This window comes from Abiotrophia sp. HMSC24B09, from assembly GCF_001815865.1.
Taxonomy (GTDB): domain Bacteria; phylum Bacillota; class Bacilli; order Lactobacillales; family Aerococcaceae; genus Abiotrophia.
In genome coordinates, this window is the sequence record NZ_KV822210.1 from 1 (window position 1) to 51473 (window position 51473).

Genomic DNA, 51473 nt, shown 5'->3' on the forward strand with positions numbered 1-51473 from the left:
GTTAAAGAACAAAATGGTAAGCTTGGTGGGATTACTTACGATGAGAAGGCCTACAAGGTTAAAGTTACTGTCACAGACAACGCAGGTCAATTAGAAGCTGCGGTAGAATACCCAGATGGTCAAGAGATTACTAACGTTTACCAAGCGGGATCAGTAAGCAAAGTCTTGAAAGCTAACAAGGCGCTGACAGGTGCTAACTTAGCAGATGACCAATTCACTTTTGAATTGGTTAACAAAGCTACTGACAAAGTGGTTCAAACCGCTAAGAATAAGGCAGACGGGACTGTAACCTTCCCAGCTGAAACCTATACAGCTGTGGGCAACTACACTTACACCATCCGTGAGAAGAATGATGGTTCTAAGGGCTACACCTATGACGCTAAGGAAGTTGAAGTCACTGTAGCGGTAACTGACAACGGCCAAGGTCAATTGGTAGCGACTGAAACTTATGCTACGCCAGCTGAGTTTACTAACAACTACCAAGCTTTATCAACAAGCGCAGCCATTAGTGTGACAAAAGCCTTAACTGGCCGTCCACAAAAGGCAGGCGAATTCAGCTTCGACTTAATCGAAGAAGGAGCTACAAGTGCAGCGCAAACTAAAGTCAACGCTGAGAACGGTAGTGTGGCCTTCGACGCGATTACTTACACCAAACCAGGTACTTATAAGTACACGGTTAAGGAGAAAGCGGGGACTGTTGCTGGGGTGACTTACAGCACTCAAGTATTGAACGTAACCGTAAAAGTAACTGACAATGCCGGCCAATTAGAAGCTACGGTAGAATACCCAGACGGGCAAACCATTACCAACGCTTATAAAGCAGCCGCTGCTGATGTCACCATCAAAGCTAAGAAAGTCTTGAAAGGTAAAGCGTTAGTAGCTAATGCCTTCACCTTCGAATTAGTAGATGCTTCAACCAACAAAGTTGTTGACACTGCTAAGAACGATGCAAATGGGGATGTTACCTTCAAGGCGCAAAGTCTCTCAAGCGCTGGTGCCTACACTTACTCTGTTCGTGAAAAACTAGACGCTAATGATAAAGGGATGACCTATGACTCAAGCAATATCTTGGTACACGTCCGTGTAACAGATAACCTTGCGGGTCAATTAGAAGCAACTGTAACGCCAGATAAGGAATTAACATTCACCAACAGCTACAAGCCATTGGATCAAAATGTTACCCTTATGGCAACTAAACGCATGGAAGGTCGCGCTCTTCAAGCTAACGAATTTAACTTCGTCTTGAAAGACGCTGACGGCAAAGAACTACAACGTGTCGCTAACGATGCGACAGGTAAGGTAAGCTTTGAACCAATTACTTATTCAGCAGTTGGGACTTACACTTACACTATCGCAGAAGTTTCAGGCGATGCTAAAGGTGTTACTTATGACGCTAAAGAAGTGAAAGTAACTGTTGAGGTCAAAGACGACAATGGCCAATTAGTAGCGACACCAAGCTATGAACAAGAGCCAGTCTTTACTAACCGTTACGCAGCAGCTTCAACCAAGCAAGCATTAAGCGTTAAGAAAGTTTTAGAAGGTCGTGCTTTAGAAGCAGGCGAGTTCGAGTTCGAATTATTAGACGAACAAGGCACTAAGTTGGCAAGTGCTAAGAACGACGCAGAGGGCAATGTAACCTTCGAAGAACAAACTTATAGCAAAGTAGGGACTAGCAAGTATCGTATTCAAGAAGTGAATAACGGCTTGAAGAACGTTACTTACGATACCAAAGTAGTAGAAGCAACTGTTGAAGTAGTTGATAACCAAGCACAATTAACCCCTTCAGTTACTTACACTCACGATGCTACCTTCACTAACACCTATAAGGCAGTGGACCCAGGGCAACCAAGCTTCAGCGTAGACGCTATGAAAGAATTGGAAGGCCGTGAAATGAAGGCAGATGAATTCCAATTCAATCTCCTCGATTCAAATGGCAACCTGGTTGCTACCGCTAAAAACGATGCATCAGGTAAGATTCATTTGGAACATACCATCACAAACCCAAGTGAAGGTACCTTTACTTACAAAGTCGTGGAAAAAGACTTGGGCGACAAAGAAATCACTTATGACAAAACTGTTCATGAGGTTTCTGTAACTGTAAGTAAGGACAGCGAAGGCAAGTTCCAAGCAAAAGTGGATAGTGCCAAATCTATTGTCTTTAAGAACACTTACAAACCAGTGAAAGAAGAGAAAAAATTACCTAAGACCGGTGAAGCTGAAGTTATTTGGTTGACTGCTTTGGCTAGCATGATGGTAATGGGCGCAATTGCAGTTCTCCTTCTTGACAAAAAAGCAAGATCTTAGGCTACTTTATTAGTAGTTGGCAAAGCCTAAAGTATGCAGAAAAGTCCCAGAGTTTATAAACTCTGGGGCTTTTCTCTATCAAAAAAAGAGGCTGAATGGTAGAATTCAGCCTCTTTGTCCTAGGGAGCATTAAGTAGCGGCTAGCTCCCTAGCCAGATCCTATAAAAAATAGGATGGACGACTATTACTATATTATCCAGAAAATAGTAGGCCGTCAGAGTTATTTTCTAAATATAGAGGGGAAGTCTAATTTGAAAATAAATCAATAAGCTCTAGGAAAATTACTAATTATCCTAGCGGAGGTCCGACCTCCAGACTATAGTATACAATAATCATCTGAAATTGTCACTACAAAAAAACGATATTATGGGCTTTTTTGGGCAAATGACTGGTCAAATCCAATCAATAGTATCAATAATTAGCAAAAATTATCTTCAATTAAGTTTGGAAATTAGGTGTTAAACTTGATTCCACTAAAAGAACTGTACAAATAGCAAGTGGTGTGATATACTATATATGGTATTAAATTGCCGATATCCAGAAAATTAGGGTGCTATTTAGTAGCGCAAAAGATAGTGGCACCCGAAACTAAGGAGGGGAAATTTTATGAATAAGCGTAAGTTTTTTAACTTGCTTATTTCACTCTTAATGGTTCTGAGCATTTTTGTCGGACCGATCAATGCATTAGCTCAAGAAGCGCCTGCAGGCGCAGAGCCAGCGACAGCGGCACCCGCGGTTGCATCAGAATCAAGTACTAGTGACAACGCAGGTGGGGTAGCAGCACCAGCAAGTCCTAGTGAGAACCAGCCGGCAGCTAATCCAGAAGCAGCCGCAACATCAGCCAGTCAAGCAGCCCAGTTGGTATCAACTGAGTTCTTGATTAATAACAACCCGGTTGTTGACGGGGCTAAATATGGTGAGGGTAAATTCTATATTAAGCCAACTTACCAAATTCCGGATTCAGCAACAGTAAAAAATGGGGATACTTTTGTCTACCAAGTGCCAGCACAATTGGCGGTAGAGAAAACTGAACCAAAAGAAATTAAAGCACCTAATGACACGACAGTTGCTACGTTGACTACTGATCCAGCTACTAACACCGCAACTATTACAATCACTAACGAAGCCTACTATCGCTTCATGAACGAAAGTCGTACTGTCAGTGCTTTGTTCACAGCAGTATGGGCTGACTCTGTTGCAGTTGATGAGACAGTAACTATGACGTTACCTGGCGCAGGCTCTTATACACTTACCCGTATTGTACCGATGGAAGATTCCACTGGGTACTTCAAGTGGGGCGTTCAAGATAAAGACGACCCAAGCATGATCAGATGGCAAGTGTTGGTTAACCGTTTGGCCGCTAAGGACGTAACGGGCGTAAGTATTGCTGACACTATTCCAGAAGGTCAAGAATTAGTTGGCGAAGTAACAGGTTACTACTTTACTGAATGGGGTAAGGAAGAAGGCCATCCAGCACTTGATAGTGCAGGTGTCAAAGTAACAGACAAAAACCACTTCACGGTTACGCCAGAAAATGGTGATTTGAGTGGTCGTGGTTTGTACTTGCGTTATTCTACAAAATTAACAAGTCCTGTTGACAACGCAACTAAAAAAGTATTCAACTCTATCGTTGTAAAAACTGCTAAAGAAGTTCATAATGTTGATGGTTTTGCTCCACTAACCACTACTGAGGGTGGCGCATCAGCTAGCCGTTCAGACGAAGTGATTTTCAAAGTGACCAAGAAATTAGATGGCCGCGCTTTGAAAGCTGGCGAATTCCAATTCCAATTAATCAACACAGCTGATAACTCTGTTGTCCAAACTGTAAGTAACGATGCTCAAGGCAATGTAACTTTTGCTAAAGTGAAATTCTCTCAAGCTGGCGACTTTGTTTACAAAATTAAAGAAGTAAACAATGCTGTCCCAGGTGTTACTTACGATGAAGCAGAGCTAACTGCCAACGTTAAAGTAGTAGACGAGAACGGTGAGAAGAAAGCAACTGTTACCTATGATCAAGCTCAGTTTGCTAACAGCTATAAAGCTGCTAAAACTAGCCAAGAAATCGTAGTGAAGAAGCAATTAGAAGGCCGTGCACTTAAGGCAGACGAGTTCGAGTTCCAATTGCAAGATGCACAAGGTAAAGTATTACAAACCGTGAAGAATGCCCAAGATGGAACTGTTAAGTTCGCTTCAGTTGAATTCGAACAAGCCGGCACTTACAACTATAAAGTTGTAGAAAAAGCAGGTAGCGATGAAACCGTAACCTACGATACCAAAGCGGTTGATGTAGTGGTAACTGTTGTGGACAATGGCGCAGGCCAATTAGAATCAAGCGCTAGTTACACTAACCAAGCGACCTTTGTTAACAAAGCAGCGACTAACTTACCAAACTCTTCTGACCCTGCACCTGCTGCAGTTGACTTCACAGTAGCAGCTAAGAAAGTATTAGTTGGTCGTCAACTAAAAGATAAAGAGTTCAAATTTGAATTAGTAGACAGCATGGGCAAAGTCTTAGCAACGGCAAGCAATGACGCTTCAGGTGCGATTAGCTTAACTTCTTCTTATGCACAAGAAGGGACCTATAAGTTAACCGTACGCGAAGTTGCTGGGCAAGATTCAGCTATCAGCTACGACAAGACTAAGTTCAACGTAACGGTTGCTGTAACGAAGGATGCTAATGGCAAGCTTAAAGCAGAAGTTGCGACAGAGAAGGAACTTGTATTCTACAATGCCTTCAATGCTAAGAATCCATCTTTACCAAGCACTGGTGAAATGAACTTCATCTGGTTGGCTCTTGTCTTAGCCTTAATTTCTGTAGTACTACTCTTGGCTAACAAGCCACATCATGTAGACTAATTTAGTTTTACACCTCAAAAATAGACTGGTGCTAGCCTCTGGCTGGCGCCAGTTTTTTCTATCTTGTGTACCTTGCTTAACAAGTTTGCCATTCCTACTGTCAGGGGCCTACAATTATGTTATAATAGAAGTAATTTGAAGAAATAGAAAGGGGCACTCATTCGTGACCACGCAAAAACCTACCTATTATATTACAACGCCGATCTACTACCCAAGTGGTAAGTTACATATCGGTAACTCCTACTCTACCCTAGCCTGTGACGCTATGACGCGTTATAAGCGTCTACAAGGCTTTGATGCTTTCTTCCTAACTGGGACCGATGAGCACGGTCAGAAGATTGAACGGACAGCTGAGGGGCTAGGAGTAAGTCCTAAGCAATATGTCGACGAGATGGCCGACATCATTAAGAAGCTTTGGGATTTATTAGATATCGACTATTCACACTTTATCCGGACTACAGATGACTACCATGAGAAGGCTGTGCAAGATGCCTTTGAGCAACTCCTAGCCCAAGATGACATCTATCTAGGCGAGTATAGCGGATGGTATTCCGTCAGTGACGAAGAATTCTTCACCGAGAGCCAATTAGTTGAAGTTTACCGCGATGCGGATGGTAATGTGACAGGTGGGGTTGCCCCAACTGGCAACGAAGTAACCTTGGTCAAGGAAGAGTCTTACTTCTTCCGTATGAGCAAATATGCTGACCGTTTGGTGCAATACTATGAAGACCACGCTGACTTCTTAGAGCCAGCCTTCCGTAAGACCGAAATGATCAATAACTTCATCAAGCCTGGCTTGGAAGATTTGGCGGTGTCTCGGACCACCTTCACTTGGGGTGTGCCGGTTAAGTCCAATCCTAAGCATGTCATCTATGTCTGGATTGATGCACTCTTAAACTATATTACTGCGCTAGGCTACGGTTCTGACGATACCAGTCGCTACAACAAATACTGGCCAGCAGATGCTCATGTCATCGGTAAGGATATTTCCCGTTTCCACATGATTTACTGGCCAACTATTCTCATGGCCTTGGGCTTGCCATTGCCTAAGAAGATTTTCGCTCATGGCTGGTACCTCATGAAGGAAGGTAAGATGTCCAAGTCTAAGGGGAATGTCATCTACCCAGAAACCTTGGTAGAACGCTATGGCTTGGATGCCACTCGTTTCTATCTCTTGCATGAAATGGGTGTCGGCAACGATGCGGTCTTCACACCAGAAGGCTTTGTCCAATTAGTCAACTCCGAATTAGCCAATGACTTGGGTAACTTGCTCAACCGGACCGTTGCCATGATGAACAAGTATTTCCAAGGCCAAGTGCCAACCGAAGGCTTAGAGGCGACTGCAGTGGATGCTGACTATGATGCTTATGTTAAGGAGCAAATGGCGGCCTACTATCAAGCTATGGATGCCATGAGCTTGAGTGCAGCCTTGAGCCATGTTATGGCCATTGTCTCCCGTACCAACAAGTACATTGATGAAACCATGCCTTGGGTCTTAGTTAAAGAAGAAGCGACCCTAGGTCAACTGCGTTCTGTCATGAACCATTTAGCAGAGGCTTTACGCCTGGTGGCCCATCTGTCACGTCCATTCATGACCCAAGCGCCAGCTAAGATTTTCGAACAACTAGGGCTGAATGATCAAATGGGCCTAGACTTTACTCAATTAGTCTATGGGGCCTTCCCTGCAGGCGCAAGTGTAGTGGCTAAGGGGACCCCAATCTTCCCACGTTTGGATGCAGAGCTAGAAGTGACCTATATTCAAGAAGCTATGGCAGCTGGTAAACCAGGTGCTAGCCAAGCCAAGGTTGACGACCCTAACTGGGATCCAGAAGCCACTGAATTAGTTCACCGTGAAGTAGCCGAAGCTGAATTCGATGACTTCTTGAAGATTGAGATGAAGGTGGCAGAGGTCTTGGATGTTCAACCAGTCAAGGGCTCTAATAAACTATTACGTTTCCGCCTGGATGCGGGCGATAAGGGTCACCGTCAAATTCTGTCCGGGATTGCTAAATTCTATCCAAATCCGGAAGAACTAATCGGTCGTAAGGTCTGCATCGTCTCTAACCTCAAGCCACGTAAGATGATGGGCTATGTCAGCCAGGGCATGATTTTATCCTCTGAACAGGACGGCCAACTCCATCTCTTAGCAGCAGATCCAAATGCAGCAAATGGCGCTTGGATTGGCTAGACGAGGTGACCAAGATGCCTTTATTTGATACGCACACGCACTTGAACGCCCAGCAATTTGCGGGCCAGGAGGCAGATTATATTGCCCGAGCCCTAGCGGCGGACGTGGGCTATCTAGCAGTGGTGGGATTTGATGATCCCACCATTGAGCGTAGTTTGGCCTTAAGTGCGGCCTACGATAACATTATTTCGGTAGTGGGTTGGCATCCGACTGAGGCCCACACCTACAATGACCAGGTGGAGCGTCGCCTGGAGGAATGGCTAGAATTGCCTAAGGTTAGGATGCTAGGCGAGATTGGCTTGGACTACTATTGGGATACTGCCCCTTGGGATGTGCAAGCCCAGGTCTTCCGGCGTCAGATTGCCATTGCCAAGTCACACGGTCTGCCCATTACCATCCATAATCGTGATGCAACTGAAGACACCTATCGGATTCTCAAGCAAGAAGGCCTGCCGGCTGCGGGTGGCATTATGCATAGCTTTGGCGGGACAGCTGAAGAAGCCATGCGTTTTGTAGACCTTGGCATGCATATCAGCTTCAGTGGGGTCTTGACCTTTAAAAAATCCGAGGCAGTCCGCCAAGCGGCGGCCCTAGTACCGGCAGAGCGTCTCTTGGTTGAGACCGATGCCCCCTATTTGGCGCCAGTGCCTAAGCGTGGTAAGCAAAATGAGCCAGCCTATGTCCGCTATGTGGCAGAGTGCCTGGCTCAGGTGCGAGACATGAGTCTGGAAGAGCTAGCCAAATTGACGACGGGCAATGCCTGCCGTCTCTTCCAGTGGTGGCCTGAGGGGTGGGACCAATGAGTCAAGCCATGCCCCAAGAGGTTATTGTGGTGGAAGGGCGCGATGATACCAAACGCCTGATTGAGACCTTTGGCCCGACGGTTAAGACCATTGAGACAGGGGGCTCTGCCCTAGAAGCGCCGGTCTTGGCTCAGATTGTAGAAGCAGCTAAGACTCATGGCATTATCGTCTTGACGGACCCCGACTACCAAGGGGAGCGTCTCAGACGACTGGTGACCCAGGCGGTGCCAAGCGCTAAGCAAGCCCATATTAGTCGGACGGCAGCCTTTGGTGGCCAAGGCAAGAGCCTGGGGGTGGAACATGCGAGTCCCCAAGAGATTCGTCAAGCCCTAAATCAGGTTATGACGCCGGCTGAGGGAGACTTAGTGGCTTTAATTCCCATGGGCAGCCTGGCCCAGTGGGGGCTGACCGCAGGTCCGGGCTCCAAGGCGCGTCGTCAGGCCGTCAGTCAGCACTTTAATTTAGGTTATACCAACGCCAAGCAATTGCAGCGCCAACTGCAACGCTATGGCATCGACCAGGCTGGCTTGGGTGAATTCGTCCAAGTCCTAGATCAAGCCCAAGGAGGGACCCGAGAATGAGAGAATTCCGGCCAATTGCGACGCCGACCCGTACGGTTGAGATTATGCGTCGCTTCGATATTCAAATGAAAAAGAGTCTGGGTCAGAACTTTCTAATCGAGCCCCGGATGTTAGAGAAGATGATTGAAGCTGGCCAAGTCGATGCAGATACCACAGTCATCGAGATTGGCCCTGGCATCGGTGCCTTGACCCAATACCTAGCTCACCATGCTAAGCAAGTCTTGGCCTTCGAAATTGACCAGCGTTTTGTGGGCATCCTGCAGGAAACCCTAGCAGACTGTGATAATGTCCAAGTGGTCCATCAAGATATCCTGTCTGTGGATTTCTCTAGCCCAGAATATGCCTGGCTACACGACCAGTCCCGACTAGTCGTGGTGGCAAATCTTCCTTATTATATAACCACGCCTATCATCATGCGCCTGATTGAGAGCAATCTGCCCTTCCAGTCGCTCGTGATGATGATGCAAAAGGAAGTCGCAGAGCGGATGACGGCGGCTGTGGGCACCAAGGCCTATGGTTCCCTGTCAGTGGCCATTCAATTGGATATGGAGAGCGAGATTGCCTTCATTGTGCCTAAGAATGTCTTTATCCCTAAGCCAAATGTGGATTCTGCCGTGCTCAAGTTGACTCGCCGGCCAGCGCCCTTGGTCCAAGTCAACGATAAGGAAGCCTTTCAAGCCTTTGTCCAAGCGGGCTTCAAGCAACGCCGCAAGACCTTATGGAACAACCTTAAGTCGGCCTATGTGCCGGGCCTGCTCAGCGAAGAGGGCTTGCGTCAGGTCTTCGACCAGGCGGGCATTGAGCCTAATCGCCGAGCTGAGAGCCTCAGCCTTATGGATTTCGCTGACTTAGAGGCCGCCTTTGAGGCTCATAAGGCTAAAAATTAGCAAAAGGCGAACGTTGTCAGCTTTTTCAGGATAAGTTGCCGACCTTTCCTAGGTTAGTCTACCTAACTGTGTTATAATAGTAGGAAAGAGGTGAGGCTTATGCCAAAAGAAATTGCCGAGATCAAATCCCTCATGGATCAAAATATTGGCGAAAAAGTAATTATCACCGTCCAACTCGGTCGTAACAAGAAGCGTACGCGCCGAGGCGTCCTGAAAGAAACCTATCGTTCTGTCTTCGTTGTTGATTTAGAGCAAGAGGCCAACACCTTAGCGTGTGTCTCCTATAGCTACTGCGATGTTCTGACCAAGGCCATCGACGTAGATTTTGCGGAATAGCCATTATTATTTTTAGCCAAGTGCCCCTGAGAGGGCCTTGGCTATTTTTGTGTCCAAAAGGCCAAAAAATCAGTCGAAACATCACCTAAAAGGTGAAGTTTTATCGACCGGGTAACAGAGAAATCGTCATCATCCGACATGAAAACGAAAACATACAAAAAGCCCAAAAAAACTTGAGAAAAGCCTTGATTTACAAGTATTCCTACGCTATAATAATGATTGTGCCTTAATGGGTACCAGTGTGCCCATCGCAGGACATGCCCCCTCTTAGAGGTGGGGAAGACAGCTATGAAGCGAGAGGTTGCGACACACCCGGACGCTTTGCCACGGGCGGGTGAGGTTGGAAATTCTTGTGGAGCAAGTCATTTTATCAAAATTGACGAAGGAGGAAATCTAAATGGCAAACAAAAAAATTCGGATTCGCTTGAAGGCTTACGAGCATCGTGCATTGGATTTAGCAGCAAGCAAAATCGTAGAATCAGCACAAAGAACAGGAGCGAAGACAGCGGGGCCAATCCCATTGCCAACTGAGCGTTCTTTATATACCGTGATTCGTGCGACTCACAAATACAAAGACTCTCGCGAACAATTCGAAATGCGTACACACAAACGTTTAATCGACATCTTAGAACCAACTAACAAAACAGTTGATGCTTTGATGAAATTAGACTTACCTAGCGGTGTAGACGTAGAAATCAAATTATAATTTTAGAAAAATGGAGGTGTACTCATGACCAAAGGAATCTTAGGTAAAAAAGTAGGGATGACTCAATTCTTCACTGAGAACGGTGAATTGGTACCTGTAACTGTTATCGAAGCTACTCCAAACGTGGTATTACAAGTTAAAACCATGGAAAACGATGGCTACGAAGCGGTTCAATTAGGTTTCCAAGACTTGCGTGAAGTATTGTCAAACAAACCTGCTAAAGGTCATGTAGCAAAAGCAAATGCTACTCCTAAGCGCTTCATTCGCGAGTTCCGCGAAGTTGAGCTTGGAGAATATCAAGTAGGACAAGAAATCACAGTGGAAACTTTCGCAGCTGGCGACATCGTCGATGTGACGGGTACATCCAAGGGTAAAGGATTCCAAGGTGCGATCAAGCGTCATGGCCAATCACGTGGTCCAATGGCTCACGGTTCTCGTTACCACCGTCGTCCAGGTTCGATGGGTGGGGCTTCGTTCCCATCACGCGTCTTCAAGGGTAAAGGCCTTCCAGGTCAAACCGGTGGCGAACGCGTAACCATCCAAAACTTGGAAGTTGTAGCGGTTGACGTAGAAAACAACGTAATCTTGATTAAGGGTAATGTCCCAGGTGCCAAGAAATCACTCGTTGAAATCAAACAAGCAATTAAAACAGTTAAATAATTCGAGGAAGGAGGAACGAGTAAATGACAAAAGTAAGTTTATTTAAACAAGACGGTTCACAAATCGGCGAAATCGAATTGAATGCAGCTGTATTTGGGGTTGAACCTAACGAAGACGTAATCTTCGACGCAGTAATCATGCAACGTGCATCTTTACGTCAAGGGACTCACGCGGTGAAGAACCGTTCCGCTGTACGCGGTGGTGGCCGTAAGCCATGGAGACAAAAAGGGACTGGCCGTGCACGTCAAGGTTCTATCCGTTCACCACAATGGGTTGGTGGGGGTACCGTATTTGGTCCAACACCTCGTTCATACAGTTATAAATTACCAAAGAAAGTACGCCGCTTAGCGTTACAATCTGTATTATCTCAGAAAGTATTAGAAGGCAAGTTAGTAGTTGTTGATGAACTCAGCTTTGCAGCTCCATCAACTAAGGAATTCAAGTCAGTATTGAACAACCTTAAAGTAGATGCGAAAACTCTCTTAGTATTAGAAGGGACTAACGCCAACGCTTACTTCTCAGCACGTAACTTAGCTAACGTGAAAGTGATCGACGAAGGCAACGTGAACGTATTAGACGTTGTAAACTACGACACACTTGTCATCACTAAAGCAGCACTTTCAACCGTAGAGGAGGCTTTAGCATAATGCAATTATCAGAAGTAGTATTACGCCCAGTCATCACTGAACAATCAGTTGCTGGTTTAGACGAGAAAAAATACACGTTCGAAGTAGACCGTCGTGCTAACAAAACTCACATCAAACAAGCGGTTGAAGCAATGTTTGAAGGGGTTAAAGTTAAGAAAGTTAACACGATCAACGTTGACGGCAAAGCAAAACGCATGGGCCGTTACGCTGGTTTCACTCGTAAGTACAAGAAAGCAGTCGTAACCTTGACTGCTGAATCAAAAGACATCGAATTATTCGCTAACGAAGCTGAATAATCACCTAGAAAATGAGTAAGTAGGAGGGAATAAGAGTGGCGATTAAAAAGTACAAACCAACCTCTAACGGTCGTCGTAACATGACTGGTTATGATTTCAGCGAAATCACTGCATCAAAACCAGAGAAGACATTGTTATCTTCACAAAAACAAAAAGCCGGCCGTAACAACCAAGGTAAAATCACTGTTCGTCATCAAGGTGGCGGTAACAAACGCGCTTACCGTATCATCGATTTCAAACGTAACAAAGACAACGTAGTAGGGACTATCGCAACCATCGAGTACGATCCAAACCGTACCGCTAACATCGCGTTGGTACACTACGAAGACGGGATCAAGACTTACATCTTGGCACCAAAAGGCTTGAAAGTAGGCCAAAAAATTGAATCTGGTGAACATGCCGACATCCAAATCGGGAATGCATTGCCATTAGCAAACATCCCTGAAGGTACTGTGATCCACAACATCGAATTAAAACCAGGTAAAGGCGGTCAATTAATCCGTTCTGCTGGTACTAGCGCTCAAGTATTGGGTCACGAAGGTAAATACACTTTAGTTCGTTTGAACTCTGGTGAAGTTCGTATGATCTTATCAACTTGCCGTGCAACTATCGGGGTTGTTGGTAACGAACAACACGAATTAGTAAACATCGGTAAAGCCGGTCGTGCACGTTGGATGAGCAAACGTCCTGAAGTTCGTGGTTCCGTAATGAACCCTAACGATCACCCACACGGTGGTGGTGAAGGTCGTGCACCAATCGGGCGTAAATCTCCGATGTCTCCATGGGGTAAACCAACACTTGGTAAGAAAACCCGCTCTAAGAAAGCTAAATCTAGCAAGTTAATCATCCGCGGCCGTAAGAAATAATAGGCGCCGGTAACAAATAATCGAAGGGAGGCTTCATTGTGAGTCGTAGTTTGAAAAAAGGACCTTTCTGTGATGCGCACTTAATGAAAAAAGTGGAAGAGCAAGCAGAAAGCACAAAGAAACAAGTTATTAAAACCTGGTCACGTCGTTCAACCATCTTCCCTAACTTCATTGGTTTAACCATTGCCGTTTATGATGGCCGCAAGCACGTGCCTGTATATGTTCAAGAAGATATGGTAGGTCACAAATTAGGTGAATTCGTACCAACTCGTACTTATAAAGGTCACGCAGCTGACGACAAGAAATCTAAGAAACGCTAATTTATAGGAGGAAAACAAGATGTCTAACCAAGTTACATCTGCAAAAGCAGTTGCAAGAACAGTTCGCATTGCGCCTCGTAAAGTTCGCTTAGTCTTAGATCTTATCCGAGGTAAAAAAGTTGGCGAAGCAATTGCCATCTTAAAATTCACACCTAAAGCAGGTGCCCCAATCGTTGAGAAAGTGTTGATGTCTGCTATCGCTAACGCGGACCACAACTACGATCTTGACTTGGAAAACTTATACGTGAGTGAAGCATTCGCTAACGAAGGCCCAACCATGAAACGGTTCCGCCCACGTGCGAAAGGTTCAGCTTCCCCAATCAACAAACGTACAAGCCACATCACTGTTGTGGTATCTGAGAAAGAGGAGGCTTAATCAATGGGTCAAAAAGTACATCCAATTGGTATGCGTGTCGGCGTCATCCGCGACTGGGACGCTAAATGGTATGCAGACAAGAACTTTGCTGAATACTTACACGAAGATTTAGCTATCCGCAAATTCTTATACAAGAAATTAAAAGAAGCATCAGTTTCTAACATCCAAATCGAACGTGCTGCTAACCGTGTGATTGTATCTGTTCACACTGCTAAGCCAGGTATGGTCATCGGTAAAGGTGGTTCCGAAATCGATGCAGTCCGTGCGGAATTAAGCAAATTAACCGGCAAGAAAGTCTTTATCAACGTTGTAGAAATCAAAGAACCAAGCTTAGACGCTAAATTGGTTGCTGAAGATATCGCACGTCAATTAGAAAACCGTGTGGCTTTCCGCCGTGCTCAAAAGCAAGCTATCCAACGTACTATGAAAGCTGGCGCTCAAGGGATTAAAACCATGGTATCTGGCCGTTTGAACGGTGCTGATATTGCGCGTAGCGAAGCATACTCTGAAGGTACTGTGCCACTCCATACCTTACGTAGCGATATCGACTACGCATGGGAAGAAGCGGACACTACTTACGGTAAGTTAGGAGTTAAAGTTTGGATCTGCCGTGGCCAAGTATTGCCACAAAAGAAAAACTCTGAGAAAGGAGGGAACTAATCAATGTTAGTACCAAAACGTGTAAAACACCGTCGTGAATTCCGTGGTAAAATGCGCGGAGAAGCTAAAGGTGGTAAACAAGTTGATTTCGGTGAATACGGCTTACGAGCTACTGAATCTCACTGGATCACAAACCGTCAAATCGAAGCAGCCCGTATTGCGATGACTCGTTATATGAAACGTGGTGGGAAAGTATGGATTAAAATCTTCCCTCACAAATCATATACTGCAAAAGCTATCGGGGTTCGTATGGGTTCTGGTAAAGGGGCACCTGAAGGTTGGGTAGCACCAGTTAAGCGTGGCAAGATTATGTTTGAAGTAGCGGGTGTATCTGAAGAAATCGCACGTGAAGCATTACGTTTAGCATCGCATAAACTACCAGTTAAGACCAAGTTCGTAAAACGTGAAGAATATGGTGGTGAATCGAATGAAAACTAATGAATTTAAAGCGTTAATCAAAGGGTTATCCACTGCTGAGTTGCTTGAACGTGAAGCTGAGTTGAAGAAAGAACTCTTCAACCTTCGATTCCAATTAGCAACAGGACAATTAGAAGATACAGCACGTTTACGCACTGTACGTAAATCTATCGCACGTATCAAAACTGCTTTACGCGAGCAAGAATTGTCTAAATAAACCAGCAAAGGAGGCTAACATCAATGACGACAGAACGCAACCAACGTAAAGTTTACCAAGGTCGTGTCGTGAGCGACAAAATGGACAAAACCATCACGGTTTTAGTCGAAACTCGTAAGACTCACCCTAAATACGGTAAACGCGTTAAATATTCTAAGAAATATAAAGCACATGATGAAGAAAACCGTGCAAAAGAAGGCGACATCGTGCGCATTATGGAAACTCGTCCATTATCAGCTACGAAACGCTTCCGTTTATTAGAGATTGTTGAAGAAGCAGTCATTATCTAATTAACCAAGTATATCTCGGAAGGAGGACATCGAAATGATTCAAACAGAAAGTCGATTAAAAGTTGCTGACAACTCTGGCGCACGTGAAGTATTAACAATCCGTGTATTAGGTGGTTCTAACCGCAAAACTGCTAACATCGGGGATGTTATCGTTGCAACGGTTAAACAAGCAACGCCAGGTGGAGTTGTTAAAAAAGGTGACGTCGTAAAAGCAGTAATCGTACGTTCTAAATCAGGAGCTCGCCGTAAAGATGGTTCTTATATCAAGTTTGACGAAAATGCTTGCGTCATCATCCGTGACGATAAGAGCCCTCGTGGTACGCGTATCTTTGGACCAGTTGCACGTGAATTGCGTGATAACAACTACATGAAGATTGTTTCATTAGCTCCAGAAGTTTTATAAGAAATATTAACGAAGGAGGAAACTATTCATGCGTATCAAAACAGGCGATACAGTTAAAGTAATTACAGGTAAAGATAAAGGTAAAACAGGGACTGTTTTACGTACTTTACCAAAAGAAGACCGCGTAGTCGTAGAAGGCTTGAACATTGCCAAAAAGCACGTTAAACCTTCTCAAGCAGGTCAAGGCGGGATCGAAGAATTCCCAGCACCAATCCACGTGTCTAACGTTAAACTCGTTGATCCTAAATCAGGGGAAGCAACACGTGTGGGTTATCGTTTCGAAGACGGCAAGAAAGTCCGTTTCGCGAAGAAATCTAACGAAACCATCTAATCAATAGCGAGAGGAGGATTAACACTACATGGAAAATCGTTTAAAAGCTAAATACTCAAACGAAGTAACTAAAAAATTGATCGAGCAATTCAACTACACTTCTGTAATGCAAGTACCTAAAGTTGAAAAGATCGTCATCAACATGGGTGTGGGTGACGCAGTAGCTAACGCTAAGAACTTAGAAAAAGCTGTTGACGAACTCACTTTATTATCTGGTCAAAAGCCAGTGATTACCAAAGCTAAGAAATCCATCGCGGGCTTCCGTCTCCGTGAAGGTATGCCAATCGGGTGTAAAGTGACCCTACGTGGTGCGCGTATGTACGACTTCTTAGACAAGTTAGTCACTGTATCTTTACCGCGTGTTCGTGACTTCCACGGTGTCAGCAACAAAGCCTTCGATGGCCGCGGGAACTACACCTTAGGGATCAAAGAACAACTTATCTTCCCTGAAGTGAACTATGATAACGTTGATAAAGTCCGCGGGATGGACATCGTTATCGTAACAACTGCGAAATCTGACGAAGAGGCACATGCTTTACTTAAAGAATTAGGCATGCCTTTCCAAAAATAAGACAAGGAGGCGAATGAACATTGGCTAAAAAATCAATGATTGCAAAAAACAAGCGGTCACCTAAATTCAAAGTTCAAGAGTATACGCGCTGCGAGCGTTGCGGACGTCCACACTCCGTATATCGTAAATTCAAACTTTGCCGTATTTGCTTCCGCGAACTTGCTTACAAAGGACAAATCCCTGGCGTGAAGAAAGCCAGCTGGTAATCCATACTGAACAAAGAGGAGGTAAATACAACATGGTTATGACAGATCCAATTGCTGATTTCTTAACTCGTATCCGTAACGCTAACAGCGTAGGACACAAGACTGTATCAGCACCATCTTCAAAAATCAAAGTAGCGATTGCTGAAATCTTGAAACAAGAAGGTTTCATCAAAAACTATGAAGTCGCAGAAGACGACAAACAAGGTGAAATCACCATCTTCTTGAAGTACGGCCGTAACAACGAAAAAGTTATCACTGGCATCAAGCGTATTTCAAAACCTGGTTTGCGTATCTACACCAAATCAGAAGACCTACCTAAGGTATTAAACGGCTTAGGGATCGCCATCATCTCAACTTCTAACGGTGTTGTGACTGACAAACAAGCTCGTCAAGCTGGTGTCGGTGGCGAAGTATTAGCTTACGTTTGGTAATCTAATCTACTCATAATTAAGATAACTAGAAATAAGAAAGAGGAGGTGCAGCCCTGTGAGTCGTATCGGTAAAAAACCAGTCGTGATTCCAGCAGGCGTAACCGTCGAAGTAAAAGGTCATACAGTGACTGTAAAAGGCCCTAAAGGTACTTTGACACGTGAATTCCACCCAAACATTGCGTTGGAAGTTCAAGAGAATGAAGTAGTCTTCACTCGTCCAAATGATTCAAAAGAAAACCGTTCATTACACGGGACTATGCGTTCTGTCTTCAGCAACATGGTTGAAGGTGTAGCGAATGGCTTCAAGAAAGAATTAGACCTTATCGGGGTCGGTTACCGTGCTCAAAAACAAGGTAACAAATTAGTATTGAACGTGGGTCTTTCTCACCCAGTTGAATTCGAACCACTTGAAGGTGCTAACTTTGAAGTTCCTTCTAACACTAAGATTATCGTAGAAGGTTACGATAAAGAGAAAGTCGGCGCATTAGCAGCCAACATCCGTGGCGTACGTCCACCAGAACCATATAAAGGTAAAGGGATTCGTTACACTGACGAATATGTACGTCGTAAAGAAGGTAAGACTGGTAAGTAATAGACCGGTCCTGATCTTCTCCTATAACTTAAACTTAAAGAGGTGAAAATTGTGATTACAAAACCAGATAAAAACAAAGTACGTCGTAAAAGACATGCTCGCGTAAGAAACAAAATCTCTGGTACTGCTGAGTGCCCACGCTTGAACGTGTTCCGTTCCAACACGCACATCTACGCTCAATTAATTGATGACGTAGCGGGTGTGACGCTTGCAAGTGCCTCTAGTAATGACAAATCAGTAACAGGGACCAAAGTTGAACAAGCTTCAGCTGTAGGTAAATTAGTTGCTGAACGTGCGGTAGCAAAAGGCTTCAAGAAAGTTGTCTTCGACCGCGGTGGGTACCTATATCACGGTCGTGTGAAAGCTTTGGCTGAAGCAGCTCGTGAAAACGGCCTAGAATTTTAATAGAAGGAGGACACTAGTTCATGGTTCACATCAATCCAAATACCTTGGAAAACATCGAAGAACGCGTTGTGACGATTAACCGTGTTACCAAAGTTGTTAAGGGTGGACGTCGTCTACGTTTCTCAGCTTTAGTAGTTGTCGGTGACAAGAACGGTCACGTTGGCTTTGGTACTGGTAAAGCTCAAGAAGTTCCAGAAGCAATCCGTAAAGCTATCGAAGATGCGAAGAAAAACTTAATCGAAGTACCATTGACCGGAACCACAATTCCTCACGAAGCAATTGGCGAATTCTGTGGTGGTCGTGTCTTAATCAAACCAGCACCAGCCGGTTCTGGGGTTGCAGCAGGTGGTCCTGTTCGTGCCGTAATGGAATTAGCAGGGGTAGCTGACGTAACAAGTAAGTCTCTTGGTTCTAACACACCAATCAACATGGTGCGTGCGACTGTAGAAGGCTTGAAACAATTGAAAGTAGCTGAAGAAGTTGCTGCTTTACGTGGCAAATCAGTCGAAGAAATTTTAGGCTAAGGAGGACAATCAAATGGCGAACTTACAAATCCAATTGAAACGCAGCTTGATCGGTCGTCCTAAAAATCAAATCCAAACTGCTAAGGCGTTAGGTTTAACTAAGACTTACAAGACCGTTGTTAAACCAGACAACGAAGCGGTTCGTGGGATGATCAATACGATCAGTCACTTAGTTGAAGTAAAAGAAGCATAAAAATTAGAGACTAATACAAGGAGGTGCCACAGGAATGAAACTTCATACATTAAAACCTGCTGAAGGTTCACGTCAAGAACGTAACCGTGTCGGTCGTGGTCAAGGTTCCGGTAACGGTAAAACTGCTGGTCGCGGTCAAAAAGGTCAAAAAGCCCGTTCTGGCGGTGGCGTACGTTTAGGTTTCGAAGGTGGACAAACTCAATTGTTCCGTCGTTTACCAAAACGTGGATTCAACAACATCAACCGTAAAGAATATGCAGTCGTTAACTTGGAAGCTCTCAACCGCTTCGAAGACGGTACGACAGTTACACCAGCTCTCTTAGTTGAAGCAGGTGTCGTTAAGAAAGAATTATCAGGAGTAAAAATCTTAGGTAATGGTCAACTTGAAAGAAAATTAACTGTTCAAGCAGCCAAATTCTCTAAAGGTGCAGAGCAAGCAATTACTGCAGCTGGTGGATCAATCGAGGTGATCTAATGTTTACCTTCATTAAAAATGCATTTGCGGATAAAGATACGCGTCGTCGCATCTTTTTCACGCTCTTCGTTTTTGCGGTATTCCGATTAGGCTCACATATTCCTGTACCTGGGGTTCGGGTTTCAGCGATTAATACTTTCGCTGAGAGCGGCCTCTTAGGCTTATTAAACACTTTCGGTGGCGGGGCCTTGAAGCGCTTCTCGCTCTTCGCCATGGGGGTTTCTCCATACATTACCGCCTCAATCATCATTCAGTTATTACAAATGGACATCGTGCCTAAGTTTACTGAATGGGCTAAGCAAGGGGAAGTTGGGCGTCGTAAGCTCAACCAATGGACCACTTATGTTGCCATTGCCCTTGGTTTAGTACAATCTTACGGTATCGCCCTCGGTTTTAACCGGATGGCGCGTCTGGGCTTGATTGCCAACCCAACGACAATGCGTTACCTGACGATTGCCCTTATCTTAACAGCTGGTTCCATGTTCTTGGTCTGGTTGGGTGAGATGATTACCCGAAGCGGTGTCGGTAACGGCTTGTCCATGATTATCATGGCCGGGATTGTTGCGGAAGTGCCTAAGGAATTGATGGGTTATCTCCAACGCCATCTGGTAAATGGTGGAGATCATGCTATGACCAACATGCTGTCATTGGCAGCCATTATCTTGGTCATCGTCATCTTAATTGTGATTATCGTTTTAATGGAACGGGCTCAATTGCGTATCCCAATCCATTATTCCAAGAAAGCGTCAGGGGCGCGCTACTCAGCTCACCTCCCGCTTAAAATTAACTCAGCTGGGGTTATTCCAGTAATTTTCGCTAGTTCGTTCATTACAACACCTCAGATGATATTCTCGTTTGTGACAGTCGATCGGACTAACCCATGGATGGACTTCCTGGTACAACTCTTCGACTACCAAACACTCTACGGTGTAATCTTCTACACTGTCCTATTAATTGCGTTTACTTATTTCTATTCATTGATTCAAGTGAATCCGGAGAAAGTTGCCGAGAACTTGCAGAAGTCGAGCGGGTACATTCCAAGCGTACGTCCTGGGAAAGATACCGAAACTTACTTAACCAAAGTTATCAACCGCTTGAGCGGAGTAGGCGCACTTTACTTGACTTTGATTGCGGTATTACCGATTGTGGCAGGGTTCTTCTGGAACTTAACGTCACGTATCTCACTCAGCGGGACTAGCTTGCTGATTGTGGTCGGGGTTGCCATTGAGACTGCTAAGCAGGTCGAAGGGCGCGTTATCAAACGCCGTTATCAAGGATTCATTCAATAATCATGTGTCAAATAGAAGTAAAGGGAAGATACAAGATGAATATTTTATTAATGGGTTTGCCTGGTGCCGGTAAAGGGACACAGAGTGAACGTCTAGTAAAAGATTATCAAATCGTACATATTGCAACTGGGGATATTTTCCGTGCTGCGATTCAGAACGAAACCCCACTTGGGCTCCAAGCCAAGGCTTACACTGACAACGGGAACCTAGTTCCTGATGAAGTGACCAACGCCATTGTACGTGAACGTTTAGCCCAAGACGACGTGAAAGCCCAAGGCTTCATGTTGGATGGCTATCCACGTACCAGCGCTCAAGCTCAGGCGCTTGATCAAAACTTGGTGGAGTTAAACTCTCCAATCCATGCCGTTATCTATATCGATGTAGATCCAGAAGTCCTCAAGGATCGCTTGAGTGGCCGAATCATCTGCCGCAACTGTGGGGCAACCTACCACAAACTCTACAACCCACCGAAGGTTGAAGGTGTCTGTGACAATTGTGGTGCCAGTGATTTCTATCAACGTGAAGATGACAAGCCTGAGAAAGTTGCATATCGTATCAATCTCCAAATGGAATCAATTCGACCAATACTGGATTATTATGAGGAACGTGGGCTTCTTCACCGAGTGGATGGTCAACAAGCCATCGACAAGGTCTACGAAGATATCCGCCAGATTTTGTCCTCAGTGGCACAATAGCCTAACAGTAAGTTGGTAAGAGGAGGAAGTATGAATGGCTAAAGATGATGTAATTGAAGTTGAAGGTACAGTCATTGAAACTTTACCAAATGCAATGTTTAAGGTTGAATTAGAGAATGGGCATGAAATACTGGCTCACGTTTCAGGTAAAATCCGGATGAACTACATCCGCATCTTACCAGGAGATAAGGTAACGATTGAATTATCTCCTTACGATTTGACACGTGGTCGTATTACCTACCGCTTTAAGTAAACCGTTCCGTTTCGAATTTAAGGAGGGAATTAGTTAAGATGAAAGTTAGAGCATCTGTAAAGCCAATTTGCGAAAAATGTAAAATCATTCGTCGCAACGGCAATGTGATGGTAATTTGCGAAAATCCAAAACATAAACAACGTCAAGGTTAATAAGAAGGAGGTGCCAGATAAATGGCTCGTATTGCTGGAGTAGATATTCCGCGTGAAAAACGTGTAGTAATCTCATTAACATACATCTACGGTATTGGTTTGAAAACTGCACAACAAGTATTAAAACAAGCAAACGTTTCTGAAGACACTCGCGTTAAGGACTTATCAAACGATGAGCTCGACCGTATCCGTGAAATCATTGACGGCCTCAAAGTTGAAGGGGACTTACGTCGTGAAATTAGCTTGAACATCAAGCGTCTCCAAGAAATCGGTTCTTACCGTGGCTTACGTCACCGTCGTGGCTTGCCAGTTCGTGGTCAAAACACCAAGAACAACGCTCGTACACGTAAAGGACCTAAGAAAATGGTCACTGGTAAAAAATAATACTCGAATATAGAATGAAGGAGGTATAAACTTCATGGCAAAGAAAAAACAAGTTGCACGTCGTCGCCGTCGTGTTAGAAAAAATGTCGAGAAAGGTGTAGCACACATTCGCTCTACATTCAACAACACTATTGTTATGATCACTGACGTGAATGGTAATGCTATTTCATGGTCATCCGCAGGTTCATTAGGTTTCCGTGGTTCTAAGAAATCTACCCCATTCGCTGCACAAATGGCTTCAGAAGTGGCTGCTAAAGGTGCTATGGATCACGGGATGAAGACTGTTGAAGTAACAGTAAAAGGCCCAGGTTCAGGTCGTGAGTCAGCAATTCGTTCATTGCAAGCTACAGGTTTAGAAGTAACCGCCATCCGCGACGTTACCCCTATTCCTCACAACGGTTGCCGTCCTCCAAAACGTCGCCGCGTATAATCTAGATGACTCAAGCAACTGTGAAGCGCGTTATTACCAAGACTAACGTTTTGAAAGGGGAATATAATCGATGATCGAAATTGAAAAGCCAGAAATTAAAACGATTGAAGTCAGTGACGATGCCAAGTTTGGTAAAATTGTCGTTGAACCACTTGAACGTGGATATGGAACAACCCTTGGAAATTCATTACGTCGTATTTTATTATCTTCATTACCTGGTTCCGCTGTTACTAGCATCCAGATTGATGGAGTACTGCATGAATTTGCTACAGTTGAAGGTGTCGTGGAAGATGTTCCAACGATTATCTTGAACTTGAAGAAATTAGCATTGAAACTTCACACTCAAGAGTCAAAAGTAATTGAATTAAACGTCACCGGTCCAAAAGTTGTGACCGCAGCTGATATTATGCACGATAACGATGTGCAAATCCTCAACCCTGAGCTCTACATTTGCACCCTGGCTGATGGCGCTGAATTGAAGATGCGTCTCAACGTAGCCAACGGTCGTGGTTATGTACGGAGCGAACACAACAAACGGGAAGACATGCCAATCGGCGTCTTGCCAATCGATTCGATCTATACCCCAATTAAGAAGGTAAACTATCAAGTCGAAAACACCCGTATCGGGCAAAAGAACGTTTATGATAAATTAACTTTAGATATTTGGACCGACGGTTCAATTAGTCCTGAAAAATCATTAAGTTTAGCCGCTAAAATCTTAACGGAGCACTTGAATATCTTCGTTAACCTCAACGATGAAGCGCGTCAAACTGAAATTATGGTTGAGAAGGAAGAAGCTGAAAAAGAGAAAATGTTAATCATGACGATTGAAGAGTTAGACTTATCCGTTCGTTCATACAACTGTTTGAAACGCGCGGGCATCAACACGATTCAAGAGTTGACTAACAAATCAGAAGCAGAAATGATTAAAGTACGTAACCTTGGCCGTAAATCATTAGAGGAAGTCAAACAAAAATTGGCTAACCTTGAGTTGAGCTTACGCCAAGACGACTAGTATAGGATATTTCATATTCAAAGCAAAGGAGGAAACTGAATAATGGCATACCGCAAATTAGGACGTAAGAGCGCACAACGTAACGCATTATTGCGTGACTTAACTACTGATGTGATCGTATACGGCCGTATCGAAACCACAGAAACTCGTGCCAAAGAAGTACGTAAATTCGTTGATCAAATGATTACCTTAGGTAAAAAAGGTGACTTAGCATCACGCCGTCGTGCTGCAGCATTCTTGCGTAACGAGATTGCTAGCGCAACCGTTGAAGGGGATCAAGTCGTTGTTGAACGTGTCTTGACTCGTTTGTTCGGTGAGTACGCTGAGCGCTACGCTGACCGCCAAGGTGGCTACACCCGTGTCTTGAAGACCGGCCCACGTCGTGGTGATGGCGCCCCAATGGCAATCATCGAATTAGTATAATAGAGTGAGAATTCGCTTTATGATGAGGAGTGTGACGATTCTGTAGCCTTGCTAACCAACTACAGGGTCTAGCTCTATAGCACGATTGGGGGAGCCCTGCTTCCCCAATCGCTAGCTATCATCGTAAAAGTGATTTTTTTTTGGACTTATACTCAAATTCTTGAAAGTGACGCCCCCAGGTGGTAGAGTAAGGGGGTGAGTTGCTTTCATAGCTAAGGCCAGGTAGGAAACTGGCTTTAGCTATGAAAGTAGCAAGGAGGCCCCAGAGGCAGAGAGGATGAAACAGACATGGCAGCAAGCGTTGTAAAACTATCGCATATCGATTTTCGTTACTATGGTAGCGAGGTCAATTCCCTGACCGATGTCTCCCTAGAAATCAAGGAAGGCGAATGGGTGGCTATTATTGGGCCAAACGGCTCAGGCAAGTCTACCCTAGCCAAAATTATGAATGGCCTCCTCGTGCCTGCGGCAGGCCAGGTAACCATTAAGGATTTAACCATTGACGAAGAGACCGTTTGGGAGGCTCGTCGCTCAGTTGGCATGGTCTTCCAGAACCCAGACAACCAATTTGTTGGTTCGACGGTAGAAGATGATGTGGCCTTTGGCTTGGAGAATAATGGAGTGCCACGTCAGGAGATGATTAGCCGGATTGAAGAGGCGCTGGCTGAGGTTCGAATGTCAGAATTTAAGGACAAGGAGCCTGCCCGCCTATCAGGGGGCCAGAAGCAACGGGTAGCCCTGGCTAGCATCTTGGCTTTGCGACCTGACATTATTATCTTGGATGAAGCGACTTCTATGTTGGACCCTAACGGTCGTCAAGAAGTGATTGCCGCCATCCGTAAGATTAAGGAACGCTTCAACCTGACGGTTATTTCCATTACCCATGATTTGGACGAAGCTAGCTTGGCTGACCGTATCCTCATGATGCAGGGCGGCCGCCTAGTTCAAGACAAGAAACCGGAAGAAATCTTCCTAATGGGTGAGCAATTAGTGGAACAAGGCTTGGATGTGCCTTTTTCACAGAAACTTAAGGACGCTCTAGCTGCCCGCGGACTGGATGTGCCGGATAACTATCTCGATGAGGAGGCCTTATTGACATGGATCACACCATTGTATTCGACCAAGTAAGTTACCATTACAATGCCAATACGCCTTTTGAGGTAGCGGCCCTCTTCGACGTTAATTTAACCATTCCAGCCCACCAAGTGACTGCCGTCATCGGCCATACGGGTTCAGGCAAGTCGACTCTGATTCAACACCTTAATGTTTTGATTAAGCCAACCAAGGGCTCAGTACGTCTAGGGGATGTCTTGGTTACATCTACGGCTAAGTTACCTTCCCTCAAGCCCTTGCGTAAGCAGGTCGGTGTCGTCTTCCAATTCCCGGAAGCCCAGCTCTTTGAAGAGACGGTCCTCAAGGATGTCATGTTTGGACCTTTGAATTTTGGTGTCTCGGAAGAGGACGCGCTCGCCATTGCTAAGGAAAAATTATCCCTGGTCGGCATCAGTCCGGACCTCTATGAGCGCTCGCCTTTCGATCTCAGTGGAGGCCAAATGCGACGGGTGGCCATTGCGGGTGTTTTGGCCTTAGAACCGCAAGTGTTGGTCTTAGACGAGCCAACTGCCGGCTTAGACCCACTGGGTCAAGCCCAAATGCTGGACATGTTCATGCGCCTCCAAAAAGAGGATAAGTTGACCCTAGTCTTAATCAGTCACCAAATGGATGACGTTGCCCGTTATGCCGACCATGTCATTGTCATGGAAGGGGGCACGGTGGCTAAGACAGGGACGCCTGAACAGGTCTTCAGCCAGACGGATTGGTTGCGCCAACGGCGCTTAGATGTGCCACGCTCCATGCAGTTTCTGGAGAAATTACAGGAGCGCTTAGGGGACCAGGCCCTAGCTATCGACCAGGCGCCCCTGACCGTTGAAGCCTTAGCCGACTTGCTCATGGCCCATCTTCCAGCTAAGGAGGGGACCGGCCATGTTGGATAAAATGTTACTGGGACGCTATATCAATATGGATTCCTGGGTCCATCGACTGGATCCACGGACCAAGTTGCTAGCTTCTTTCTACTTTATTTTTGCGGTCTTCTTAGCCGATTCCTGGTTGGGTTACGCCATTTTGGCGCTCTTTACCCTCTTGGCTATTAAGTTGACCGGTCTTTCCTTTAAGTTCTTTATTAATGGGGTCAAGCCCATGATTTGGCTGATTCTCTTTACCGTGGTCTTTCAGATTCTCTTCACTAATGGGGGCCATGTCTTCTGGCAGTGGGGACCCTTTGTCCTCTCGACTGGTGGTTTGGAGAGTGGGGCCTTTATCTTCATGCGTCTGGTCCTCATTATTATGATGTCCACTATTCTAACCTTAACGACAGCGCCCCTGGAGCTAACGGACGGGATTGAACATCTCTTGCGGCCCCTGACTCGCTTTGGCTTCCCTGCCCACGAGTTGGCCCTTATGCTGGCTATCGCCTTGCGCTATGTGCCAACCCTCATGGATGAAGCCCAGAAAATCATGAACGCCCAACGCTCGCGTGGGGTAGAGTTCGATCAAGGTAGCCTCATGCAGAGAATGAAGGCTGTCGTGCCGATTTTGGTGCCCCTTTTCATCTCTGCCTTCAACCGGGCCGAAGAAATGGCAACCGCCATGGAAGCGAGGGGCTATCGCGGAGCAGAAGGCCGTACCAAGTATCGCCAGTTGGCCTACAGCCCAGCTGATAGACAAGTGCGTTGGGCCTTGCTAGTCCTGGCCTTAGCCTTGTTAGCTAGCCGTTTCTGGCCAGTGGGGTGAGGCCATGCCACGTTATGCCATTCAACTCGCTTATGACGGTAGTCGCTTTGTCGGCTACCAAGTTCAGCCCAATGGCCCTTCTATTCAGGCCAATCTAGACGCGGCTCTAATCAAAATGGCAAAGTGCCCAGAAGGCGTGACCATTCCCACAGTGGCGTCAGGCCGGACTGATTCGGGTGTCCATTCCTTGGGCCAGGTAGTACATTTTGATTATCCTGCCCCTATGCCTCAACAAGCCATGCAAAGAGCTCTCAATGCCCTCTTGGACCCGGCTATTAAGGTAGTGGCAGTGGCTCGGGTGGCCGATGATTTCCATGCCCGCTACCATGCTGTGGGTAAGGAGTACCGTTATCGGGTAGATGTGGGGCCCTATGCCAATCCCTTCAAACGCCTCTACAGTCTCCACCATCCCTATCGCTATGACTTAGACCGAATCAATCAAGCCTTGGAGGCCGTGGTGGGAACCCATGACTTCACCAGCTTCTGTTCGACTAAGACCGATAAGGAAGACAAGGTGCGGACCGTTCATATGGCCCGAGTTTGGGAAGATAAGGACCAACAGGAACTGGTCTTCCAGTTCCAGGGGACAGGTTTCCTCTATAATATGATTCGGATTCTAGTCGGCACTAGCCTGCAAATCGGGGATGGGCTGCGTCCTGTCAATGAGCTGGAACGTTTAATCCAGGTTCAAAACCGCAAGGAAGCAGGTCCAACGGCGCCGCCACAGGGACTTTATCTCCACCAGGTTTTCTATGAGCCATCGCCATTTAACAACTAATTGATCAAGCTCTCTTGCCTAGCAAGGGGGCTTGATCTTTGCTATTAAAAAAGCATTGACATTTATTCAGAGTTCCCTTAAAATTAACTCATGTGATTTTAATTTTACTAAGGGGGATACTTATGAAACAAGTACTCAAGAAATCCTTGTTAGCCGGCGCTGCCTTTTTAGCCTTGGCTGCAAGCTTACCAACACCTTTACCGGCACACGCTCAAGGTAAAGAAGTCAACACCGTTGTGTCTTCAGAAATGGCAAGCATCGACCCAGCCAAAGCGTCTGATGCGCCAAGCGGCAACATCATCCATAACGTCTTCGAAGGCTTGACCCGTGAATCGCAAGACTTCAAGAGCCAAGTGCCTGGTGTGGCCGAATCTTGGCAAGTCAGCGAAGATGGCAAGACCTATACTTTCAAATTACGTTCAGACGCTAAATGGTCTAACGGCGACCCTGTTACTGCAGGTGACTTTGAATATGCCTGGAAACGTGTCATCAACCCTGAAACAGGGGCTGACTACGCAGGGCTCTTCTTCGTTATCGAAGGGGCGCAAGCCTACAACGAGGGCAAAGGTAGCGCAGACCAAGTTGGGGTCAAAGCAATCGACGACACTACCTTAGAAGTTAAGTTGGTCAACCCAACTGCCTACTTCTTAAGCTTAACTTCTTTTTATGCATTTGCACCTGTTAACAAGAAGGTGGTAGAAGCTAACGCTGACTGGGCTGACGACTTAAGCGACAAGTATGTCACTAACGGGGCCTTCAAGTTAGCTGAGTGGAACCACAATGCAGACCTAGCCTTAGAAAAGAACGACCAATACTGGGATAAGGACAATGTTAAGGTTGACCGTGTCAACGCTCAAATCGTTGAGTCTGACTCAACCGTCACTAAGATGTTCCAATCTGGTGAAATTGACTTTGTCAGCGCACCATTCGGGACCTTGTCGTTAGATTCTTTTGAAGGCTTCAAGAAACAAGGGATTCTTAAAGTTACACCACAGTCAGCTATCTACGTCTACAAAATCAACACCAAGGACTCTGTAATGTCTAATGTCAATATCCGTAAGGCCTTGGCTTTAGCTATTGACCGTCAAGGTTTGGTAACTAACATTACCAAGGCTGAACAAAAACCTGCTAAGGGTATTGTGCCAGCTTCAGTTACTGGCTTCGAAGCAGACGCTAACTACTTCAAGGATGCTGACTATGAAGGCGCCAAAGAATACTTGGCTAAAGGTTTACAAGAATTAGGCCTCAAAGATCCAAGTGAATTGACTGTTAAGATTTCTATGAACACCAGTGAAGCTCACGCAGCCATTGCTCAATACATCCAAGAAGGTTGGTCTAAGAACTTAGGTATCAAGGTAGAATTGGACAACTCTGAGTTCCAAGTTTACTTAGATCGTCTTAAGACCGGTGACTTCCAAGTAGCGCGTTTAGGTTGGTCTGGTGACTTCAACGATGCCTTAACCTTCTTAGATCAATACCGTAGCGCTGATGCGGGTAACAACTACACTGGTTGGGAAAATGCAGACTACGCTAAGTACTTAGAAGAAGCTGCCAAAGAAACTGACGCTAACAAACGTTTAGAAATTCTGAAGAAGGCTGAAAAAGTCTTAATGGACGAAATGCCAGTTATTCCAATCTATGACTACACTCAAGTAAGTGTTAAGAAAGACAACATCAAGGGCCTAGCAACATCGCCTCTTGGTAAGATTGACTTGAAATACTTAGAGGTAGAATAGTCCTCCAAGAATTAAGGCTATTCCTAATATCCCCTTGCTTAGCAAGGGGATATTTTTATGTTATGAAAACGCTCATTGTCAGAAAAAATATTGACAAATGGTGAATTAAAGATTAAAATTAATTCATGTGTTTTTAATCTTTCGGATGATTTTTGGTCAGCTATGGGGGCAAAAAAGCTGACAGAAGGTCATCCTCACGCTTAGTAAGTCAAATCGTAAGCCGTGATTTTAATGAGAGAATAGAAGTAGCAAATAAGAGGTCGGGTTTCAGACCCGCCCTTAAATTATTAGAGGAGGAGTAGACATGCGCAAATATATCTTCAAGCGCCTAATTTATATGGTCATTGCCTTATTCTGTATTATCACTTTGACCTTCTTCCTGATGCGAATTGCACCAGGGAACCCATTTGCCAGCGAGAAGGCCTTGCCGGCTAACATTCAAGCCCAGCTCAACAAGCAGTATGGCCTGAGCAACCCATGGTATATCCAGTTCAAGGATTACCTAGTGGGAATTCTCAAGTTCGACTTCGGTTATTCCATGAAGTACCGGGGCCGTTCAACCAACGACATCATCTTTTCTAGTTTCCCAGTATCCTTGGCCCTAGGGATGCAAGCCTTGGTCATCGCCGTTGGTTTGGGGACGACTTTAGGGGTTATTTCCGCCACCTACCATAACAAGGTGCGCGACTATGCCGCGACTGTAGTGGCGGTGCTAGGGATTTCTGTGCCTTCCTTTATCTTGGCGGGCTTAATCCAATACCTCTTCGCCGTACAATTAGGCTGGTTCCCAGTGTCTGGTTGGAAAGGATTCAACTACACCATTCTGCCATCCTTGGCTCTCGGCTTAGGTTTCATGGGGAATATTGCCAAATTAACCCGGTCTAGTATGCTGGAACAGAATACCTCCGAGTATGTCAAGCTAGCCAAGGCCAAAGGCCTCAGCAAGTGGAAGATTGTCTTCAAGCACACCTTGCGTAATGCCCTCTTGCCAGTTGTGTCCTACTTAGGGCCACTCTTGGCTGGGGTTGTCACAGGTTCCTTCATTGTCGAAAACATCTTCGCCATTCCAGGTTTGGGTGGCCAGTTCGTTAAGTCCATTACCAACCGTGACTACACGGTCATTATGGGGACCACGGTCTTTTATTCCATCCTGCTCTTGTTTGCAGTTTTAGTGGTGGATATTGTCTATATGTGGATTGATCCACGCATTAAGTTAGAAGGAGGCGAGTCAGCGTGAGCCAAGTAGAATATACAGCCCAAGATTTTGAGTTGGTCGGGATCAAAGAAGACCAGACTGACGTCTTAAGCCAGAAGACCACTTCCTTCTGGGGCCAAGTCTTCCATACCTTTGCCCGCAACAAGCTGGCCCTCTTCAGTGTGGCCTTGCTAGCGGTCATTGCCCTCTTGGCCATTTTTGTCCCTATGTTCTGGCCGATTAGCTTTAGTGATCAAACAGGGTCCTACAATACGGCACCAAATGCTACCTATCTCTTCGGGACTGACAACCTGGGACGGGATGTCTTCGTCCGTGTCTGGGTGGGTGCTCGCATCTCCCTCTTCATCGGCTTGATTGCGGCGGTCATTGACCTAGTAATCGGCGTCCTCTGGGGTGCAACAGCTGGCGTCTTAGGTGGACGTGTGGACGATGTCATGATGCGGATTGCCGATGTCTTAACCGCGCTACCTTATCTCTTGGTCGTAGTCCTGGTCATGGTGGTCCTGGACAAGGGCTTGCTGCCAATGATTGTAGCTCTATCCTTGACTGGTTGGGTACGTATGGCCCGGATTGTGCGGGGGGAAGTTCTATCTATTAAGAACCAGGAGTATGTCTTAGCTTCTCGGACTTTGGGGGCTAGCACCTGGCACTTAATCCGTCGCCACTTGATTCCAAATGCCTTGGGTGGCATCATCGTCACCATGACCTTATCAATTCCGGGGGCAATCTTTACCGAGTCCTTCCTAAGCTATCTTGGTTTGGGGGTTACCCAACCTATGGCCAGCTGGGGGACCATGGCCTCCGAAGGGAACGAAGCCTTGGCAACAGCCCCATGGCGTCTTATCTTCCCAGCCTTGCTCATCTCCATTACCATCTTCGCCTTCAATACCATTGGCGATGGCTTGCGGGATGCCTTGGATCCAAAATTAAGAAAGTAGGGAGATCTCATGACTGAACCATTGTTAGAAGTAAAGAATCTCCGCATTAATTTCAAGACTTATGCCGGCCTGGTACAGGCAGTACGGGGTGTCGACTTCACCTTGGCCAAGGGTGAGACCCTGGCTATTGTAGGGGAGTCTGGCTCAGGTAAGAGTGTAACCTCTAATGCCTTGATGCGCCTTATTCCGCAGCCTGCTGGTCGTTATGAAGATGGCCAAATCCTCTTCGAGGGCAAGGACCTGCTCAAATTATCTGAACGGGAAATGGAAAGTATCCGCGGTAATGAAATCGCCATGATTTTCCAAGACCCTATGACGGCCCTTAACCCTACCATGCGAGTAGGTAAGCAAATCATGGAAGTGATTCTGACTCACAAGAAAGGGGTCAGCAAGGAAGCTGCTAAGCAACGGGCTATTGAGCTCCTAGCAGAAGTAGGGATTCCAGATCCAGAACGTCGCTTTAAGCAGTATCCTCACGAGTTTTCTGGTGGGATGCGGCAGCGGGTGGTCATCGCTATTGCCTTGGCCGCTGAGCCTAAAATCTTGATTGCGGATGAACCAACCACTGCCTTAGACGTGACCATCCAGGCGCAAATCCTGGAACTTATGAAGAAAATTCAAGAGAAGAACGGCAATGCCATTATCTTTATCACCCACGACTTGGGTGTAGTAGCCAATGTGGCTGACCGCGTGGCGGTTATGTATGCCGGCCAAATCGTCGAGTATGGCTCTTCTCATGACATTTTCTATAATCCTAAACATCCTTATACTTGGGGCCTGTTGGGCTCTATGCCAGACTTGGATAGTGAAGATAGCGAGGAGCTCTATACCATTCCAGGTGCGCCGCCTAACTTGATTAATCCACCAGTAGGGGACGCTTTTGCGCCACGTAACCCTTACGCCTTGGCAATTGATTACAAGGCAGAACCACCTTTTTATGAGGTGAGTCCTGGCCACTATGCCAAAACATGGCTACTCCATCCTGAGGCGCCTAAGGTAGAACTACCTGAGGTGATTCGCCACCGGATTGAATCTTATCAAGCGCGTAGAGAAGAGGTGCCACATGCCTAAGAAGTTATTAGAAGTTCAAAACCTAGTCCAACACTTTGGCAAGAAGTCAGCGCCTATTAAGGCCGTTGACGGCATTAGCTTCGATGTCTATGAAGGGGAGACCCTAGGCTTGGTTGGGGAATCAGGTTGTGGTAAGTCGACGACGGGGCGTTCCATTATTGGTCTCTATGACATCACCGATGGTCAAATCATCTTCGACGGCAAGCCAGTATCAGACCTTAAGTCCCAGGCTCAACGTCAAGCCTTCGCTCGCGATGTGCAAATGATCTTCCAAGATCCTTATGCTTCCCTCAACCCGCGGATGACCGCCGGGGAAATTATTGCCGAAGGTTTCGATATTCATGGCCTCTATCGTAATAAGCAGGAGCGGGCAGACCGCATTGCTGAATTACTGGAAGCAGTGGGTCTCAACCGCGAGCATGCCAACCGTTATGCCCATGAGTTTTCAGGGGGCCAACGCCAACGGCTAGGGATTGCCCGGGCCTTGGCGCTCAAGCCACGCTTCATCATTGCCGATGAGCCCATTTCGGCCTTGGACGTGTCCATTCAAGCCCAAGTAGTTAACCTGCTCAAACGCCTGCAGAAGGAACGTGGCCTGACCTATCTCTTCATCGCCCACGACCTGTCCATGGTTAAGTACATCAGTGACCGCATTGCGGTGATGTACGCAGGTAAAATCGTCGAAGTAGGCCCAGCCCACGATCTCTATCATTCACCTGTCCACCCTTATACCCGCTCTCTCCTATCAGCGGTTCCTCAACCGGACCCAATTAGTGAGAGTACACGTGTGCGTCAGCCTTATCAACATGAGGCAACCGATGCACCCCTAAGTCAACATAAAGTAGCAGAGGGCCACTATGTCTATGCCAGCGATGAGCAATTCCAACGCTGGATGCAAGCCCGTTAAGCTAGCTTTTAAGGCTGAGATTGAAATCTCAGCCTTTTTTGGTTACAGCCAGGTTACTATTGTGTAAGATGAGGCCACCTGGCTTGCATTTAGGAGGCTTGGATGGCACAATAGAAGGAACTTTAGCCAGAGAGCGCAGAGAGGATGTCCGCCATGTCAATCGTTATTCGGTCCGCCAACCCACAAGATGCCCCAAGCCTGAGAGCCATTTACCGGCCTTATGTGGAGCGGACGGTGATTTCCTTCGAGTATGAAGTACCCTCTGTGTCAGATTTTCGTCAGCGGATTAAGCAGACCCTGGCCCACTATCCCTACTTGGTGGCGGAATTGGAGGGGGAAGTAGTAGGCTATGCCTATGGCTCGGCCTTCCACCCCAGAGCAGCCTACCAGTATGTGGCCGAAGTCTCTGTCTATCTCAAGCGCTCAGTCCGGGGTCAGGGCATCGGGGCCAAGCTCTATGCAGCTTTAGAAGAGGCCTTACGCCAACAGGGCATTCGGCGGGTGACCGCCTGTGTGGCCTATCCTGGTGAGGGTAGTGTGGAGTTCCACCTCAAGCAAGGCTATCACCAAGTGGCCTTATTCGAGAAGGTGGGTTATAAATTTGATGCTTGGCAGGATGTGGCCTGGTTCCAGAAAGACCTTTAAGCGGCACCCTTATGTTAGATAATCTGACATAACTTGTTACCTCTTCCTTGCAATGTCTGGGACCGTCCTCTATACTGTTGGAGTATATAAAAGGAGTGAACCAGTTTATGAAAGATATGATTAAAAGGCTCATGCTGGTCTTGGTGGTCTTCTTAGGCCTACAAGTACCAAGTGTCAAGGCCGCTGAACATTATGTGATTGCGACAGATACCACCTTTGCGCCCTTCGAATTCCAAGACTCTTCAGGCAACTATGTTGGGATTGATATGGACTTGTTAGCAGCCATTGCGGAAGCAGAAGGCTTCACCTATGAAATCAAACCTCTGGGCTTTGCTGCGGCTGTTCAAGCCTTGGAGAGCGACCAAGTAGATGGCGCCATAGCCGGTATGACCATTACCGATGCGCGTAAGGCCAGCTTCGACTTCTCGGATAACTACTATGAGTCCGGTCTCCAATTCGCGGTAGCCGCTGACAGCAAGATCACGGATTTAGAAGGCTTGCGTGGCAAGAAAATCGCGGTTAAAACCGGGACTGCCGGAGCCGACTTGGCTAACAAGCTGAAGGATGACTACAAGTTTACCGTGGTGACCTTCAAGGATTCGGCTAATATGTATGAAGATGTCTTAACGGGTAACAGTGACGCGACCATCGAAGATGCGCCCGTCATTGCCTATGCCATTAAGAACGGGAATCTCCGCCTCAAGCTTATTGGCGAAAAATTAGAAACCAGCCAAACCGGTTTTGCGGTTAAAAAAGGCAAGAATGCTGATCTCTTGGCAGCCTTCAACCGTGGCTTGGCTAGCCTCAAATCTTCTGGTAAATACCAAAGTATTTTAGATAAGTATATTGGGGAGGATGCGGAAGCTAGCACTCAAAATTCCTTCTTCGGCCAACTGGCTGAGAATGGGCCAGCCCTCTTGTCAGGTTTAGGCACCACCTTGTGGATTGCCTTCATCTCAGTGGCCCTAGCCCTGATCTTAGGGATTATCCTGGGCCTCTTGCGAGTCCAAGCCAACCCTTGGTTGAGTGGGATTGCCGCAGTTTATGTCGACCTCATGCGTGGGGTGCCCTTGATTGTCCTATCCTTCTTCATCTACTTCGGGATTCCGCAAATGACTGGCGTGCGTTTCAGTTCGGCGGCAGCAGGGATCATGACTCTTAGCTTGAACGCGGCGGCCTATGTAGCGGAAATTGTCCGCGGGGGGATTCAAGCCATTGACAAGGGCCAGATGGAAGCCAGCCGCAGTCTGGGGCTCTCCTATGGTAAGACTATGCAGAAGATTATCTTGCCTCAAGCCATTAAGCTCATGATTCCATCCTTCATCAACCAATTCGTCATTACCCTGAAGGATACCTCGATTCTGTCGGTTATCGGCTTAGTCGAATTGACCCAAACCGGGAGCGTCATTATCGCCCGTACCTACCAGTCTGGTTCTATGTGGTTGATTGTCGGCCTCATCTACCTGATTGTCATTACGGCCTTAACACGCCTATCCAAACGTCTAGAAGGAGGGAAGTAAGATGACAGAACTAAGCCAAGAAATGCCAAAAGTCCTGGTTCGCGGACTTAAGAAACAATACGGCGATAATGTGGTGCTTAAGTCTATCGACTTAACCATTCAACCGGGGGAAGTAGTCTGTGTCATCGGACCTTCCGGTTCCGGTAAGTCTACCATGTTACGCTGCCTCAACCGAATGGAAGAAATTAACGGGGGCAAGGTCTTCGTGGATGGGGTGGACATTACCAATCCTAAGGAAGACATCAACAAGATTCGCCAGAATATTGGCATGGTCTTCCAACACTTCAACCTCTTCCCACACTTAAGTGTCTTGGACAATATCACCCTAGCGCCTATGGAGCTCAAAGGCCTATCCAAGGTTGAAGCCGAGTCCCTAGCTCTCTATCTCTTGGAGTCAGTTGGCTTGGCCGACAAGGCCCATGTAGCGCCTAACTCCCTGTCTGGGGGGCAAAAGCAACGGGTGGCCATTGCCCGGGCCCTGGCCATGCAACCAGATGTCCTGCTCTTCGATGAGCCAACTTCCGCCCTTGACCCTGAGATGGTCGGCGATGTCCTAGATGTTATGAAGCGATTAGCCGAAGACGGCATGACCATGATTGTGGTCACACACGAAATGGGCTTCGCCCGTGAAGTAGCCGACCGCGTCATCTTCATGGATGGTGGCTTCATCGTCGAAGAAAACGTGCCTGAAGAACTCTTCAGCCATCCAAGCCATGAACGGACCCAAAGCTTCCTGAATAAGGTGCTTCATTAATTAAGCTAACTAGTAAAACCTAGCCACTGCATGGCTAGGTTTTTGCTTACCCTATTTATCTATTACATAGATAAATAGGGTCTGAGTCAGCAAAATTACGTGCTCAGTTAGAAACAAATTGTAGGTCAAGAAGACTTAGGAGCCAAACATGGCCTGCCCTTAGTCCCTTAATAAGGCGATTGACCGGCCTTTTTAGTCAAAAATCCTTGCTAAATCCGGGAAAATTTGCCACAATGGTAAAGTGAATTCAGAACAGAGGAGACTTAGCCATGAACCAAGTCAGTCATTACCTGCCAATCACTGCCTTGCAGGTGCCAGACTATTACTTTGATATCCATTTACCTTCTTGGGAAGAGGTGGCCCGCGTCTTTATCCATCAAGTCGCCAAGCAAGCCTATCCTGAACTAGATCAACCAGAGGCTAACCTGACGGATGAGCAGGTGGCGGCACTGGGCTTACAAGGGGTCAGTAACCTGACCGATCTTAAGCACTATGCCATGGACCTCTTCCGCCAAAGCCAGATCCAGACCCGCTTCTACCAACATATTCTGCCTTTCCTGGCCTCTTATATTGCGGAGACGGCCCAGTATGTTCTAGACGCTGAAGATATGGCCACCGTGGTCTACAGCCAACTCAAGGAAATGAACCAAGAAGATCCCCAGCTTGATCAAGATGCCCTTCGGGAAAGCCTAGAGGAAGACTATATCTTCCGCCTAGTAGCTGGCCAGTGGTATGCTGACCAAGGGGGCGGCTTGACCGAGTTAGACTATGACGCCTATATCGTGTCCAGTGCGGTCAATCAAGGGGCGGATGAGATTGCCCTGCGGGAACGCTTCTCCTATCCGGACTTCCAAGTCATGATGCCGACTTTAGCCTACACCGAGGCCCTCTTCCAGCACTTCCTGCCGCGCTTCCGATTTGTGATTGCGCCGGCTAATCAAGAAGGGGGGCAGCCAGCTTGAGTCAACCAACACGAGCTCAGTACCGTTCCAATCATAAGGGCCAGAAAGCGCCTAAGAAGACGCGGACAGAGCAGGCGCCTGGCTCCTATAAACCTTACTACCTATTAGCTCTGGGCTTGGTGGCAGGTCTGGTGCTAGTGGCAGCAGCCTTTTTCCTCTGGCTCATGCCACAAATGAAGCAATCGACCGAGCGCTCGCACTTGGCGCGGGCAGCCAACTGGGTGGACACCTATACGGTAGACCTGGATCCCCAGCGGGAGGTATTGGTTGAGGACCTGCGTCAGGTCGACATTCAACCGGAAAACCAAGCGCCTAGCGCCCAGTACTTTACTAAGCAAGAATTAGATAAGCGTACCGAGACTTCCTTCGCCCGGCGGGTTCGCCAGGTGACTGATACGGATGCCAATGGCTTTGCCTGGTATTGGGGCCAGCAGCAGGAGGAATACCTCTATCGCCATGGCCGGCCTTATACGGGCTGGTTTGGCCAACCTGGTAGTGAGTGGACCTACTATAAGGATGGCCGCCTAGACCAGCAGGCAACCATCGACAAGGAAACGGCTCGCCTACGGGCTGATGAGGCGACCTTTATCCAGTCCTTCGTGCCGAGTTACCAAGCCCGCTTTGTCTACCTCAAGGCTAAGAGTGAACCCATGTATTACGTGGACCGCCAGTCCATTCGTTATTCCATTCTCAACCGCGGTCGGGATGGGCTCTTACTGTCCAACTTCCCAGGCCAGCCTAACTCCTACTTCCTAGCCAATACCAACAAGTATGCGGACATTCCTATGGAAGTGACTGAGGAAGCCGTAGTCGATAACCAGACCTGGCTCCATGTGGCCATTGGCTACCAAGACTTGGGCTGGATTCGTCAGGATTTGACCTATCAAAACTATGTCTTAACCAACTATAGCGAACGTAAGCTCATTGACACCGTCCAGCAAATCATGCGCGAGGAAATTGACAGCATGGGCATTATGGCGGGGGCTTCCTTCGTTGATAATGAGACTATGGCCCAAGTGGATGTCGATAATCAAATCTTCTTCCCAGCCAGCACCCAGAAAATCTATGTCTTGACCGAGTTGTACCGCCAGTACAAGGAAGGCAAGCTCCAGCCAAGCCAGATCATGGCCATGGAAGGCTCGAACATTGTGCCGGGTGCCGGTCATATTAATGAGTCACCGGCGGGGACGGTTTATAGCCTGGACGAGCTGGTCGATTATGTGGCCATCTATAGTGATAACACGGCGGCTAATATGCTGATTGAAGCCGTAGGTGGTGGGGGCATCGTGACCCAGCACGCCCATGAGTTGGGCATGTTGGATACCTATCTGGAAGGTAAGTACTACCAGAATGATAATGGCCGCTTCCAGACTACCCCAGATAATGCGGCCCGGCTTTTCGCCAAACTAGCCAACCATGAACTCAACGGCGAGCCATGGGATTCCATGTTGATTGACAAGTTGCGACTCAACAGCCATTCCTTCCTGCGGACCTATCTCTATGAGACAGATTCCTGGAACAAGTCAGGTCTAGGTGCTCCAGAGCAAAATGACGTGGCCACCTTCGTGACCCAGTACGGTAGCTATTCCATTGCCGTCTACACTAACTCCTGGAGTGACTATGATGCGCGCTTCGACCAAGTAGGCCGCCTGTCCCAACGGGTTTACGAGGCCTTCAACCAGATTCGTTCCGACCTCTGGCACCCTTATGACCCAGAGCAAGGCTTCTATCGTTAGAAATAAAAAGTCCCAATATATCATATATGATATATTGGGACTTTTCTTTGTGGGGAGAAGAAGAGGGCAGTTAGGCGTGACTAGTTAATTTTGACACTGTATGATAAATGTGTATTGCATATAGACGATTGTGTGGCTAAGATTGATAGATATAACCTTAACAGGTATAATTAAACCGAGCTCTTTTCTAGTAGACATTTTGACTGGTTAAATATAAAAAACTATGCCTCATATATTTTAGTTAACCAAAGTGATAAAATATTATGCGGTATATTAGATTGGGAGAGAGAATTAAACTCAGTGGGTCTTACCACAAAAAATATCTGCCACCTGATACATCGAGCCATCACAAGAGGGGGACAAAATGAAACATAAGTATTTATGGTCGACCTTAGTTTGTATCACATTAGTAGCAGTGCTTAATATTGTATTCAATTACCGTATTCAGTACATTCTTAATGCAATAGTCGCGCAAGATTACGGGCAGTTCTCTTATCAGATAATGGTGACAGCCATCATTATTTTGGGGATGTTATTGGTTGAATATGGGAGACAAGTTTTGAACGCTCGCTACCTAAATAGTCAAGGATTTAGATTGCATGGAACCTTGCTATCACGCATTTTGGCTTTGAGACCACGAGCGGTTGAACAAGATGTGGGCCACTACCTCTCACAAGTGACGAATGATATTGAAGAGGTCAAGAGCCTACATTATGATACGCTCTTAGCTGTTTACCAAGGGACAATCTCATTTTTGATTGCTGCTGTCGCTTTGATCAGTCTAAACTGGGTGACGGCTTTATGGATTTTCATTGCTTCTGTGCTTCCACTGGTGCTACCGCTGTTGTTCAAACGGCTAAGAGCCAGAATAGAACAAGACTATCTGTTCCGTAAATCAGCTTATAGCCGGCGATTCGTTAATTATTTACAGAATTTCGGCCTCCTGCGTAACCACCAAAGCGAACGGGAATATGCAGAAGATCTGACCCGTGACTACGCTGACATAAATCGTATGTCTAATACGAAAGCATCCTATAGTGCACTCGTGAATGTCTTAGCAGGATTAGGGTTTTACGCAACGACCTTGGTAATCTTGTGGATTGGTGGGCTTCAAGTGTTGGAGGGGAAGTTGACTGTAGGCGGGCTGACGTCCATATATAGTATTTCGCTCGAATTAGTATTACCCATTCAGCTGTTGATTAGTGCCTTGAGCGACTTATCAGCGATACAAGATACCAAGCATCAGCTCGAGCAGGAACCTGTCATGGAAACGGTCGTGGTTGAATGCTCAGCTGATCAACCTGTGGTGGCAGTGCGCCAGCTTGAACAGCCGCCGCTCTTCCAAGGGATTAACCTAACCCTTCAACCGGGTAAGCGCTACTTATTAACGGGGAAAAGCGGTATTGGAAAGACCAGCTTAGTGGCTCTTTTGACAGGGGACGTAATCGCTCCTACAGGGACGGTCTTGTTAGATAAGTGTTCCTTAGACCAGTTGACCTACGAGCAAATTCAACATTACATTGCCTATGTACCACAAAAAGCTCAGATGTTATGGGGAAGTATGTGGGATAATATTACACTACGTCAGATGTGTGATGAAGGAGAAGTCATGCGACTCATTCAAGCATTCGGGTTAGGCGACCGCTTCCCTGACGTGAGCCATCTTAAGCAAGAGCAATATAATGAAGAAAGTGCCTTGTCGGGCGGACAGAAGCAACGTATCGCCTTAATACGAGCACTTTTGCAACATAAGCCGATCTTAATTGTGGATGAGGGCCTATCCGCCTTGGATCCAGAGTCATTTAAGCAAGCAGAAAATCTCTTGTTAGGCTGGCCCACGCTCACCTTGTTACACATCTCTCATCACTCAGATGAAGCGAGTGCTCATCGCTATGATGCGGTATTTGTGCTAGAGGATGGGCAGATTGTGCGCTCTAGATAAGGTATTGAGTTATTAAGGCGTATGATGGGTAATCAGTGGCTCTGGTTGGGCGCCTTCGAGATGACAAGCAAGCCCTGCTGACACAGTGTGTCAGCCGGGCTTCTATCGTTAAAAATGAAAAAGTCCCAATATATCATATATGATATATTGGGACTTTTCTTTGTGGGGAAAAGAAGAGGGCTAGAACAATGTAGTTATCTATTAGGTTAATGTGGTGAATCCGATTTTAGAGAGACTGGGACTTAAGGCGGGGGAAAACAAGTATATAAATCAATGCAATCAACATATAGGATAGGCCAAATAGCACGAAAAAGGTGTGACTTGGAATATAGTTTGCTAAAGTCCCCCACGCTAGAGAGGCTAGCGGCATGATGCCCACTGCTATAGTACTTTTTGCCGACAAGACTCGTCCCAAGAATTGTTCAGGAACAAACTCTAAAATTAATGGGTTATGGACGGTGTAGTTAAATCCTAAGAAGATAGAAGCTAAGCCCACCATAAAGAGTAGCGCGATAGGGTTTCTTGTTAGGAGACTTGCTAAGAACATAAAAATGCCATAGAATAGGGATCCTAAAATCATCTTAGTTGAACGCGAATAGGAGTCCCATACTTTTGTGGTGATTAAAGCACTACCGATTACGACTCCTATGGAGGTGCAGACCCCGAAAAAACCTAAGAAAACAGGGTCATTCCATTCTTCTGCAAGCTGCACTATGTAAATAGATAAACCAGAAAACATAATATTAGCAATTGTCTCACCGAGCATAAGCCAGAGAGGCATCTGATATTTCTTGAGTAGTTTAAAACCTTCTAGCCAATCGATTTTTGATTCAGAATCTACTTTTGGGATTTCTTCATCAATAGCGATACTATTAAAAATACTTGCAGATCCTATAAAGGAGGCAACAGAAGTAGCGATTAGGAATAAAGGATGAATAACTTTGAGAGCAAATCCTATCAAACCATTAAATAAGTAATCAGACATTTGATAAGCCATTATCATGTATGATTGAGACTTATCCATATCTTCTTTAGCAACCAGGAGCGGTAAAAATGCGTCTTGCGTCGTATAGGTATTCATCCCAAATAAGCTGCATAGAAAGGCAGAAATACATAATAATAGAGGGAAGTCTATATTAAGTAGTAACAATAAAAAGAGTAACAAAGAGCCAAAGGCTTGCCCGATTTCTAATGCGATAAGAAGAGCCTTTTTCTTATGGCGGTCAACAATATGTCCAACTAGGAATTCGAAGAGTGTAGGTAAGTATATGAGGGCATTTAATACCCCCACCCAGAAAATCTCATGAGTGGCTTGTATGAGATACCATGATACAGTTAGTGAGTATATACTATCGCCAAAATTACTTAATAGTCGGCCTGCCCATAGCTTCTTGAAATTACGATTCATGAGGCGCCTCCAGTATCTATGAATTAGTACTAATAGGATTGATTTTCCCATCATATTTCTTAGGTTTCCTATTTTATGATTAAATAGTTTTAAGTGATAGAAACAGTATACTGAAGGTCTTAGGAGAAGAGGGAATTTTTTGCCTATATGATAAACGAAAGAAAAACGCTAAGGTATTTTTATCTCTCAATGTATTGACCTAGGAAATCCTTGTATTCACGTGCTAAATCCGGTCTCCGCATCTGATTAAGAATGGAAATAGCCTGTTGAGAAATAGAGAGTCCTTTATCGTAGTTGCCTTGAACTAGTAGGTAGATTCCCTTATAAAAATTAATGCGATTAATTTCTGCAAAGCTGTCCGTCCCACTTAATAGGTTTTCTGCTTGGATAAATAAATTATTTAGGCCGTCAAAGTGTTCATTTTCGATGAGCGTATGGATGATATTGCCCATGATAATACTTAGTTCATTAACGTGCTTTGGAGATTTGGAAAACATAGCTGAGCGATTAATAGCAATTTTGCTCAGATTATACATTTTCTCAATAGGAATAAAATTTAGGCTATTGCCAAATAAGACAAGCTCATATTCTCCCCACTCCTCCACCCGGTAAAGATAATCAGTGATTTTCTTAATTTTATGTGGCTCAAATGGTAAGCCGTTCAAGAGATTGATGTACTGGCTAATTATAATGAGATTATGTTCGAATCGACTATCACTATACTGCTTCAAAAGTATCTTTTGGTCATCGTATAGTTGATTGAGTAGTGCGAGATCATTATTTACTAGAGCGGTGCTTAATTGTTGAAGAAATGCCGTCTGAGAATATCCCTCTAAATGGCCTAATATTAATTCGAATTCTCGGTAGGAAATGTTGAGGCGAGATAGTAAACGTATGAACTTGTTAGAAGTAATTTCGTGTTCACCGCGCTCAAACTTTGATAAGAAGGGCAAAGATACAATCCCTTTAGATGCTTCTTCAAGGGTCATTCCTTTCGATAGTCTTAGTTCTCTAAAGATAGTTCCTAGTTGCTGAGGGCAAACATTTTTCTTCATTATTCTCATCACCTTATTTTGATTTAATGTAAACGAAAATATACAGAACTTGCTTGAATATATTATAAGCCAAAAAGAGTGCGGTTTCAACGAAGTGAAGATGATATTCTTTTTTGATTTTGCGTGTTTGGGACCTATATTTTTGCGATTAAAAAAGGGCTGGCATCACGCCAGCCCTCTTTTAAATTGCTTATTTACCTTGGTACAAGTCATTAACGCGTTGTTGCACGTCTTTGTTTTCCAAGTATTCTTCATAAGTGGTGTCAATGCGGTCGAAGGCCCCGTTAGGCGTCAACTCGATGACCCGGTTACAGGTGGTGTTGAGGACCTCGTAGTCGTGGGAAGCCATGAGGATGGCGCCCTTGAACTTAATTAGGCCGTCGTTAAGTGCGGTAATAGATTCCAAGTCCAAGTGGTTGGTTGGTTGGTCCAATACCAAGACGTTAGCCTTGGACAGCATCATCTTAGACAGCATGCAGCGAACCTTTTCGCCCCCGGATAGGACATTGACTTCCTTCATCACGTCTTCACCAGAGAAGAGCATACGACCCAAGAAGCTACGCAAGAAGGTGTTGTCGCTCTCTTCCTTGCTAGCGTATTGACGGAGCCAGTCCACAATGGTTAAGTGCACGCCGTCAAATTCGTCGCCAGAGTTCTTAGGCAGGTAGGTTTGACTGGTGGTCACGCCCCACTCGAAGCTACCGCTGTCTGCTTCCATCTTGCCCATGATAATGTCGAAGAAGGCAGAGAGGGCGATGTCGTTACGGCTGAGGAAGGCTACTTTGTCATCGCGACGGAGGGTGAAGGTAATGTTGTCTAAGACCTTCTCGCCATCGATGGTTTTACTGAGGCCTTCTACCCGTAGTAAGTCATTGCCGATTTCGCGTTCTGGCGTGAAGCCTACGAATGGGTAACGACGGGAGGATGGTTGAATGTCATCCAGGGTAATCTTATCCAGCATCTTCTTACGGGAAGTTGCTTGTTTGGATTTAGAAGCGTTAGCTGAGAAGCGGGCGATGAAGGCTTGGAGTTCCTTAATCTTCTCTTCCTTCTTAGCGTTTTGGTCAGCGGCCATCTTAGCAGCCAATTGGCTGGATTGGAGCCAGAAGTCGTAGTTACCGACATAGAGCTTGATTTTCCCGAAGTCCACATCGGCCATGTGGGTGCAGACCGTGTTCAAGAAGTGACGGTCGTGGGAAACCACGATGACGGTGTTAGGGAAGTTCAAGATGAAGTCGCTCAGCCACTCAATAGCGGCTGCGTCCAGACCGTTAGTCGGCTCGTCTAAGAGCAAGTTGTCTGGCTTGCCAAAGAGGGCTTGGGCTAAGAGCACCTTAATCTTGTCGGCTTCAATCAGCTCACGCATGTAGCTGTAGTGAAGATCCTTGCCAAGACCTAAGCCTTGCAGCATGTTGCTAGCTTCGGCTTCGGCTTCCCAACCGCCCATTTCAGCAAAGGCAGCTTCGAGTTCGCCGGCGCGGACACCGTCTTCGTCGCTGAAGTCTTCCTTAGCGTAAATGGCGTCTTTTTCTTTCATAATGTCATAGAGTTCCTTGTGGCCCATCATCACGGTTTCGATAACAGTGAAGTCTTCGAAACCATAGTGGTTCTGGCTGAGGACTGCCAGGCGCTCATGGGGATCCATGGAGACATTCCCGGTAGTTGGCGCGATATCGCCGGCCAAGATTTTCAGGAAGGTAGATTTACCTGCCCCGTTGGCCCCAATAACCCCGTAGCAGTTGCCAGGGGTGAAGGTAATATTCACATCGTCGAATAATTTACGATCTGAAAAGAGTAAGCTCACGTTTGAAACGTTGATCATTTAAGTGTTTCCTCCTTGGTTCATGTTGGGTCAAGTCAGCTTGACGCATACCCTACTATCATACCATATTTTAGCGGACTTGGCTCATTTATTTGGCAACTTGAGCCAGTTGACGTTGGACAGCGGCCGGTAGGTCAGCAGAAGCCGTCACAATCTCGCCTCTTAGCTTAATGAGGCCGGTCGTGTAGAGGTTGACATAGCTAAATTGAGACTCGGCGACGTCTTGTAAGGCCTTGAGTTTTTCAGGATGACTGCCCCCTTGTTGGCGGACATCGGTATAGAGGCCCACAACCGGGATGCCGGCTTGGTAGGCAATGCCGATTTCAGAGGCTACGCCTGGGTCGATAATCTGACCATCTAGGACGGCCACCAGGACGTCGCTCTTGAGGACGGCTTCCGTATCGTAGCGGGCAATCATTTGGGAATCGGCGTAGGCATTCTTGTCGTTAATGGCTTCTTGCTCCTGGGGTAGGAAGACGGTTAGGTCAGGAACTTGAGCACGTAGATTAGCAACCACTTGGGCGTTGAAGGCACGCTCCATTTCGGTGAAGAGGGGGCTGGCAAAGTATAGATGGGGCATAATGACTCCTCCTTGGGCATTGATACCTACATTATAACGGAGATTGTGTCAATTAGCTATTGCAAAATCACCAGAAAATGGTAGACTAGATAAGGTCGCTGTCATGATGGGACAGCCCCCTGCGACACTTAGCATCCTTTGGTCGCAGTAAGTACTAGTCGGCCTGAGCCGGACTACAAAGGAGGAACTTATATGAATAACCATCTTAAACCTAGTTGGCTAAGTTGGCCCAACTGGAAGGACAGTCGTGAGCTGACCCGCGCAGGCTTAGTTGCCGGCCTCTATATCGTTTTGACTTTCCTGACCCTGCCATATTCTTTTGGCCCGGTTCAGTTCCGCTTGGCAGAGACGCTTAACTTCACCAGTCTCTATAACAAGCGCTATGTTTACGCCGTGACCTTAGGGGTCTTCATCGTCAATGCCTATCAATATGGACCGGTTGACATGGTCGTAGGGACCTTGCAGACCTTACTCTTCCTCTGGCTAGCACGCTGGATTGGGGACTTGGCTGTCGCAGCCCTTGCCAAAGGGACATCCGCTAAGACACAAACTATTGTACGTTACGCTGTCTTGACCCTGGTCTTCTCCTTATCCATGTTTGTCATTGCCTTAGAGCTACTAGTTTTAGGCGCAGCAGAAGCTGGCTTCTGGGCAACCTATCTGTCACTCTTCATCAGTGAATTTGTTATGTTGACACTAGGCTCTGTTATCATGTACTATGTCAGCCAACGTGTAGACCTTGAACGCTAATTAATTTTAAGACGAGGACTTGTCCTCGTCTTTTTTGTGTAAATAGTGCTCTTTTGGACACGTAATTTGGCAGCCCTGCCCCCTATTTATCTATGTAATAGATAAATAGGGGAGTGGCAACAAGGCTAAGAGGCTAGCACCCGAAAGCTACTAAAACAGAGCCTAAGCCGCGAGCTAGTGGTCCACTCCGCCAAGTGGACCACTAGCTGGCTTGGTAAGTGCCCAAAAACGACTAAAATGGCGCAAAAGTCGCGAGCCAGTGGCCCACTCCGCCGAGTGGACCACTAGCTGGCATGGCAAGTGCCCAAAAGCGACTAAAAGAGCGCAAAAGTCGTGAGCCAGTGGCCCACTCCGTCGAGTGGACCACTAGCTGGCTAGGTAAGTGCCCAAAAACGGCTAAAAGGGCGCAAAAGTCGTGAGCCAGTGGCCCACTCGGTCGAGTGGACCACTAGCTCCTCCGGCCTCCGCACCCCCTACCTAGCCACCTCACTTAATATCAGCCCCAAAATATGTTACAATATGGAAAACCCTACCAAACTCAGAGAAAGGACGTGCTAAGATGACCATGCAAACGACCATTGTTTACGCCCACCCCTATGAGGGCAGTCTCAACCATGCTATTTTGGAGCGCCTAGTCGCCACCCTAGAAGCCAAGGGCCACCCGGTGACCGTACTCGACCTCTATGCTGACCAGTTCAATCCGGTTCTGTCGGCCGCGGACTTAGCCGTCTACGGGGAAGGCAAAACGACCGATCCCCAGGTAGAGCGCTATGTCCAAATTTTGGACCAGACAGAGCAAATTATCTTCATCTATCCTATTTGGTGGTATGACATGCCCGCCATTATGCGGGGCTTCCTGGATAAGGTGCTGCTACCTAAGTCGGCTTTCGAGACCGAAAATCAACGCCTCCTAGCCAGCCGCCAGGTGCGTAAGACCTACATTTTCACGACTTCAGCCGCTTCTACAGAAGACCTGGAGCAGGTCTTTGGCGACCCCATTCGGGGCACGACCATGGCCGGCACCTTCAAGGATGTGGGCTTCCTCAACCCTATTTGGTACAACCTGGGCGGCATCGGCCATATCAGCCAGGAGGAGATTGACGTCTATCTGGCAACCTTGTCCAGTCGCGTTTAAGAAGGAGAGGTCTGGCCCTCTCTTTTTTTGCTGGAATGTGCTAAAATAAGAAGGAAAATGATTGGAGGTGGCTCCGCGTGTTAGAAAATGTAAAAATCGGTGTCTTTGTCATGGGGGGCATCGCGGCCTATAAGGCACCAGAACTGGTACGCCAGCTAATCAAAAAGGGTGCCCAAGTTCAGGTGGCCATGACCCAGTCGGCCCAGGAATTTGTGACGCCACTGACCTTGCAGGTCCTGACCAAACGCCAGGTCCTCACCCATACTTTTGACGAGCGGGAGCCAAGCCAAGTCCAACATGTGGCCATGGCTGACTGGTGCGACCTAGCCCTGGTGGTGCCAGCCACAGCCAATGGCCTGGCCAAGATGGCGCACGGCTTGGCAGATGATGTGGTGATCACTACCCTCTTGGCAGTGACGGCCCCCGTTCTGGTGGTGCCGGCCATGAATGTCCATATGTACGAGAACCCCGCGACCCAGCGCAACCTAGCCCAACTGCGAGCAGATGGTCTGACCATTATGGAGCCTGACACAGGTTTCTTAGCGGAAGGCTATGAAGGCAAAGGCCGCCTGCCTGAACTCCATCGCATTGTGGCCCAAGTCGAGCGCCTCTATGCCCGGACCCATTTGCCTCAAAGTTTAGCCGGCAAGCAGGTCATTGTCTCGGCCGGGGGCACTCGCGAGCGCATTGACCCAGTCCGTTACATCAGCAACGATTCGTCTGGCAAAATGGGCTATGCCATGGCCCAGGCGGCTGACTGGTTAGGGGCGACTGTCACCCTGGTCTCCACCACCCAAAGCCTCCTGCCACCAGAAGGCGTCCAAGTCCATGAGGTGGCGTCAGCCCAAGAGTTGGCTCAGGCCATGACCGCTCACTATGACCAAATGGACTATGTCGTCATGGCTGCAGCCGTCAGCGACTATCGGGTCAAGCAGCCCCATGATCAGAAGATTAAGAAAGTGGCCGGTCAGACGGACTGGCAACTAGACCTAGTCCAAAACCCAGATATTTTGGCCCAACTAGGCCAGACCAAGCGCCAACAAGTCCTGATCGGCTTTGCGGCGGAAACCCAGAATTTGCTAGAACATGCCCGAGCTAAGTTAAGCAAGAAAGGGGCCGACTGGCTCATCGCCAATGATGTGTCCAACCCGGCTATCGGCTTCAACTCTGACAAGAACCAGGTCTATGTCCTGGGGGCTCAGGGTCAGGAAGTTCTCCTGCCCCAACAGTCCAAGACCAGCCTAGCCTTGGCAGCCTGGCAAGTGATTCTAGCTGAAGGAGAAGAGACACTATGACAATTCGTGTAGCCGGATTGGCCAGTGGTTACCGCCAGGTGCCGGTCATCCAAGACATTAACTTCCAGATTGAGTGGGGCCAAATTGTAGCCCTAATTGGGCTCAATGGGGCGGGTAAATCCACCCTGCTCAAGACCATCTTGGGTCTGCTCAAGCCCCAGGCTGGGACGGTTACCCTGGATGGCCTCAGCCTGCAGGAAAACCACCAGGCCTTTGCCAGTCAGCTAGCCTATGTGCCTGAGACGCCCATTCTCTATGAAGCGCTGACCTTGCGCGAGCATCTGGAACTGACGGCCCTGGGCTATGGCCTGGACCCGACAGTCGTGATGGAGCGGGCTCAACCCCTACTCAAGCTCTTCCGTTTGGACAAGCAGTTGGATTGGTTCCCGACCCATTTTTCTAAGGGTATGAAGCAAAAGGTCATGATTGTCTGCGCCTTGGTCTCCGATGCCAAATTCCTGATTATTGACGAGCCTTTCTTGGGGTTAGACCCCTTGGCTATTCAACAATTCAAGGACATCCTCCAGGCCCGCGCTCAAGCCGGCTGCGCCATCCTCTTGACCACTCACGTATTGGGCTTGGTGGAAAATCTAGCCGACTCCTACCTTATGATGCAGGCGGGTCGCCTCTATGCTCAGGGTACCCTGGCGGACTTGCAAGAAGCCCTAGAAGCGCCCGGTGCTAGTCTGGATCAACTCTATATCCAAATGGCCAGCCGCGAGGTGACGGCATGAAGGATTTGAACAGTCTCTGGCAGGGGCGCTTGCGCGACTTTGCCAAGACCATGAGTCGCTACAGCCGGCTCATTCTCAACGACCACATGGCCCTCATTCTCTTAGTGGCCTTCGGTTTCTTCAGTATCTATTACCAACAATTACTGGTCTCCCTGCAAAGTCAGCGGCCCCAAGGCTTGGCTCTCATGATGACGGCGGTCTGCTTGCTAGTCTGGTGGGCAGGCCTTGCTTGGGGCCGGCCCTTGCTCCTGACCTACGAGCCGGACAAGAGCTATCTCTTCGCCCGGGGTTATCAATGGCATGCTGTCTGGAAATGGGGCGTCTGGTTGGGTGCTCTGGCTCCCAGCCTAGTCTTGGCTGTCTTGACCTTGTTGTTGGCGCCCCTGATTAGTTTGGGCTTTGGTTGGTCCTTGGGTCAGGCCCTCTGTCTGATTGTCTATGTAGTGGCCGCCAAGTTCCTAGTGGCTTGGGCCGGCTATCTGAGCTTTTATAGCGGCTTGCTGCCAAAAGCTTTGTCTGCTTCTTTGTTAGCTCTGGCCTTGGCAGGACTGGGAGCGGGGAGCTTGTGGCTGCCGGCTAACCTGGCTTTGGGACTTTTAGCCTTACTGCTGATTCTAGGCGCTGCCTTTCTCTGCTGGACCTGCCGCAAACTAGACCAACATTGGATTGAGTTTGAAGCCTTAGTAGCCCAAGAGCAAGCCCGGCGCGCCAGCCTCTACCGTTGGTTGGCCCTCTTTGCAGAAGTGCCCCAACAGATTCCACCCATTAAGCGGCGAGCTTATCTGGATGGTGTCCTCAAGAGTCTGTCTGGCCGTTTGGGCAACCGCTACGCCTACCTCTACCTGCGCCATCTAGTGCGCAATACCGCCTATTCAGGAATCTGGCTACGGGTGCTGATTTTCTTCAGCCTGGTCATCGTCAGCAGTCAACAAGTCTGGCTCTGGGCAGCAGCCGGTGCGCTGAGCACAGTCTTGACCCTAGTTCAGCTCATGCCCCTAGCCCTAGAGCCCCTGCGCCACCCGCTAGAGCGCCTCTATCCGGTTGGCCAGCAGTCTCTAGTGCCAGCCTTGCGCCCGGTACTGGCCATGATTCTAGCCTTACAGTTGCTAGTCTATAGCCTCTTGCTTGCTGTTCTAGCTCAGGGTAATTGGTCTCACTTAGGCCTCTGCCTCTTGATTTGGCTAGCCGTCGCAGCACTAGGCCTCCTAGTTTACCTACCATTTTGGATTGGCCGCCATAGCCGATTACATTAATGAAGTTTAACCCCTCTTTCAATAATCGATTGAAAGAGGGATTTTTGTATAGCACGAATTTTCCTATGAGCCAGTGGTCCACTCCGCCGAGTGGACCACTAGCTCGGTGCGAAAGGACGGAAAAGGGCCAAAACCAGGGAGTTCAAGGGTAGCTAGTGGTCCACTTTGGAGAGTGGACCACTGGCTCAGGGTGAAAGTTCGGAAAGAGGCCGAAAACCAGGGAATCAAGGGTAGCCAGTGGTCCACTCTGGAGAGTGGACC

Annotated in this window: 60 protein-coding genes; 56 read left to right on the forward strand and 4 right to left on the reverse strand. The window is 47.0% G+C overall.

Annotated elements, in window-relative coordinates:
• From HMPREF3093_RS06215 to HMPREF3093_RS06455, 51 genes are all read left to right on the forward strand, one after another.
• Positions 1-2304, forward strand: a 2304-nt coding sequence (locus HMPREF3093_RS06215; protein ID WP_143227673.1) for a Spy0128 family protein, incomplete at its 5' end; no start/stop codon positions are given.
• A 606-nt stretch (positions 2305-2910) separates the two neighbouring features.
• Complete coding sequence (locus HMPREF3093_RS06220; protein ID WP_070756159.1) at positions 2911-5160, forward strand: Spy0128 family protein; 2250 nt, start codon at positions 2911-2913, stop codon at positions 5158-5160.
• Positions 5161-5323: 163 nt separating this feature from the next.
• Entirely contained in the window at positions 5324-7348 is a 2025-nt protein-coding gene (metG, locus tag HMPREF3093_RS06225; RefSeq protein WP_070756160.1) for a methionine--tRNA ligase, read from the forward strand.
• A gap of 14 nt (positions 7349-7362) precedes the next feature.
• Entirely contained in the window at positions 7363-8151 is a 789-nt protein-coding gene (locus HMPREF3093_RS06230; protein WP_070756161.1) for a TatD family hydrolase, read from the forward strand.
• Positions 8148-8732 (forward strand): ribonuclease M5, encoded by a 585-nt coding sequence (gene rnmV, locus HMPREF3093_RS06235; RefSeq protein WP_070756162.1) that lies wholly within the window; start codon positions 8148-8150, stop codon positions 8730-8732. The genes HMPREF3093_RS06230 and rnmV overlap by 4 nt, the downstream gene beginning before the upstream one ends.
• Positions 8729-9619: a 16S rRNA (adenine(1518)-N(6)/adenine(1519)-N(6))-dimethyltransferase RsmA gene (rsmA, locus tag HMPREF3093_RS06240; protein WP_070756163.1), complete on the forward strand. Its 891-nt coding sequence runs from the start codon at positions 8729-8731 to the stop codon at positions 9617-9619. The genes rnmV and rsmA overlap by 4 nt, the downstream gene beginning before the upstream one ends.
• A 99-nt stretch (positions 9620-9718) precedes the next feature.
• A complete protein-coding gene (locus HMPREF3093_RS06245; RefSeq protein WP_070756164.1) occupies positions 9719-9955 on the forward strand; it encodes a Veg family protein in 237 nt (78 codons plus the stop codon).
• A 397-nt stretch (positions 9956-10352) separates the two neighbouring features.
• Positions 10353-10661, forward strand: a complete 309-nt coding sequence (gene rpsJ / locus HMPREF3093_RS06250; protein WP_023391485.1) for a 30S ribosomal protein S10 — start codon at positions 10353-10355, stop codon at positions 10659-10661.
• Between the two features lie 24 nt (positions 10662-10685).
• On the forward strand, positions 10686-11321 hold the full coding sequence (gene rplC / locus HMPREF3093_RS06255; protein WP_023391484.1) for a 50S ribosomal protein L3: 636 nt from the start codon (positions 10686-10688) through the stop codon (positions 11319-11321).
• Positions 11322-11344: 23 nt separating this feature from the next.
• The gene (gene rplD / locus HMPREF3093_RS06260; RefSeq protein WP_023391483.1) at positions 11345-11968 is read left to right on the forward strand and encodes a 50S ribosomal protein L4; all 624 of its coding nucleotides are present in this window, start codon (positions 11345-11347) and stop codon (positions 11966-11968) included.
• Positions 11968-12264: a 50S ribosomal protein L23 gene (gene rplW, locus HMPREF3093_RS06265; protein ID WP_023391482.1), complete on the forward strand. Its 297-nt coding sequence runs from the start codon at positions 11968-11970 to the stop codon at positions 12262-12264. Before rplD ends, rplW begins: the two co-directional genes overlap by 1 nt.
• Positions 12265-12299: 35 nt before the next feature.
• Positions 12300-13130, forward strand: coding sequence for a 50S ribosomal protein L2 (rplB, locus tag HMPREF3093_RS06270; protein WP_035364049.1), 831 nt, complete (start codon positions 12300-12302; stop codon positions 13128-13130).
• A 38-nt stretch (positions 13131-13168) separates the two neighbouring features.
• Entirely contained in the window at positions 13169-13450 is a 282-nt protein-coding gene (gene rpsS / locus HMPREF3093_RS06275) for a 30S ribosomal protein S19 (protein WP_035364047.1), read from the forward strand.
• Between the two features lie 19 nt (positions 13451-13469).
• Positions 13470-13826, forward strand: a complete 357-nt coding sequence (gene rplV, locus HMPREF3093_RS06280; protein ID WP_023391479.1) for a 50S ribosomal protein L22 — start codon at positions 13470-13472, stop codon at positions 13824-13826.
• Between the two features lie 3 nt (positions 13827-13829).
• The gene (gene rpsC / locus HMPREF3093_RS06285) at positions 13830-14486 is read left to right on the forward strand and encodes a 30S ribosomal protein S3 (protein WP_023391478.1); all 657 of its coding nucleotides are present in this window, start codon (positions 13830-13832) and stop codon (positions 14484-14486) included.
• A 3-nt stretch (positions 14487-14489) separates the two neighbouring features.
• Positions 14490-14924, forward strand: a complete 435-nt coding sequence (gene rplP / locus HMPREF3093_RS06290) for a 50S ribosomal protein L16 (protein ID WP_023391477.1) — start codon at positions 14490-14492, stop codon at positions 14922-14924.
• Complete coding sequence (gene rpmC, locus HMPREF3093_RS06295; protein ID WP_023391476.1) at positions 14914-15120, forward strand: 50S ribosomal protein L29; 207 nt, start codon at positions 14914-14916, stop codon at positions 15118-15120. The genes rplP and rpmC overlap by 11 nt, the downstream gene beginning before the upstream one ends.
• A gap of 23 nt (positions 15121-15143) precedes the next feature.
• Entirely contained in the window at positions 15144-15410 is a 267-nt protein-coding gene (gene rpsQ, locus HMPREF3093_RS06300) for a 30S ribosomal protein S17 (RefSeq protein ID WP_023391475.1), read from the forward strand.
• 34 nt (positions 15411-15444) lie between these two features.
• Positions 15445-15813 carry a 50S ribosomal protein L14 gene (gene rplN, locus HMPREF3093_RS06305; RefSeq protein WP_023391474.1) on the forward strand — a complete coding sequence of 123 codons (369 nt, stop codon included), beginning with the start codon at positions 15445-15447 and terminating at the stop codon, positions 15811-15813.
• A 28-nt stretch (positions 15814-15841) separates the two neighbouring features.
• The gene (rplX, locus tag HMPREF3093_RS06310; protein WP_070756165.1) at positions 15842-16144 is read left to right on the forward strand and encodes a 50S ribosomal protein L24; all 303 of its coding nucleotides are present in this window, start codon (positions 15842-15844) and stop codon (positions 16142-16144) included.
• Between the two features lie 28 nt (positions 16145-16172).
• Positions 16173-16715, forward strand: a complete 543-nt coding sequence (gene rplE / locus HMPREF3093_RS06315; RefSeq protein ID WP_023391472.1) for a 50S ribosomal protein L5 — start codon at positions 16173-16175, stop codon at positions 16713-16715.
• A 20-nt stretch (positions 16716-16735) separates the two neighbouring features.
• On the forward strand, positions 16736-16921 hold the full coding sequence (locus tag HMPREF3093_RS09615) for a type Z 30S ribosomal protein S14 (protein ID WP_083316294.1): 186 nt from the start codon (positions 16736-16738) through the stop codon (positions 16919-16921).
• A gap of 32 nt (positions 16922-16953) precedes the next feature.
• On the forward strand, positions 16954-17352 hold the full coding sequence (gene rpsH, locus HMPREF3093_RS06320; protein WP_023391471.1) for a 30S ribosomal protein S8: 399 nt from the start codon (positions 16954-16956) through the stop codon (positions 17350-17352).
• 55 nt (positions 17353-17407) lie between these two features.
• Positions 17408-17944: a 50S ribosomal protein L6 gene (gene rplF / locus HMPREF3093_RS06325; protein ID WP_070756166.1), complete on the forward strand. Its 537-nt coding sequence runs from the start codon at positions 17408-17410 to the stop codon at positions 17942-17944.
• 42 nt (positions 17945-17986) lie between these two features.
• Positions 17987-18349, forward strand: a complete 363-nt coding sequence (gene rplR / locus HMPREF3093_RS06330; protein WP_023391469.1) for a 50S ribosomal protein L18 — start codon at positions 17987-17989, stop codon at positions 18347-18349.
• A 20-nt stretch (positions 18350-18369) separates the two neighbouring features.
• Positions 18370-18873 carry a 30S ribosomal protein S5 gene (gene rpsE, locus HMPREF3093_RS06335; protein WP_023391468.1) on the forward strand — a complete coding sequence of 168 codons (504 nt, stop codon included), beginning with the start codon at positions 18370-18372 and terminating at the stop codon, positions 18871-18873.
• Positions 18874-18886: 13 nt separating this feature from the next.
• The gene (gene rpmD / locus HMPREF3093_RS06340) at positions 18887-19066 is read left to right on the forward strand and encodes a 50S ribosomal protein L30 (RefSeq protein ID WP_023391467.1); all 180 of its coding nucleotides are present in this window, start codon (positions 18887-18889) and stop codon (positions 19064-19066) included.
• 34 nt (positions 19067-19100) lie between these two features.
• Positions 19101-19541: a 50S ribosomal protein L15 gene (gene rplO / locus HMPREF3093_RS06345; protein WP_023391466.1), complete on the forward strand. Its 441-nt coding sequence runs from the start codon at positions 19101-19103 to the stop codon at positions 19539-19541.
• A complete protein-coding gene (gene secY / locus HMPREF3093_RS06350) occupies positions 19541-20830 on the forward strand; it encodes a preprotein translocase subunit SecY (protein ID WP_070756167.1) in 1290 nt (429 codons plus the stop codon). Before rplO ends, secY begins: the two co-directional genes overlap by 1 nt.
• Before the next feature lie 35 nt (positions 20831-20865).
• The gene (locus HMPREF3093_RS06355; protein ID WP_070756168.1) at positions 20866-21525 is read left to right on the forward strand and encodes an adenylate kinase; all 660 of its coding nucleotides are present in this window, start codon (positions 20866-20868) and stop codon (positions 21523-21525) included.
• 34 nt (positions 21526-21559) lie between these two features.
• On the forward strand, positions 21560-21778 hold the full coding sequence (gene infA, locus HMPREF3093_RS06360) for a translation initiation factor IF-1 (protein WP_023391463.1): 219 nt from the start codon (positions 21560-21562) through the stop codon (positions 21776-21778).
• Positions 21779-21816: 38 nt separating this feature from the next.
• Positions 21817-21930: a 50S ribosomal protein L36 gene (rpmJ, locus tag HMPREF3093_RS09620; protein ID WP_083316295.1), complete on the forward strand. Its 114-nt coding sequence runs from the start codon at positions 21817-21819 to the stop codon at positions 21928-21930.
• 21 nt (positions 21931-21951) lie between these two features.
• Complete coding sequence (gene rpsM, locus HMPREF3093_RS06365) at positions 21952-22314, forward strand: 30S ribosomal protein S13 (protein ID WP_023391462.1); 363 nt, start codon at positions 21952-21954, stop codon at positions 22312-22314.
• A 34-nt stretch (positions 22315-22348) separates the two neighbouring features.
• Positions 22349-22744 (forward strand): 30S ribosomal protein S11, encoded by a 396-nt coding sequence (gene rpsK, locus HMPREF3093_RS06370; RefSeq protein WP_023391461.1) that lies wholly within the window; start codon positions 22349-22351, stop codon positions 22742-22744.
• A gap of 70 nt (positions 22745-22814) precedes the next feature.
• On the forward strand, positions 22815-23759 hold the full coding sequence (locus HMPREF3093_RS06375) for a DNA-directed RNA polymerase subunit alpha (RefSeq protein WP_070756169.1): 945 nt from the start codon (positions 22815-22817) through the stop codon (positions 23757-23759).
• 42 nt (positions 23760-23801) lie between these two features.
• Positions 23802-24182, forward strand: coding sequence for a 50S ribosomal protein L17 (gene rplQ, locus HMPREF3093_RS06380; protein WP_023391459.1), 381 nt, complete (start codon positions 23802-23804; stop codon positions 24180-24182).
• A 288-nt stretch (positions 24183-24470) separates the two neighbouring features.
• The gene (locus HMPREF3093_RS06385; protein ID WP_070756170.1) at positions 24471-25310 is read left to right on the forward strand and encodes an energy-coupling factor ABC transporter ATP-binding protein; all 840 of its coding nucleotides are present in this window, start codon (positions 24471-24473) and stop codon (positions 25308-25310) included.
• Positions 25280-26176, forward strand: coding sequence for an energy-coupling factor ABC transporter ATP-binding protein (locus tag HMPREF3093_RS06390; RefSeq protein ID WP_070756171.1), 897 nt, complete (start codon positions 25280-25282; stop codon positions 26174-26176). Before HMPREF3093_RS06385 ends, HMPREF3093_RS06390 begins: the two co-directional genes overlap by 31 nt.
• The gene (locus HMPREF3093_RS06395) at positions 26166-26975 is read left to right on the forward strand and encodes an energy-coupling factor transporter transmembrane component T family protein (protein ID WP_070756172.1); all 810 of its coding nucleotides are present in this window, start codon (positions 26166-26168) and stop codon (positions 26973-26975) included. Before HMPREF3093_RS06390 ends, HMPREF3093_RS06395 begins: the two co-directional genes overlap by 11 nt.
• Before the next feature lie 4 nt (positions 26976-26979).
• Positions 26980-27753: a tRNA pseudouridine(38-40) synthase TruA gene (gene truA, locus HMPREF3093_RS06400; RefSeq protein WP_070756173.1), complete on the forward strand. Its 774-nt coding sequence runs from the start codon at positions 26980-26982 to the stop codon at positions 27751-27753.
• A gap of 122 nt (positions 27754-27875) precedes the next feature.
• Positions 27876-29489, forward strand: coding sequence for a peptide ABC transporter substrate-binding protein (locus HMPREF3093_RS06405; protein ID WP_070756174.1), 1614 nt, complete (start codon positions 27876-27878; stop codon positions 29487-29489).
• Between the two features lie 304 nt (positions 29490-29793).
• On the forward strand, positions 29794-30726 hold the full coding sequence (locus HMPREF3093_RS06410) for an ABC transporter permease (protein WP_070756175.1): 933 nt from the start codon (positions 29794-29796) through the stop codon (positions 30724-30726).
• Positions 30723-31643 (forward strand): ABC transporter permease, encoded by a 921-nt coding sequence (locus HMPREF3093_RS06415; protein WP_023391452.1) that lies wholly within the window; start codon positions 30723-30725, stop codon positions 31641-31643. Before HMPREF3093_RS06410 ends, HMPREF3093_RS06415 begins: the two co-directional genes overlap by 4 nt.
• A gap of 9 nt (positions 31644-31652) precedes the next feature.
• On the forward strand, positions 31653-32714 hold the full coding sequence (locus HMPREF3093_RS06420) for an ABC transporter ATP-binding protein (RefSeq protein WP_070756176.1): 1062 nt from the start codon (positions 31653-31655) through the stop codon (positions 32712-32714).
• Positions 32707-33621 carry an ABC transporter ATP-binding protein gene (locus HMPREF3093_RS06425; RefSeq protein ID WP_070756177.1) on the forward strand — a complete coding sequence of 305 codons (915 nt, stop codon included), beginning with the start codon at positions 32707-32709 and terminating at the stop codon, positions 33619-33621. Before HMPREF3093_RS06420 ends, HMPREF3093_RS06425 begins: the two co-directional genes overlap by 8 nt.
• 153 nt (positions 33622-33774) lie before the next feature.
• Complete coding sequence (locus tag HMPREF3093_RS06430; protein ID WP_070756178.1) at positions 33775-34266, forward strand: GNAT family N-acetyltransferase; 492 nt, start codon at positions 33775-33777, stop codon at positions 34264-34266.
• 107 nt (positions 34267-34373) lie between these two features.
• A complete protein-coding gene (locus HMPREF3093_RS06435) occupies positions 34374-35786 on the forward strand; it encodes an ABC transporter substrate-binding protein/permease (protein WP_070756179.1) in 1413 nt (470 codons plus the stop codon).
• Positions 35787-35808: 22 nt separating this feature from the next.
• Positions 35809-36540, forward strand: coding sequence for an amino acid ABC transporter ATP-binding protein (locus tag HMPREF3093_RS06440; protein WP_070756381.1), 732 nt, complete (start codon positions 35809-35811; stop codon positions 36538-36540).
• Between the two features lie 269 nt (positions 36541-36809).
• Positions 36810-37502 carry a hypothetical protein gene (locus tag HMPREF3093_RS06445; RefSeq protein WP_070756180.1) on the forward strand — a complete coding sequence of 231 codons (693 nt, stop codon included), beginning with the start codon at positions 36810-36812 and terminating at the stop codon, positions 37500-37502.
• Entirely contained in the window at positions 37499-39238 is a 1740-nt protein-coding gene (locus tag HMPREF3093_RS06450; protein ID WP_070756181.1) for a serine hydrolase, read from the forward strand. Before HMPREF3093_RS06445 ends, HMPREF3093_RS06450 begins: the two co-directional genes overlap by 4 nt.
• A gap of 364 nt (positions 39239-39602) precedes the next feature.
• Complete coding sequence (locus HMPREF3093_RS06455) at positions 39603-41180, forward strand: ATP-binding cassette domain-containing protein (protein WP_070756182.1); 1578 nt, start codon at positions 39603-39605, stop codon at positions 41178-41180.
• Positions 41181-41406: 226 nt separating this feature from the next.
• Here HMPREF3093_RS06455 and HMPREF3093_RS06460 read toward each other — a convergent pair whose 3' ends face one another.
• The 4 genes from HMPREF3093_RS06460 to HMPREF3093_RS06475 form a co-directional block, all read right to left on the reverse strand.
• Positions 41407-42588, reverse strand: coding sequence for an MFS transporter (locus HMPREF3093_RS06460; RefSeq protein ID WP_070756183.1), 1182 nt, complete (start codon positions 42586-42588; stop codon positions 41407-41409).
• Between the two features lie 179 nt (positions 42589-42767).
• Complete coding sequence (locus HMPREF3093_RS06465; RefSeq protein ID WP_070756184.1) at positions 42768-43643, reverse strand: helix-turn-helix domain-containing protein; 876 nt, start codon at positions 43641-43643, stop codon at positions 42768-42770.
• 190 nt (positions 43644-43833) lie between these two features.
• Positions 43834-45465, reverse strand: coding sequence for an ABC-F family ATP-binding cassette domain-containing protein (locus HMPREF3093_RS06470; RefSeq protein ID WP_070756185.1), 1632 nt, complete (start codon positions 45463-45465; stop codon positions 43834-43836).
• Positions 45466-45553: 88 nt separating this feature from the next.
• On the reverse strand, positions 45554-46045 hold the full coding sequence (locus HMPREF3093_RS06475; RefSeq protein ID WP_070756186.1) for a nucleoside 2-deoxyribosyltransferase: 492 nt from the start codon (positions 46043-46045) through the stop codon (positions 45554-45556).
• A gap of 192 nt (positions 46046-46237) precedes the next feature.
• On the opposite strand from HMPREF3093_RS06475, the gene HMPREF3093_RS06480 reads away from it, so the two are divergent.
• The 5 genes from HMPREF3093_RS06480 (at position 46238) to HMPREF3093_RS06500 (ending at position 51212) form a co-directional block, all read left to right on the forward strand.
• Positions 46238-46795: a QueT transporter family protein gene (locus tag HMPREF3093_RS06480; RefSeq protein WP_070756187.1), complete on the forward strand. Its 558-nt coding sequence runs from the start codon at positions 46238-46240 to the stop codon at positions 46793-46795.
• Positions 46796-47354: 559 nt separating this feature from the next.
• On the forward strand, positions 47355-47930 hold the full coding sequence (locus HMPREF3093_RS06485; RefSeq protein ID WP_083316298.1) for an NAD(P)H-dependent oxidoreductase: 576 nt from the start codon (positions 47355-47357) through the stop codon (positions 47928-47930).
• A gap of 77 nt (positions 47931-48007) precedes the next feature.
• Positions 48008-49225, forward strand: coding sequence for a bifunctional phosphopantothenoylcysteine decarboxylase/phosphopantothenate--cysteine ligase CoaBC (gene coaBC, locus HMPREF3093_RS06490; protein WP_083316299.1), 1218 nt, complete (start codon positions 48008-48010; stop codon positions 49223-49225).
• A complete protein-coding gene (locus HMPREF3093_RS06495; protein WP_070756188.1) occupies positions 49222-49959 on the forward strand; it encodes an ABC transporter ATP-binding protein in 738 nt (245 codons plus the stop codon). The genes coaBC and HMPREF3093_RS06495 overlap by 4 nt, the downstream gene beginning before the upstream one ends.
• Positions 49956-51212, forward strand: coding sequence for an ABC transporter permease (locus HMPREF3093_RS06500; protein WP_070756189.1), 1257 nt, complete (start codon positions 49956-49958; stop codon positions 51210-51212). Before HMPREF3093_RS06495 ends, HMPREF3093_RS06500 begins: the two co-directional genes overlap by 4 nt.
• The last annotated feature ends 261 nt before the right edge of the window (positions 51213-51473 follow it).

What these genes read in the sequence shown, in the direction of transcription:
- HMPREF3093_RS06220 (WP_070756159.1), top strand. Translation starts at nt 2,911, where the DNA reads ATGAATAAGCGTAAGTTTTTTAACTTGCTTATTTCACTCTTAATGGTT.
- HMPREF3093_RS06230 (WP_070756161.1), top strand. Translation starts at nt 7,363, where the DNA reads ATGCCTTTATTTGATACGCACACGCACTTGAACGCCCAGCAATTTGCG.
- rnmV (WP_070756162.1), top strand. Translation starts at nt 8,148, where the DNA reads ATGAGTCAAGCCATGCCCCAAGAGGTTATTGTGGTGGAAGGGCGCGAT.
- rsmA (WP_070756163.1), top strand. Translation starts at nt 8,729, where the DNA reads ATGAGAGAATTCCGGCCAATTGCGACGCCGACCCGTACGGTTGAGATT.
- HMPREF3093_RS06245 (WP_070756164.1), top strand. Translation starts at nt 9,719, where the DNA reads ATGCCAAAAGAAATTGCCGAGATCAAATCCCTCATGGATCAAAATATT.
- rpsJ (WP_023391485.1), top strand. Translation starts at nt 10,353, where the DNA reads ATGGCAAACAAAAAAATTCGGATTCGCTTGAAGGCTTACGAGCATCGT.
- rplC (WP_023391484.1), top strand. Translation starts at nt 10,686, where the DNA reads ATGACCAAAGGAATCTTAGGTAAAAAAGTAGGGATGACTCAATTCTTC.
- rplD (WP_023391483.1), top strand. Translation starts at nt 11,345, where the DNA reads ATGACAAAAGTAAGTTTATTTAAACAAGACGGTTCACAAATCGGCGAA.
- rplW (WP_023391482.1), top strand. Translation starts at nt 11,968, where the DNA reads ATGCAATTATCAGAAGTAGTATTACGCCCAGTCATCACTGAACAATCA.
- rplV (WP_023391479.1), top strand. Translation starts at nt 13,470, where the DNA reads ATGTCTAACCAAGTTACATCTGCAAAAGCAGTTGCAAGAACAGTTCGC.
- rpsC (WP_023391478.1), top strand. Translation starts at nt 13,830, where the DNA reads ATGGGTCAAAAAGTACATCCAATTGGTATGCGTGTCGGCGTCATCCGC.
- rplP (WP_023391477.1), top strand. Translation starts at nt 14,490, where the DNA reads ATGTTAGTACCAAAACGTGTAAAACACCGTCGTGAATTCCGTGGTAAA.
- rpmC (WP_023391476.1), top strand. Translation starts at nt 14,914, where the DNA reads ATGAAAACTAATGAATTTAAAGCGTTAATCAAAGGGTTATCCACTGCT.
- rpsQ (WP_023391475.1), top strand. Translation starts at nt 15,144, where the DNA reads ATGACGACAGAACGCAACCAACGTAAAGTTTACCAAGGTCGTGTCGTG.
- rplN (WP_023391474.1), top strand. Translation starts at nt 15,445, where the DNA reads ATGATTCAAACAGAAAGTCGATTAAAAGTTGCTGACAACTCTGGCGCA.
- rplX (WP_070756165.1), top strand. Translation starts at nt 15,842, where the DNA reads ATGCGTATCAAAACAGGCGATACAGTTAAAGTAATTACAGGTAAAGAT.
- rplE (WP_023391472.1), top strand. Translation starts at nt 16,173, where the DNA reads ATGGAAAATCGTTTAAAAGCTAAATACTCAAACGAAGTAACTAAAAAA.
- rpsH (WP_023391471.1), top strand. Translation starts at nt 16,954, where the DNA reads ATGGTTATGACAGATCCAATTGCTGATTTCTTAACTCGTATCCGTAAC.
- rpsE (WP_023391468.1), top strand. Translation starts at nt 18,370, where the DNA reads ATGGTTCACATCAATCCAAATACCTTGGAAAACATCGAAGAACGCGTT.
- rpmD (WP_023391467.1), top strand. Translation starts at nt 18,887, where the DNA reads ATGGCGAACTTACAAATCCAATTGAAACGCAGCTTGATCGGTCGTCCT.
- rplO (WP_023391466.1), top strand. Translation starts at nt 19,101, where the DNA reads ATGAAACTTCATACATTAAAACCTGCTGAAGGTTCACGTCAAGAACGT.
- secY (WP_070756167.1), top strand. Translation starts at nt 19,541, where the DNA reads ATGTTTACCTTCATTAAAAATGCATTTGCGGATAAAGATACGCGTCGT.
- HMPREF3093_RS06355 (WP_070756168.1), top strand. Translation starts at nt 20,866, where the DNA reads ATGAATATTTTATTAATGGGTTTGCCTGGTGCCGGTAAAGGGACACAG.
- infA (WP_023391463.1), top strand. Translation starts at nt 21,560, where the DNA reads ATGGCTAAAGATGATGTAATTGAAGTTGAAGGTACAGTCATTGAAACT.
- rpmJ (WP_083316295.1), top strand. Translation starts at nt 21,817, where the DNA reads ATGAAAGTTAGAGCATCTGTAAAGCCAATTTGCGAAAAATGTAAAATC.
- rpsM (WP_023391462.1), top strand. Translation starts at nt 21,952, where the DNA reads ATGGCTCGTATTGCTGGAGTAGATATTCCGCGTGAAAAACGTGTAGTA.
- rpsK (WP_023391461.1), top strand. Translation starts at nt 22,349, where the DNA reads ATGGCAAAGAAAAAACAAGTTGCACGTCGTCGCCGTCGTGTTAGAAAA.
- HMPREF3093_RS06375 (WP_070756169.1), top strand. Translation starts at nt 22,815, where the DNA reads ATGATCGAAATTGAAAAGCCAGAAATTAAAACGATTGAAGTCAGTGAC.
- rplQ (WP_023391459.1), top strand. Translation starts at nt 23,802, where the DNA reads ATGGCATACCGCAAATTAGGACGTAAGAGCGCACAACGTAACGCATTA.
- HMPREF3093_RS06385 (WP_070756170.1), top strand. Translation starts at nt 24,471, where the DNA reads ATGGCAGCAAGCGTTGTAAAACTATCGCATATCGATTTTCGTTACTAT.
- HMPREF3093_RS06390 (WP_070756171.1), top strand. Translation starts at nt 25,280, where the DNA reads ATGGATCACACCATTGTATTCGACCAAGTAAGTTACCATTACAATGCC.
- HMPREF3093_RS06395 (WP_070756172.1), top strand. Translation starts at nt 26,166, where the DNA reads ATGTTGGATAAAATGTTACTGGGACGCTATATCAATATGGATTCCTGG.
- truA (WP_070756173.1), top strand. Translation starts at nt 26,980, where the DNA reads ATGCCACGTTATGCCATTCAACTCGCTTATGACGGTAGTCGCTTTGTC.
- HMPREF3093_RS06405 (WP_070756174.1), top strand. Translation starts at nt 27,876, where the DNA reads ATGAAACAAGTACTCAAGAAATCCTTGTTAGCCGGCGCTGCCTTTTTA.
- HMPREF3093_RS06410 (WP_070756175.1), top strand. Translation starts at nt 29,794, where the DNA reads ATGCGCAAATATATCTTCAAGCGCCTAATTTATATGGTCATTGCCTTA.
- HMPREF3093_RS06420 (WP_070756176.1), top strand. Translation starts at nt 31,653, where the DNA reads ATGACTGAACCATTGTTAGAAGTAAAGAATCTCCGCATTAATTTCAAG.
- HMPREF3093_RS06425 (WP_070756177.1), top strand. Translation starts at nt 32,707, where the DNA reads ATGCCTAAGAAGTTATTAGAAGTTCAAAACCTAGTCCAACACTTTGGC.
- HMPREF3093_RS06430 (WP_070756178.1), top strand. Translation starts at nt 33,775, where the DNA reads ATGTCAATCGTTATTCGGTCCGCCAACCCACAAGATGCCCCAAGCCTG.
- HMPREF3093_RS06435 (WP_070756179.1), top strand. Translation starts at nt 34,374, where the DNA reads ATGAAAGATATGATTAAAAGGCTCATGCTGGTCTTGGTGGTCTTCTTA.
- HMPREF3093_RS06440 (WP_070756381.1), top strand. Translation starts at nt 35,809, where the DNA reads ATGCCAAAAGTCCTGGTTCGCGGACTTAAGAAACAATACGGCGATAAT.
- HMPREF3093_RS06445 (WP_070756180.1), top strand. Translation starts at nt 36,810, where the DNA reads ATGAACCAAGTCAGTCATTACCTGCCAATCACTGCCTTGCAGGTGCCA.
- HMPREF3093_RS06455 (WP_070756182.1), top strand. Translation starts at nt 39,603, where the DNA reads ATGAAACATAAGTATTTATGGTCGACCTTAGTTTGTATCACATTAGTA.
- HMPREF3093_RS06460 (WP_070756183.1), bottom strand. Translation starts at nt 42,588, where the DNA reads ATGAATCGTAATTTCAAGAAGCTATGGGCAGGCCGACTATTAAGTAAT.
- HMPREF3093_RS06465 (WP_070756184.1), bottom strand. Translation starts at nt 43,643, where the DNA reads ATGAAGAAAAATGTTTGCCCTCAGCAACTAGGAACTATCTTTAGAGAA.
- HMPREF3093_RS06470 (WP_070756185.1), bottom strand. Translation starts at nt 45,465, where the DNA reads ATGATCAACGTTTCAAACGTGAGCTTACTCTTTTCAGATCGTAAATTA.
- HMPREF3093_RS06475 (WP_070756186.1), bottom strand. Translation starts at nt 46,045, where the DNA reads ATGCCCCATCTATACTTTGCCAGCCCCCTCTTCACCGAAATGGAGCGT.
- HMPREF3093_RS06480 (WP_070756187.1), top strand. Translation starts at nt 46,238, where the DNA reads ATGAATAACCATCTTAAACCTAGTTGGCTAAGTTGGCCCAACTGGAAG.
- HMPREF3093_RS06485 (WP_083316298.1), top strand. Translation starts at nt 47,355, where the DNA reads ATGACCATGCAAACGACCATTGTTTACGCCCACCCCTATGAGGGCAGT.
- HMPREF3093_RS06495 (WP_070756188.1), top strand. Translation starts at nt 49,222, where the DNA reads ATGACAATTCGTGTAGCCGGATTGGCCAGTGGTTACCGCCAGGTGCCG.
- HMPREF3093_RS06500 (WP_070756189.1), top strand. Translation starts at nt 49,956, where the DNA reads ATGAAGGATTTGAACAGTCTCTGGCAGGGGCGCTTGCGCGACTTTGCC.